At 59.3% G+C, this 56,856-nt stretch carries 54 protein-coding genes and 1 tRNA gene (2 of these 55 running past the window's edge); 40 read left to right on the top strand and 15 right to left on the bottom strand.

The annotated features are described in order from the left end of the window. Positions 1 to 1,044 carry the 5' portion of a 30S ribosomal protein S1 gene (gene rpsA / locus PVA19_RS20940; protein WP_062427705.1) on the bottom strand. 657 nt of this gene lie to the left of the window's left edge, so only the first 1,044 of its 1,701 coding nucleotides appear in the window; its start codon is at positions 1,042 to 1,044; its stop codon lies beyond the left edge, outside the window. A 168-nt stretch (positions 1,045 to 1,212) separates the two neighbouring features. Continuing rightward, positions 1,213 to 1,845 (bottom strand): (d)CMP kinase, encoded by a 633-nt coding sequence (gene cmk, locus PVA19_RS20945; RefSeq protein ID WP_274104066.1) that lies wholly within the window; start codon positions 1,843 to 1,845, stop codon positions 1,213 to 1,215. 226 nt (positions 1,846 to 2,071) lie between these two features. Between cmk and PVA19_RS20950 the strand changes: the two genes are divergently transcribed. From PVA19_RS20950 to PVA19_RS20960, 3 genes are all read left to right on the top strand, one after another. Further along, positions 2,072 to 2,458, top strand: a complete 387-nt coding sequence (locus PVA19_RS20950; RefSeq protein WP_062427762.1) for a TIGR02300 family protein — start codon at positions 2,072 to 2,074, stop codon at positions 2,456 to 2,458. 150 nt (positions 2,459 to 2,608) lie between these two features. Next, a tRNA-Ala gene (locus tag PVA19_RS20955) sits at positions 2,609 to 2,684 on the top strand. 139 nt (positions 2,685 to 2,823) lie between these two features. Further along, entirely contained in the window at positions 2,824 to 2,952 is a 129-nt protein-coding gene (locus PVA19_RS20960) for a hypothetical protein (protein WP_272865816.1), read from the top strand. 232 nt (positions 2,953 to 3,184) lie between these two features. On the opposite strand, the gene PVA19_RS20965 is transcribed toward PVA19_RS20960, so the two are convergent. Then, positions 3,185 to 3,691 (bottom strand): MarR family winged helix-turn-helix transcriptional regulator, encoded by a 507-nt coding sequence (locus tag PVA19_RS20965; RefSeq protein ID WP_062427702.1) that lies wholly within the window; start codon positions 3,689 to 3,691, stop codon positions 3,185 to 3,187. 527 nt (positions 3,692 to 4,218) lie between these two features. Between PVA19_RS20965 and PVA19_RS20970 the strand changes: the two genes are divergently transcribed. From PVA19_RS20970 to PVA19_RS20980, 3 genes are all read left to right on the top strand, one after another. Further along, complete coding sequence (locus PVA19_RS20970) at positions 4,219 to 5,004, top strand: cyclase family protein (protein WP_274104067.1); 786 nt, start codon at positions 4,219 to 4,221, stop codon at positions 5,002 to 5,004. 99 nt (positions 5,005 to 5,103) lie between these two features. Then, positions 5,104 to 6,693 carry a phytoene desaturase family protein gene (locus tag PVA19_RS20975; protein ID WP_274104068.1) on the top strand — a complete coding sequence of 530 codons (1,590 nt, stop codon included), beginning with the start codon at positions 5,104 to 5,106 and terminating at the stop codon, positions 6,691 to 6,693. 17 nt (positions 6,694 to 6,710) lie between these two features. Next, on the top strand, positions 6,711 to 7,217 hold the full coding sequence (locus PVA19_RS20980) for a MarR family winged helix-turn-helix transcriptional regulator (RefSeq protein WP_062445126.1): 507 nt from the start codon (positions 6,711 to 6,713) through the stop codon (positions 7,215 to 7,217). 10 nt (positions 7,218 to 7,227) lie between these two features. On the opposite strand, the gene dld is transcribed toward PVA19_RS20980, so the two are convergent. Together dld and PVA19_RS20990 are read right to left on the bottom strand one after the other, a co-directional pair. Continuing rightward, the gene (gene dld, locus PVA19_RS20985; RefSeq protein ID WP_274104069.1) at positions 7,228 to 8,985 is read right to left on the bottom strand and encodes a D-lactate dehydrogenase; all 1,758 of its coding nucleotides are present in this window, start codon (positions 8,983 to 8,985) and stop codon (positions 7,228 to 7,230) included. Positions 8,986 to 9,153: 168 nt separating this feature from the next. Continuing rightward, the gene (locus tag PVA19_RS20990) at positions 9,154 to 10,077 is read right to left on the bottom strand and encodes a LysR family transcriptional regulator (protein ID WP_207774151.1); all 924 of its coding nucleotides are present in this window, start codon (positions 10,075 to 10,077) and stop codon (positions 9,154 to 9,156) included. A gap of 154 nt (positions 10,078 to 10,231) precedes the next feature. On the opposite strand from PVA19_RS20990, the gene PVA19_RS20995 reads away from it, so the two are divergent. The 3 genes from PVA19_RS20995 to PVA19_RS21005 all read left to right on the top strand — a co-directional run bounded on the left by PVA19_RS20995 (position 10,232) and on the right by PVA19_RS21005 (position 13,506). Beyond that, entirely contained in the window at positions 10,232 to 11,368 is a 1,137-nt protein-coding gene (locus PVA19_RS20995; protein ID WP_116494513.1) for an iron-containing alcohol dehydrogenase, read from the top strand. 162 nt (positions 11,369 to 11,530) lie between these two features. Further along, a complete protein-coding gene (locus PVA19_RS21000) occupies positions 11,531 to 12,844 on the top strand; it encodes an MFS transporter (RefSeq protein ID WP_274104070.1) in 1,314 nt (437 codons plus the stop codon). 173 nt (positions 12,845 to 13,017) lie between these two features. Beyond that, a complete protein-coding gene (locus PVA19_RS21005; protein WP_274104071.1) occupies positions 13,018 to 13,506 on the top strand; it encodes a cupin in 489 nt (162 codons plus the stop codon). 67 nt (positions 13,507 to 13,573) lie between these two features. Here the strand turns inward: PVA19_RS21005 and PVA19_RS21010 are convergent, their stop codons facing one another. The 6 genes from PVA19_RS21010 to PVA19_RS21035 form a co-directional block, all read right to left on the bottom strand. Further along, positions 13,574 to 15,007 carry an NAD(P)(+) transhydrogenase (Re/Si-specific) subunit beta gene (locus tag PVA19_RS21010; RefSeq protein WP_274104072.1) on the bottom strand — a complete coding sequence of 478 codons (1,434 nt, stop codon included), beginning with the start codon at positions 15,005 to 15,007 and terminating at the stop codon, positions 13,574 to 13,576. Between the two features lie 19 nt (positions 15,008 to 15,026). Further along, positions 15,027 to 16,598, bottom strand: coding sequence for a Re/Si-specific NAD(P)(+) transhydrogenase subunit alpha (locus tag PVA19_RS21015; RefSeq protein WP_274104073.1), 1,572 nt, complete (start codon positions 16,596 to 16,598; stop codon positions 15,027 to 15,029). Between the two features lie 143 nt (positions 16,599 to 16,741). Beyond that, positions 16,742 to 18,055: an MFS transporter gene (locus PVA19_RS21020; RefSeq protein WP_274104074.1), complete on the bottom strand. Its 1,314-nt coding sequence runs from the start codon at positions 18,053 to 18,055 to the stop codon at positions 16,742 to 16,744. Positions 18,056 to 18,182: 127 nt separating this feature from the next. Next, complete coding sequence (locus PVA19_RS21025; RefSeq protein WP_113225938.1) at positions 18,183 to 19,733, bottom strand: indolepyruvate oxidoreductase subunit beta family protein; 1,551 nt, start codon at positions 19,731 to 19,733, stop codon at positions 18,183 to 18,185. A 15-nt stretch (positions 19,734 to 19,748) separates the two neighbouring features. Next, the gene (locus PVA19_RS21030) at positions 19,749 to 21,902 is read right to left on the bottom strand and encodes an indolepyruvate ferredoxin oxidoreductase subunit alpha (RefSeq protein ID WP_274104075.1); all 2,154 of its coding nucleotides are present in this window, start codon (positions 21,900 to 21,902) and stop codon (positions 19,749 to 19,751) included. A gap of 368 nt (positions 21,903 to 22,270) precedes the next feature. Further along, the gene (locus PVA19_RS21035; RefSeq protein ID WP_274104076.1) at positions 22,271 to 23,263 is read right to left on the bottom strand and encodes an AraC family transcriptional regulator; all 993 of its coding nucleotides are present in this window, start codon (positions 23,261 to 23,263) and stop codon (positions 22,271 to 22,273) included. Positions 23,264 to 23,428: 165 nt separating this feature from the next. Here PVA19_RS21035 and PVA19_RS21040 point away from each other — a divergent pair, with 165 nt between their 5' ends. The 3 genes from PVA19_RS21040 to PVA19_RS21050 all read left to right on the top strand — a co-directional run bounded on the left by PVA19_RS21040 (position 23,429) and on the right by PVA19_RS21050 (position 26,060). Continuing rightward, entirely contained in the window at positions 23,429 to 23,938 is a 510-nt protein-coding gene (locus PVA19_RS21040) for a flavin reductase family protein (RefSeq protein ID WP_062427690.1), read from the top strand. A gap of 41 nt (positions 23,939 to 23,979) precedes the next feature. Continuing rightward, complete coding sequence (locus PVA19_RS21045) at positions 23,980 to 24,765, top strand: SDR family oxidoreductase (RefSeq protein WP_274104077.1); 786 nt, start codon at positions 23,980 to 23,982, stop codon at positions 24,763 to 24,765. A 62-nt stretch (positions 24,766 to 24,827) separates the two neighbouring features. Further along, complete coding sequence (locus PVA19_RS21050; RefSeq protein ID WP_274104078.1) at positions 24,828 to 26,060, top strand: styrene monooxygenase/indole monooxygenase family protein; 1,233 nt, start codon at positions 24,828 to 24,830, stop codon at positions 26,058 to 26,060. Between the two features lie 41 nt (positions 26,061 to 26,101). Here PVA19_RS21050 and PVA19_RS21055 read toward each other — a convergent pair whose 3' ends face one another. Beyond that, positions 26,102 to 26,677, bottom strand: a complete 576-nt coding sequence (locus PVA19_RS21055; RefSeq protein ID WP_062445153.1) for a winged helix DNA-binding protein — start codon at positions 26,675 to 26,677, stop codon at positions 26,102 to 26,104. A 220-nt stretch (positions 26,678 to 26,897) separates the two neighbouring features. On the opposite strand from PVA19_RS21055, the gene PVA19_RS21060 reads away from it, so the two are divergent. The 13 genes from PVA19_RS21060 (at position 26,898) to PVA19_RS21120 (ending at position 39,435) form a co-directional block, all read left to right on the top strand. Next, complete coding sequence (locus PVA19_RS21060; RefSeq protein ID WP_274104079.1) at positions 26,898 to 28,022, top strand: LLM class flavin-dependent oxidoreductase; 1,125 nt, start codon at positions 26,898 to 26,900, stop codon at positions 28,020 to 28,022. Positions 28,023 to 28,263: 241 nt separating this feature from the next. Beyond that, positions 28,264 to 30,576, top strand: a complete 2,313-nt coding sequence (locus PVA19_RS21065) for a bifunctional salicylyl-CoA 5-hydroxylase/oxidoreductase (RefSeq protein WP_274104080.1) — start codon at positions 28,264 to 28,266, stop codon at positions 30,574 to 30,576. Between the two features lie 7 nt (positions 30,577 to 30,583). Then, positions 30,584 to 31,372: an SDR family NAD(P)-dependent oxidoreductase gene (locus tag PVA19_RS21070; protein WP_274104081.1), complete on the top strand. Its 789-nt coding sequence runs from the start codon at positions 30,584 to 30,586 to the stop codon at positions 31,370 to 31,372. Positions 31,373 to 31,390: 18 nt separating this feature from the next. After that, the gene (locus PVA19_RS21075; RefSeq protein ID WP_062597582.1) at positions 31,391 to 31,810 is read left to right on the top strand and encodes an acyl-CoA thioesterase; all 420 of its coding nucleotides are present in this window, start codon (positions 31,391 to 31,393) and stop codon (positions 31,808 to 31,810) included. Further along, a complete protein-coding gene (locus PVA19_RS21080; RefSeq protein ID WP_162723217.1) occupies positions 31,803 to 32,198 on the top strand; it encodes a RidA family protein in 396 nt (131 codons plus the stop codon). Before PVA19_RS21075 ends, PVA19_RS21080 begins: the two co-directional genes overlap by 8 nt. A gap of 28 nt (positions 32,199 to 32,226) precedes the next feature. Then, entirely contained in the window at positions 32,227 to 32,652 is a 426-nt protein-coding gene (locus tag PVA19_RS21085; RefSeq protein WP_062445164.1) for a cupin domain-containing protein, read from the top strand. Next, positions 32,652 to 33,500: a fumarylacetoacetate hydrolase family protein gene (locus PVA19_RS21090; protein ID WP_274104082.1), complete on the top strand. Its 849-nt coding sequence runs from the start codon at positions 32,652 to 32,654 to the stop codon at positions 33,498 to 33,500. The genes PVA19_RS21085 and PVA19_RS21090 overlap by 1 nt, the downstream gene beginning before the upstream one ends. Before the next feature lie 4 nt (positions 33,501 to 33,504). Beyond that, positions 33,505 to 34,287, top strand: coding sequence for an SDR family NAD(P)-dependent oxidoreductase (locus PVA19_RS21095; protein WP_274104083.1), 783 nt, complete (start codon positions 33,505 to 33,507; stop codon positions 34,285 to 34,287). 217 nt (positions 34,288 to 34,504) lie between these two features. Further along, the gene (locus tag PVA19_RS21100) at positions 34,505 to 35,143 is read left to right on the top strand and encodes an HAD-IA family hydrolase (RefSeq protein WP_274104084.1); all 639 of its coding nucleotides are present in this window, start codon (positions 34,505 to 34,507) and stop codon (positions 35,141 to 35,143) included. A gap of 19 nt (positions 35,144 to 35,162) precedes the next feature. Beyond that, on the top strand, positions 35,163 to 36,233 hold the full coding sequence (locus PVA19_RS21105; protein ID WP_274104085.1) for an ABC transporter ATP-binding protein: 1,071 nt from the start codon (positions 35,163 to 35,165) through the stop codon (positions 36,231 to 36,233). Positions 36,234 to 36,274: 41 nt separating this feature from the next. Beyond that, the gene (locus tag PVA19_RS21110; protein ID WP_062427677.1) at positions 36,275 to 37,513 is read left to right on the top strand and encodes an extracellular solute-binding protein; all 1,239 of its coding nucleotides are present in this window, start codon (positions 36,275 to 36,277) and stop codon (positions 37,511 to 37,513) included. 156 nt (positions 37,514 to 37,669) lie between these two features. Then, complete coding sequence (locus PVA19_RS21115) at positions 37,670 to 38,590, top strand: carbohydrate ABC transporter permease (protein WP_274104086.1); 921 nt, start codon at positions 37,670 to 37,672, stop codon at positions 38,588 to 38,590. Then, the gene (locus PVA19_RS21120) at positions 38,587 to 39,435 is read left to right on the top strand and encodes a carbohydrate ABC transporter permease (protein ID WP_062445176.1); all 849 of its coding nucleotides are present in this window, start codon (positions 38,587 to 38,589) and stop codon (positions 39,433 to 39,435) included. Before PVA19_RS21115 ends, PVA19_RS21120 begins: the two co-directional genes overlap by 4 nt. A gap of 6 nt (positions 39,436 to 39,441) precedes the next feature. Here the strand turns inward: PVA19_RS21120 and PVA19_RS21125 are convergent, their stop codons facing one another. Further along, positions 39,442 to 40,290, bottom strand: coding sequence for a MurR/RpiR family transcriptional regulator (locus PVA19_RS21125; RefSeq protein WP_062597573.1), 849 nt, complete (start codon positions 40,288 to 40,290; stop codon positions 39,442 to 39,444). Between the two features lie 119 nt (positions 40,291 to 40,409). On the opposite strand from PVA19_RS21125, the gene murA reads away from it, so the two are divergent. From murA to PVA19_RS21170, 9 genes are all read left to right on the top strand, one after another. Further along, positions 40,410 to 41,666, top strand: coding sequence for a UDP-N-acetylglucosamine 1-carboxyvinyltransferase (murA, locus tag PVA19_RS21130; RefSeq protein ID WP_274104087.1), 1,257 nt, complete (start codon positions 40,410 to 40,412; stop codon positions 41,664 to 41,666). Then, the gene (locus tag PVA19_RS21135) at positions 41,663 to 42,547 is read left to right on the top strand and encodes an N-acetylglucosamine kinase (RefSeq protein WP_274104088.1); all 885 of its coding nucleotides are present in this window, start codon (positions 41,663 to 41,665) and stop codon (positions 42,545 to 42,547) included. The genes murA and PVA19_RS21135 overlap by 4 nt, the downstream gene beginning before the upstream one ends. Before the next feature lie 109 nt (positions 42,548 to 42,656). Then, positions 42,657 to 43,580, top strand: coding sequence for an N-acetylmuramic acid 6-phosphate etherase (murQ, locus tag PVA19_RS21140; protein WP_274104089.1), 924 nt, complete (start codon positions 42,657 to 42,659; stop codon positions 43,578 to 43,580). 69 nt (positions 43,581 to 43,649) lie between these two features. Further along, positions 43,650 to 45,164: an ABC transporter substrate-binding protein gene (locus PVA19_RS21145; RefSeq protein WP_443111655.1), complete on the top strand. Its 1,515-nt coding sequence runs from the start codon at positions 43,650 to 43,652 to the stop codon at positions 45,162 to 45,164. A gap of 24 nt (positions 45,165 to 45,188) precedes the next feature. After that, positions 45,189 to 46,151 (top strand): ABC transporter permease, encoded by a 963-nt coding sequence (locus PVA19_RS21150; protein WP_062427670.1) that lies wholly within the window; start codon positions 45,189 to 45,191, stop codon positions 46,149 to 46,151. Then, positions 46,148 to 46,990, top strand: coding sequence for an ABC transporter permease (locus PVA19_RS21155; RefSeq protein WP_062427669.1), 843 nt, complete (start codon positions 46,148 to 46,150; stop codon positions 46,988 to 46,990). The genes PVA19_RS21150 and PVA19_RS21155 overlap by 4 nt, the downstream gene beginning before the upstream one ends. Continuing rightward, positions 46,987 to 48,738, top strand: coding sequence for an ABC transporter ATP-binding protein (locus tag PVA19_RS21160; RefSeq protein WP_274104090.1), 1,752 nt, complete (start codon positions 46,987 to 46,989; stop codon positions 48,736 to 48,738). Before PVA19_RS21155 ends, PVA19_RS21160 begins: the two co-directional genes overlap by 4 nt. A 12-nt stretch (positions 48,739 to 48,750) precedes the next feature. Further along, entirely contained in the window at positions 48,751 to 49,767 is a 1,017-nt protein-coding gene (locus PVA19_RS21165; protein ID WP_274104091.1) for a serine hydrolase domain-containing protein, read from the top strand. Positions 49,768 to 49,778: 11 nt separating this feature from the next. After that, positions 49,779 to 50,894 (top strand): anhydro-N-acetylmuramic acid kinase, encoded by a 1,116-nt coding sequence (locus PVA19_RS21170; RefSeq protein WP_274104092.1) that lies wholly within the window; start codon positions 49,779 to 49,781, stop codon positions 50,892 to 50,894. Positions 50,895 to 50,914: 20 nt separating this feature from the next. Here the strand turns inward: PVA19_RS21170 and PVA19_RS21175 are convergent, their stop codons facing one another. Together PVA19_RS21175 and xseA are read right to left on the bottom strand one after the other, a co-directional pair. After that, positions 50,915 to 51,334 (bottom strand): GNAT family N-acetyltransferase, encoded by a 420-nt coding sequence (locus PVA19_RS21175; protein ID WP_112956964.1) that lies wholly within the window; start codon positions 51,332 to 51,334, stop codon positions 50,915 to 50,917. A gap of 27 nt (positions 51,335 to 51,361) precedes the next feature. Then, entirely contained in the window at positions 51,362 to 52,963 is a 1,602-nt protein-coding gene (gene xseA, locus PVA19_RS21180) for an exodeoxyribonuclease VII large subunit (RefSeq protein ID WP_274104093.1), read from the bottom strand. Between the two features lie 184 nt (positions 52,964 to 53,147). Here xseA and PVA19_RS21185 point away from each other — a divergent pair, with 184 nt between their 5' ends. The 6 genes from PVA19_RS21185 to PVA19_RS21210 all read left to right on the top strand — a co-directional run. Beyond that, positions 53,148 to 53,363: a hypothetical protein gene (locus PVA19_RS21185; RefSeq protein WP_062427663.1), complete on the top strand. Its 216-nt coding sequence runs from the start codon at positions 53,148 to 53,150 to the stop codon at positions 53,361 to 53,363. A 102-nt stretch (positions 53,364 to 53,465) separates the two neighbouring features. Beyond that, positions 53,466 to 53,792, top strand: a complete 327-nt coding sequence (locus PVA19_RS21190) for a hypothetical protein (protein WP_274104094.1) — start codon at positions 53,466 to 53,468, stop codon at positions 53,790 to 53,792. 179 nt (positions 53,793 to 53,971) lie between these two features. Next, complete coding sequence (locus PVA19_RS21195) at positions 53,972 to 54,529, top strand: isochorismatase family protein (protein ID WP_274104095.1); 558 nt, start codon at positions 53,972 to 53,974, stop codon at positions 54,527 to 54,529. Further along, a complete protein-coding gene (locus PVA19_RS21200) occupies positions 54,529 to 55,521 on the top strand; it encodes a GlxA family transcriptional regulator (RefSeq protein WP_274104096.1) in 993 nt (330 codons plus the stop codon). The genes PVA19_RS21195 and PVA19_RS21200 overlap by 1 nt, the downstream gene beginning before the upstream one ends. A gap of 103 nt (positions 55,522 to 55,624) precedes the next feature. Then, complete coding sequence (locus PVA19_RS21205) at positions 55,625 to 56,575, top strand: aldo/keto reductase (protein ID WP_274104097.1); 951 nt, start codon at positions 55,625 to 55,627, stop codon at positions 56,573 to 56,575. 8 nt (positions 56,576 to 56,583) lie between these two features. Next, a protein-coding gene (locus PVA19_RS21210) for a GNAT family N-acetyltransferase (RefSeq protein WP_062597556.1) crosses the window boundary here: on the top strand, positions 56,584 to 56,856 show its 5' portion. It continues 171 nt past the right edge of the window; only the first 273 of its 444 coding nucleotides appear in the window; it begins with the start codon at positions 56,584 to 56,586; its stop codon lies beyond the right edge, outside the window.

Here is a 56,856-nt window from a genome sequence, read left to right on the forward strand (position 1 = left end):
GATACGGCGCTTGGACGGATCGACTTCGAGAACGACAACGTCGACTTCCTGGCTCGTGGACAGGATCTTGCCGGGATGTACGTTCTTCTTGGTCCAGGACATTTCGGAAATGTGGATCAGGCCTTCGATGCCCGGCTCCAGCTCGACGAATGCACCGTAGTCGGTGATGTTCGTGACCGTACCGGAGATCTTCTTGCCAACCGGGTACTTGGCGGAGATGCCATCCCACGGATCGGACTCGAGCTGCTTCATGCCGAGCGAGATACGGTGGGTTTCCTGGTTGATGCGGATGATCTGAACCTTGACCTGCTGGCCAATGTTGAGGATTTCCGAAGGATGGTTGACGCGGCGCCATGCCATGTCTGTGACGTGCAGCAGGCCGTCGATGCCGCCGAGGTCAACGAACGCACCGTAATCGGTGATGTTCTTGACGACGCCGTCAACAACCTGGCCTTCTTCGAGGTTCTGAACGATTTCAGAACGCTGCTCGGCACGGGACTCTTCGAGAACCGTACGGCGCGAAACGACGATGTTGCCGCGACGCTTGTCCATCTTGAGGATTTCGAAGGGCTGCGGGTTGTGCATCAGAGGCGTGACGTCGCGGATCGGACGAATGTCGACCTGCGAACGCGGAAGGAAGGCAACAGCGCCGTCGAGATCGACCGTGAAGCCGCCCTTGACCTGGTTGAAGATAACGCCTTCAACGCGCTCGCCAGCTTCGAACTTGGCTTCGAGCTTGACCCAGCTCTCTTCGCGGCGAGCCTTCTCGCGCGACAGAACGGCTTCGCCCAGAGCGTTTTCGATGCGCTCGACATAAACTTCGACTTCGTCGCCGACTTTCAGCGTGCCGTCCTTGGACTTGGCACCGAATTCCTTGAGCGGAACGCGGCCTTCGACCTTGAGGCCAACGTCAACAATCGCGACATCCTTTTCGATGGCCGTTACGATGCCCTTGGCAACGTAGCCTTCGGCCAGGTCGTTGGAAGCAAAGGACTCTTCGAGCAGGGCTGCGAAATCGTCGCGCGTGGGGGTAGCTACAGACATTAAATCTCCTGAAGTGTCCGTTTCATCAAGGGACACACAAGCGCCGGGGGTTTGCGTTGATCATTCCCGAAATCCATGCCCGCCTTGTCGTGCAAGGCTTTCCGGCGCAGGGCATGCTTTCGGGACATTCCAGAACGGAAATCGGACCTGCCGGTTCCCGTGCAATTCTCATTTCTTCAGCGCGGCATCGATAATCGCTTTTGCCGCTTGAAACGCCGCCTCTATACTCATTTCCGACGTATCAAGCAAGTGCGCGTCTTCTGCTGGTTTCAAAGGACTATCAGACCGGCCCATGTCCCGCTCGTCACGCTTCTTCACATCTGTGAAAATTGCTTCGTAATCGGCAGCACCGCCGCCCGCGACAATCTCGTCATAACGTCTCCTGGCGCGGATTTCGGGCGAGGCCGTCACGTAGAGCTTCACCGGTGCCTGCGGGCAGACGACGGTGCCAATATCGCGCCCATCCAGAACCGTGCCGGGCTCGCGCAAAGAAAAGGCACGCTGCGCCGTTACCAATGCGCGCCGCACGGCGGGCATGACTGCAATCTTCGAGGCCGCCTCGCCCACCTCATGTCGCGAAAGAACCGAGCGATCCAGTCCGGCGAGATCGAGGTGGAGCGCGGTCTCTTCCGCAATCGCCTCGTCATCCAGAGGCTTGCCCGCATCAAGAAGTGCCTTGGCGGTGGCGCGATAGGTCAGGCCGGTATCGAGGTGATGGAAGCCGTAAACCTCGGCGATCTTGCGCGAAAGCGTACCCTTGCCTGCAGCCGCGGGGCCATCGATGGCGATGATAAAAGTCATGGGAATAAAATCTCGAATGGACGTTTGTCTCGGCTGCGGGCTTTATCATAAAGAATGCGAGCATTCACCCCGAGAGCGGCCGAAAACTTCCACCCCCGTAATCCCATGCAGTTTATCTTTGACAGGCACCACGCCAGGGATTAAGGGGACCGGCTATAAATTTACCGTCTACTGCCGAATTCACGGCGTTAAGACCGAACTCATTCAAAAATTCGAGGCTTTGACAGTGGCAAAAGCGGAACTTGGAACCAAGCGCACCGACCCCGATACCGGCAAGAAATTCTATGACCTGAACCGCGACCCGGTTGTCTCTCCTTACACCGGCAAGTCCTGGCCGCTTTCCTTCTTCGAGGAAACGACGGCTCAGGCCAAGATGGAACAGGCCGAGGAAGAGGACGTGCAGGAAGTCGATACCGAAAGCACGGACGTCGAACTCGTTTCGCTGGAAGACGCCGATGGCGACAACACCAACGACGAAGTTCCTGATGATATCGGCGATGACGATGTCGAACTGGACGATGACGACGACACCTTCCTCGAAGCCGATGAAGATGACGACGATGACGACGTCTCCGGCATCATCGGCGTCGGTGGTGACGACGAAGAGTCCTGATTTTCAAAGTTTTTTCGCCCGGCCACAAAAAAATGTTGCCGGGCGAACTTTTCGGCTTGCCATCTTCATTCATGAGAAGTATCAAGCCGCCACCGAACGGAAACAACCGCTTCGGTTCCCGGAACCGGATAAACATACCGGAACCCTTATGGGGCTATAGCTCAGCTGGGAGAGCGCTTGCATGGCATGCAAGAGGTCAGCGGTTCGATCCCGCTTAGCTCCACCAAACTTTCCAGCGACTGATTCAAATCTCACCAATCGCAAGTTTCGCATTGATCGCTGCTTCCATCCGAAACGTGTTATCGATTTCCCTTGCTATTCCGCTGCAAAGAGCGGCTATCTCTTCTTTTAAAGAGGAGAATCGAATGGCCAAGGGTCAAGTCAGAGGCAACAAGGAAATCCGCAAACCCAAGAAGGACAAGGCCCCACCGCCTGCCGCTCCTACTCTGGGTGCGAAAACTGTCGAGGCCAGCAAGCAGAAGAAGCCTCAGTAATTCTTCTCTTTCCCTCATGCGGCGCGGGTCTCTGAGCATTTGCCGGGACCCGCTACGAGGCGTAACGGTGTTAGGCCGCCACTAAAATAGTAGAGCCGTCGATGGCAGGAACCGGATCGAGAATACCGGAACCCTTCTCGAGTTACAGCTTTGCTGATCCATGACAATAACTGACTTGTGGCATGTCAGTCATGGAATAAGCAAAATCAACTCACTTCTGCACTCGGCAAGCTCACTCCTCGTCCCCATCATCCCCCGAAAGATGATTGCGCGTCGACTGCTTCACTTGCCCCACATGCGTAATCAGCCCCGAGATCACGATAGGATCCACGTCGGCCATCATGTCCTTCAGCCAGCCGTCATGGGCCTTTGCCATGGCGTCGAAGGTTGTGCGGCCCTTGTCGGTGAGGTGGGCGACGATGACGCGGCGGTCGTCGGGGAGGCGTTCGCGGATGACGAGGCCGTCTGCTTCCAGCCGCTCCACCAGGCCGGTGATATTGCCGTTCGTCACCATCGTGCGCTTGGAGAGTTCGCCAAGCCGCAGGCCGTCGGTTTCGCGGTAGAGCTGCGAGAGAAGATCGAACTGCGGCAGCGTGGCGCCGAATTCGCGGCGCAGGCGGCGGCGGATTTCCTGGGAGATGAGTTTGGTCGTAGACAGCAAGCGCAGCCACAGGCGCAGTTCCTGTTTCTTGCCATCCTGCGTATCGCTGATGATCGCTTCCAGATCGATAGCCGACATAACCCATCCCTTGTCCTGAAGTGTACCGCGGTCTCTCACAGAACCCGGGCCCTTCAAGTTTCTTGTTCTAACGCACGGCCCCGTAACGGCGAAACCTCTGCCTGCTTTTTACGAGACATGCTCTTATCGCTAGTCTAGAACACCATTCGTGCTGCGGGGTCAACTTTCTCAAAGCTTCAAGCAATGTTTCGGCAGCGGCAGACGGGCGATTGCGAGGTCTGGGGTTCTCAAGCTGGCATGCCTTCGTGGTGCAGTCCGCTTCCGATATATGCATGTACAGATTTGGCAAAATCTTCAGAGCAGCGCGGTTTGGCTGGGAGTCTCCTCAAGCCGCAGCTATGTCACTCACCTTGCTGATTTTAAGGCACCATCACGCCTCTTCAAACCTCTTCCGAAAAACAATTTAAGCTTAAACAAAATTCTTGCATATCCATATTTTTGGTCATAGGTTTTTCCCATTATCGCATCTGCTTCTTTCAGCAGCGCTGACGAAGCAGGAACAGACGGTTCAAAAAAGGGGAACTTGAATGACCGATGCTTCGATGATTGCAGGGCTTGCCAGCGGGTTGCTTTCCGGCAAGGTGAAGGTGGTGGATCTGACCGCGCCGCTTGGGCCGGACACGCCGGTTCTTTACCTGCCGCCGCAGTTCGGCAAGAACACTCCCAATGTCAAAGTCCACACCATTTCCGCCTATGATCAGGACGGCCCGTTCTGGGCGTGGAACTGGCTGGAGCTTGGGGAACATACCGGCACCCATTTCGATGCGCCGTGCCATTGGATAACCGGCAAGGACAATGCCGAAAACACGACCGACACCATCCCCCCGCAGAACTTCGTTGCGCCGGTCAATGTCATCGACCGCTCAAAGGAAGCGGCTGAAAACCCGGATTACCTGCTGACTGTCGAGAGCATTCAGGAATGGGAAGCCGAGCACGGCGCGATCGAACCCGGCACCTGGGTGCTGCTGCGCACCGACTGGTACAAGCGCAACAGCTCGACGGAGACCTTCCTCAATGCCGATGAGAACGGTCCGCATTCCCCCGGCCCAACAGCGGAAGCCATCGAATATCTTCTCTCCAAGGGCATCATCGGCTGGGGCCAGGAAACCATCGGCACGGATGCAGGCTCCGCAGGCGGCATGAACCCGCCCTTCCCTGCCCACAACCTCATGCACAAGGCAAACAAATACGGTCTTGCCAGCCTCTGCCATCTCGATCAGCTGCCACCAAAGGGCGCGATCCTGATTGCGGCACCGCTGAAGCTGGTCAAGGGAACGGGCTCGCCCGTGCGTGCGCTGGCGCTCGTCGTCTAAGCCAGCCTGGCACAGCCTTATCTATCGGTCGGAGACGTGGTTCACGCCTCCGCATCACCCCACCATGAAGATGCTGCCTTCGCCCCTCTGGAGTTTCCCATGGCTGATCCTGATTACATCATCGTCGGAAGCGGCATCAATGCGCTGGTGGCTGCGGCTCTCTTGGGCAAGAAGGGCAAGCGCGTCGTGCTGCTTGAGAGAAACGACCGCATCGGCGGCTGCCTGCGCACCGAAGAGATCCCCCTTCCAGGCTATCGACACGATGTCATGGCAACGACCATGGTTCTGTTTTTGACCTCACCTGCCTTTGCCGCTCTCGGCAGGGATCTGGAGGCGAGAGGGCTGGAATTCTGCCACACGTCGACGCCAACCGGCGTTCTACGGCCGGATGGCACGCATGCTATCCTTTCCATGGATCGTGCCCGCAACATTGCCCATTTCGATGGCATCTCCGAGGGGGACGGCAAGGCCTTCGACCGGGAGATGGGTCGTTTCGCAGGCAATGCCGGCTTCGTTTTCGGTTTGCTTGGCGGCAATCTCTGGTCCACGGCGACAGCCAAGCTACTTGGTCGCGAGGTCTGGAAACGGGGTTTGAAAGGGCTTACCGCATTTTTCGGTGAAGCCTTGGCGCCCGCGCGTGGCTATCTGGAAACCACCTATCGCTCCGAAGAACTACGCGGGCTCTTTGCGCCCTGGGCGCTGCATTGCGGCCTTGGGCCGGAAAGCGCCTATTCCGCGGAAATGACCCGCGTCATCGGCTTTGCCATCGAGGCGGCGGGTTGCCCAATCGTCAAAGGCGGGGCCGATAATCTGCTCGCAGCCTTCGAGCGGCTGATCACCGATCAGGGCGGCAGCATCATGCGCAACGCCGATGTCGAGCGGATCGATGTCGATGGGTCCGGCAAGGCCGTCGGCGTCACGCTCGCCGATGGAAAGCAATTGCGCGCAGCCCAAGGCGTCATCGCATCGGTCACGCCACACCAGCTTTACGAGCGCCTGCTCAGCGCCTCATCCGCCACCCTTCCCCAGCCCGTGCAGGAAGGACTTGCCAGCTATCGATACGGCAAAGGCAACATGCAGATCCATTATGCGCTGAAGGCAGCCCCGCGTTGGCGCGCCGGGGAAGAACTGAGCATGGTGGCGCTACTGCACCTGACCCCTGGTCTCGATGGCGTGTCCCGTTCAGCCAATGAAGCCGAACGCGGCCTTCTTCCCGCAGAACCGACGGTCTGCGTCGGCCAGCCGACATCGCTTGACCCCAGCCGCGCGCCGGATGGCGCTGCCATTCTCTGGCTGCAGGTGCCGGACACGCCGCGCCATATCAAGGGCGATGCGGGCAATGAGCTTGCCTGCCCGACGGACGGCCGCTGGACGGAAGCGCTGCGAGAAGCCTTCGCCGATCGCATAGAGGCGATGCTGCGCGCACAGATCGAGAATTTCGACGAGATCGTTCTGAAGCGCCGTGCCTACGCGCCGACGGATCTGGAGGCGATGAACATGAACCTCGTCGGCGGCGATCCTTACGGCGGTTTCTGCGGGCTCGACCAATTCTTTCTCTGGCGTCCGTTCAAAAGCTCGGTTAACCACAAGACCCATGTTGCGGGGCTTTACCATATCGGGGCGTCCACGCATCCAGGTCCGGGTCTTGCAGGCGGCTCCGGTTTCCTGCTCGCCTCGTCTTTGCGCTGATAAAGGGATGAAATCACATGGATAACGGCTTTTCCGTCGAATTCCTCGGAAATCCCGACGACCAGACCAAACGCATTCCCAGCCTCGGCGAGATCGGGCTCAACAATTTTGCGCCCTACATCATGAACCGCATCATGGCGCGGTGGAACGCGAACCTTGCCGAAGACATGAAGGCGCGCGACGTCACCACCGTGAAGATGCGCGCCCTTGCCGTCCTTAACGTCTCCTCGTCGCTCACCATCAACGAGCTTTCCGTCTTCGCCGTCACCGAGCAATCGACCATGAGCCGAACGCTGGATTCGCTTGAGGAACAGGGCCTCGTGCGCCGCGTACCGCGTGCCGACGACATGCGGGTGCGCGATGTGACAATTACCGATGAAGGCCGCGCCGTGTTCGAGGATGTCTGGCCGATCATGTACAACGACATGTGCCGGATGTTCAAAGACATCGACGACGAGGAATATCGCGCTTTCGTGACCACTCTGCACAAGATCCTGCGCAATATCCGTCGTCACGATATTTAAAGGCAATCGGTCAGCCGCTTTGACGCAGGTCTCCGCAGGCGCAGGCATCGTTTGCCGCTTCCGCCTGCCCCGTCACCTCAACTGCCTCCCATTTGCGCAGCCGCGATGTCTTGCCGATTCCCGGATTGAAGCTGTTGGTTGGGTCCAGTTGACGGTAAAAGGCCTTGAGTGCTGGCTTTGCCTCATAGAGGTGGCCGACATTGTGCTCCGCCGGATATTCTGCGCCGCGCACGTCCAGCGTTTTCATGATCGCGTGCTCCAGCGCTTCGCAATCCACACCCTTATGCACCAGATATTCCTGATGCATCACCTGGCAGAGAAAATGGCCAACGTAGATTTTCAGCGCAATCTTGTCGCTGATCTCTTCTGGCAGCGTCTCGAACCAGTCGATCGTATCGCGTGGCAGGGCGACGTCGAGCGCCACGATATCCTCGATCGTCCTGCGATGAACGGCGCGGTAACGCACCACGGCGCCTCCCGTGACAAATCGGTTGAGGAAGGCCGCCTTTCCCTCTTCCTTCGTGCATTCCAGAAAGTCACCGTTGAGGGCCGGGAAGATCGAATTCAGGTAGTCGCGCATTTCCGCAATGCAGGCACCACCGGTGCGAAACATAAGGTGATGCGCATAGCGGTCGCGATAGTCGATGAGACGCCGCGGCAGGTGTTCGGGTAAGAGCCGGCTCAAAGTCTGAAGCAGACGATCCGATAGCGTCTTGCCAAGCCCGAGCATTTCGGTGACGCCATCGAACCAGCTTTTCGCCGCATAGGCGCGAGGCACATTGACCGAACCAAACTTCTGAATGAAGACGAAAAGGTCCTTGCCGTAGGTCTGCGCTGCGCCAAACGCATCGGCATGCATATACTCGCCAGCAATCGGCAGGTTACGAAACTGGCCCAGCACGTGGCGACGGATCGTCTGCAGCACGGCAGGGTCGTTGCTACCCACGTAGAAGACCTGCTCTTGCGCCTCGGCAGCAAAGGTATCCATGCGCACCGCAAAAACGGCCACCTTGCCGGCAGAGCCGGAAACCTCGTAATGCCGCCTCGGATCTGCGTTGAAACGCGCGGGCGTGGAGGCATCGATATCGCGGACATAGTTTGCATATTCGCGGTCGGATGCCCACGCGCCGTTTTCGTCGTGGATGTCGGCGGCGGTGTAGTCGCCGCGGTCCAGACGCGCCAGAACATCTTCCGGGTTCTGTCCAAGTTCCACGCCGAGATGGTTGACGAGCTCGAGCTTGCCGTCAGCATTCACCCGCGCAAACAGCGAAAGCTGCGTGTAAGCCGGGCCGCGATGGACCAGCGAGCCGCCGGAATTATTGCACACACCGCCCGTCACCGAAGCGCCGATGCAGCTTGAGCCGATGACGGAATGGGGCTCGCGCCCAAGCGGCTTCAATCGGCGTTCGAGACTTTCAAGCGTCGCACCCGGCAAGCATATGACCTGCGCACCATCGCGGATCAGATCGACGCGCGAGAGGCGCATGGTGTTGATGATGACGATTGGCCGGTCATAGCCGTTTCCGAAGGGCGTGGAACCGCCAGTCAGACCGGTGTTTGCGGCCTGAAGGATAATCGCCAAATCGGCGTCCACGCAGGCTTGCAAGACATGCCACTGTTCCAAGAGCGTGCCCGGCTGAACGGCTGCAGCAATCTCCCCGTCTCCGTAACGATAGCCGGTGCGGAAGCGACGGGTGGCGCGGGCGCCGACGTGAACATGGCTGTCGCCTGCAATGCTGCGCAAACGTTCGATGAGGGTCGTGATCATGGAAGGAGCCTTTCGATCCTTGCAGGCCGTCCATCTCCTCAATACGGGACATCATGCTGATATCGTGGTCGGCCTGGTACGGCAGGTCGCGTTATTTTAGGAGGAGTCCGGCGGGTGTAAATCCGCTGTTGCCTGATAGGGGTATAACATTAGCAGATAGCGAAACCATTACCTGAGCGTCAAGAGCCGGATAAACTCGGAGGCTGCCGGTGGCAGGGGTGTGCGGGTGCGGGTAATCAGCTCATAGGCCTGGCTCTTGGAATGAAGCCTGAAAGAGAGTTTGCGGGCAATGCCGAGACCCGCGAATACATTGGCAACATCATTGGAAAGCAGAGCAACGTAGTTCTGGCTGGACTGAACCAGAGACATGGTTGCGAAGGCGGATCGCGTCTCGACAAGCGTGCGGGGAAAGGCAAGACCCGCCTGCTGATACTCCTGTTCCAAAGACAAGCGCATCGGCATTCGAGCCGTGTAGACGATCCAGCGCGAGTCGGAAAAGTCGGTGAGCGTTACGCGCTTGCGCCCCACCAGCGGATGCGCCGGATTGGCGACGACCGTCAGAATTTCATCCTGAAAGGCAAAGACATCGTAGAGTTCGGGTGTCGGACTGACCGAGCTGCGACCAATCACCAGATCGAGATCGCCGCGATCGAGTTGGCGCAGAAGCTCTCCACTCGTATCCTCCAAAATCTCGATCGACACGCTTGGAAATCTTTCGGTGAAGGCAAGCACGGCCTCCGTCACCAGCGGCACCGCACCCATGATGGTGCCGACCCGCAGCCGGGCCCACTCTCCGTCGGCAATGTGGCGCAACTCCTCCTGAAAGCTTCGAACCTGAGACATCATCACCTTCGCATGGCGGATGGCGCATTGACCTGCGGGTGTTGCCGACAGCCCGCGATTGGTGCGTATGAAAAGCTGCTGCTGCGCGGTTTCCTCTATTTCCTGGAGGCTTTTGGTGGCCCGAGGCTGGCTCATGCCGATACGTGCGGCGGCAGCCTTGAGCGAGTTGGCATCATCGATGGTAGCAAGCAAGTGGATCTGCCGCATCGTGAGACGGCCAAGCCCGCGCATCGTCTGATCCATCATCATGTATTCCCTCCCGTTATACCCATATCGACACTTAGCGCATTTACGAGGGGAAATATATCGATATCGTCGTCAACCAACGCACAAGCTGCTGGCTCTCGCGACGACCCTCACAGGGCCGGCAGGGGTCGCTTGCGCCGAATTTGGGAGGTTAGACGTGCCACTGATAAACTACATCACCCGTGTCCAGTTCGGATATGGTGCGCTTGAACTTTTGGCAGACGAGCTTGCACTGGCAAAAATCGACAGAGCGCTGATTGTCAGCGACAAGCCGATATCGGCGCTCGGGATGGTAGAACGGGTTCGCGCGCTCGTCGGCAACAAGGTTGCGGGCATCTATGACGAAACGCCCGGCAATCCCAACGAAGTGGCCGTACGCGCGGCAACCGAGCTTTTTGTCTCCAGCGGCGCGGACGGTCTGATCGCAATCGGCGGAGGCTCAGCGCTTGATCTCGCCAAGGCGGTCGCGGTGATGGCAGCGCATGACGGACCGCTTAAGACCTTTGCCGCAATCGAAGGCGGCACGGAAAAAATCTCCGCCAAGACATTCCCTGTGATCGCCATTCCAACCACCTCTGGCACAGGAAGCGAAGTCGGGCGCGGCGCGATCATCATCCTCGAGGACGGCCGCAAGGTCGGTCTCCTATCGAACTATCTTGTACCGAAAGCGGCAATCTGCGATCCGGAACTGACGCTCAGCCTCCCCGCCATGCTGACAGCGGCGACCGGGATGGACGCGATTTCCCATTGCATCGAGACCTATCTCGCCCCCTCCTTCAACCCGCCAGCCGATGGTATCGCGCTTGAGGGGCTGCGCCGTGCCTGGGGGCATCTTGCAGCCGCCACTTCAGAACCCGGCAACCGTGACGCCCGGCTCAACATGAGTATCGCCGCGACCATGGGAGCAATGAGTTTCCAAAAGGGTCTTGGCTGCGTTCACAGCCTCAGCCATTCATTGGGCGGCCTGAACCCTAAACTGCACCATGGTACGCTGAATGCGATTTTCTTGCCTGCGGTTCTGGAGTTCAATCGCTCGGCACAGACGGTAATCGACGAAGACAAGTTCTCCCGTCTGGCTCATGCCATGGGTCTTGCCGGTCCCGACGACGTGGTGCCTGCGTTGGAATCCATGACACGGCGCATCGGTCTTCCCGTCAAGCTCTCCGAGCTCGGCGTTGAAGAGAGCCTGTTTCCCGCAATCATCGCCGGCGCGCTGAAAGATCACACCCATAAGACCAATCCGCGCGAGGCTTCCCACGAAGATTACCAAGCGATGCTCTCACGATCCTACTGACATCACACACAGGTCCATGGCGCATTTTGACCGGCTGCGGAGCCAGGGTTGGGAGCCCTGAGCGCCGCGTGCGGCTTGCCTTTCACCGGGCGGCCATATGCCGGGCGCCATGACCGCGCGTGTGACCTGACTTGCAGACAACTGATTACTGTGGAGGAAATCATGTCAAAAACAGAAAATGGAAGCCTGGAGGCTTCCACCATGAAAGCCGTTCTCTGGCGGCTCATTCCCTTTGTTATGCTTCTTTATTTCATAGCCTATCTGGACCGCGTCAATATCGGTTTTGCAGCGCTGACCATGAATGCGGATCTCGGTTTTTCCGCGACCGTTTATGGACTGGGCGCCGGCATCTTCTTCATCGGCTATGCGCTTTTCGAAGTGCCGAGCAACATCTTTCTACACAAGCTCGGTGCGCGAGTGTGGATCGCGCGCATCATGATCACCTGGGGCTTGTTGTCCGGTGCCATGGCATTCGTCACCAATCCAACCAGCTTCTACATTATTCGCTTTTTGCTCGGCGCCGCTGAGGCTGGCTTCTTCCCCGGCATCATCCTGTACCTCACCTACTGGTTTCCGGCCAAGACGCGCGGTAAGGCCATTGGCCTCTTCATGGTGTCCATCCCGTTGTCGGCCATGATCGGCGCGCCGATCTCTTCAGCCCTTCTCGGCCTCGACTGGTTGAGCATGCGGGGTTGGCAGTGGATGTTCATTTTGGAAGCGATTCCCGCGGTTATCCTCGGCATCGTCACGATCTTCTACCTGACAGACCGGCCTGAACAGGCAAAGTGGTTGTCGCCCGGCCAGCGTGACTGGCTTTCGGCCAAGATGGCGGCCGAACGGGGCGCGATTGCCAATCAGCATGGTGAGAAGTCACTGAAAGCAGCCCTAATGGACAAGAAGGTCCTCGGCTTCGCATTCATCTATTTCTGCGTCGTGCTGGGTTCCTACACGCTCGGTTTCTGGCTTCCGCAGATGATCAAGAGCTTCGGCGAGATGAGCAACTTTCACATCGGACTTGCGACAGCCGGCGTCAACATGTTCGGCGTGGTGGCAATGATCTACTGGACACGCCGCTCCGATGCGCGGCAGGAACGCCTCGGCCATTTCGCCTTCGCCGTCATCCTCGCAGCAATAGGCTTTGGTGTCTGCGCGGCGACACTTTCGACCCCGATCGTGGCCGTGATCGCTCTTACCTTCGCCGGCATGGGCATCTTCTCCGCCCTACCCACCTTCTGGGCACTTCCGACGACCTTCCTGACAGGTGTCGGCGCGGCCGCAGGGATTGCGCTCATCAACTCCATCGGCAACCTTGCCGGTTATCTCGGGCCCTTCGTCATGGGCTATCTGAAGGATCAGACCGGCAGCTACTCGGCCGGATTGGTCATTGTCGCAGCACTTCTCGCCTGCGGTGCTCTGAGCCTTCTCTTCGTCACCCGGATGAAGGCACCATCTGCAAACACGCAGCATCCCGCCTAACCCAATCGTCCTCCCACGGACCAAGACGCTCCCTCTTTCTTCGAGGGGGCGTTTTGTATGTTTTGCAGCTGCGCTTTCGTGTCTTTCGCTGCTCGGCCTGAACTGCATGCCGATATCTGAGTTATCGAGTGGATGACCGTTCGAAACAATGAAATCAGAGCGAGTATGGCGAGATGCAGATAGACCATTTTATCCTTTCGCCAAGCGACTGGGTTCCCAATCATCCCACTTTGCCAGTTCTGGTCTATAGCCAGATCCGGGCGGATATGGATTCATCGGTTTTCGAGGACATGTTCCACGACAATGGCTGGACCGGCATCTGGCGAAACGGTGTCTTCGCCTACCATCACTATCACAGCGGTGCGCATGAGGTCCTTGGCGTCGGACGCGGTGAAGCAAAGCTGCAGATCGGTGGACCGGATGGAAAGATACTGGATGTGAGACAAGGCGACTGCCTGCTTCTGCCTGCGGGAACGGGGCATAAGCGGCTGGAAAGCTCGAGCGATTTTCAGGTGGTTGGCGCTTACCCTCCGGGGCAGGAGGCAGACATTCAGCGCGACGCGCCGAATGAGAAGATGCTGGCGCTGATAAAATCTCTTCCTGTTCCCGAAACCGATCCGGTGCTGAAAACATCCGGCGGCTTGGTCGAACTCTGGCGTTAGGCGATAACAACGAGCACAGGTGGCGAGGCCTCTGTCTTGAATGACGAGGCCTCGCCGTTTTTCTACATCATGAAAGCAAAGGCACCAGCGCGCTGACGCTCTGCTTGGCGTCGCCATAGAACATGCGCGTGTTCTCCTTGAAGAACAGCGGGTTCTCGATACCGGAATAGCCGGTTCCCTGGCCGCGCTTGGAGACGAAGACCTGCTTTGCCTTCCACACTTCGAGCACCGGCATGCCGGCGATCGGAGAGTTTGGATCCTCCTGCGCCGCCGGATTTACGATGTCGTTCGAGCCGATGACGATGACGACGTCGGTGTTCGGGAAATCGTCGTTGATCTCGTCCATTTCCAGGACGATGTCGTAGGGCACCTTGGCTTCGGCAAGAAGCACGTTCATATGGCCCGGCAGGCGGCCTGCAACGGGATGGATGGCAAAACGCACGGTCTTGCCGGCTGCGCGCAGCTTGCGGGTCAGTTCCGACACCGCGGCCTGCGCCTGCGCCACCGCCATGCCGTAGCCCGGGACGATCACGACGCTGTCGGCTTCGTTGAGAGCTGCGGCAACGCCTTCGGCATCGATCGCCACCTGTTCGCCGCTGATTTCCATTGCCGGGCCGCTTGTGCCGCCAAAACCACCGAGGATGACCGAAACGAAGGAGCGGTTCATCGCCTTGCACATGATGTAGGACAGGATCGCACCCGAAGAGCCGACCAGCGCACCGGTGACGATCAGAAGATCATTGCCGAGCGTAAAGCCGATCGCCGCTGCCGCCCAGCCGGAATAGCTGTTGAGCATTGAAACTACAACCGGCATATCGGCGCCGCCGATGCCCATGATCAGATGATAACCGATGAAGAAGGCCAGCAGCGTCATCAGCACCAGCGTCCATGCGCCCGCGCCGTTGCAATAGAGGATGAGCAGAAGAATGGAGAGCGCCGCAGCCCCCGCATTGAGGATGTGCCCACCCGGCAGCTTCTTTGCCTTGCCATCGACCTTGCCGGCCAGCTTGCCGAAGGCAACCACCGAGCCGGTGAAGGTGACGGCACCGATGAAGACGCCAAGGAACACCTCGACCTTCATGATCGCCAGTTCCACCGGCGTCTTGTGCGCCAGAAGTGCGGCAAACCCGGTCAGCGCCGAGCGTGACGCTTCATCGAGAGACGCGACATGCGATTCTTCGATATGGGCGTTGAAGCCGATGAAGACGGCTGCCAGACCGACGAAGGAATGAAGTGCGGCAACGAGCTGCGGCATTTCCGTCATCTGCACGCGGCTTGCCACGAAGTGGCCGAGAACCGCCCCGCCCGCCAGCATTACCAGCACGATGAACCAGTTGCCGACATCCGGTCCGAAAACCGTAGCGATGATGGCGAGTGCCATGCCGGTGATGCCGTACCAGACGGCGCGTTTGGCGCTTTCCTGGCCGGAGAGACCGCCGAGCGAAAGGATGAAAAGAACCGCAGCGGCAACATAGGCCGCCGAAACAATACCAAGTGTCATGATTATCCCCTCACCCGGCTCAAGACTTCTGGAACATGGCAAGCATGCGCCGTGTCACGAGGAAGCCACCCACGATATTGATCGTCGCAATCAGCACCGAGAGTGCCGCCAGAATGACGACTAGCCAGTTGCTCGAACCGACCTGCAGCAAAGCCCCCAGGATGACGATGCCCGATACGGCATTCGTCACCGCCATCAACGGCGTATGGAGAGAATGGCTGACATTCCAGATGACCTGGAAGCCGATGAAGCATGCCAGAACGAAGACGATGAAGTGGCTCATGAAGCTTGCAGGCGCATAAACGCCGACGAGAAGAAGCAGTGCCGTGCCCACAGCCAGAAGAGCGACCTGATTTCTGGTCTGCGTTTTGAACAGCGTGATTTCCTGCGCCCGCTTTTCCGCAGGCGTTAGCTCCTTGGCTTTCTCCTTCGGCTTCTTCGCGGCAATGGCCTTGATCTTCGGCGGCGGCGGCGGATAGGTAATCTCACCCTTATAGGCAACCGTCGCACCACGGATGACATCGTCTTCCATGTTGTGCACGACCTGCCCATCCTTGCCTGGCGTCAAATCGGCCATCATGTGGCGGATATTGGTGGCATAGAGCGTGGAGGCCTGGGCCGCCATGCGGCTTGGGAAATCCGTATAGCCGATGACGATCACACCGTTGTCCGAAACGATGCGTTGATCGGGAACGGTCAGATCACAGTTCCCGCCGCGTTCCGCAGCAAGATCGACGATGACGGAGCCCGGCTTCATTGCCGCGACCATATCGGCGAGCCAGAGCTTTGGCGCATCGCGACCCGGGATCAGCGCCGTGGTGATGACGATGTCGATCTGCGGCGCAAGCTCGCGGAATTTGGCCAGTTGCTTCTCGCGGAATTCAGGCGATGACGGAGCGGCATAACCGCCGGTCGCAGCACCATCCTGCTGCTCGGCGAAATCGAGATAGACGAACTCAGCGCCCATGGACTCGATCTGCTCCGCCACTTCCGGGCGCACGTCGAAGGCATAGGTAATCGCGCCAAGCGACGTGGCGGTGCCGATCGCGGCAAGACCCGCAACACCTGCACCGATGATCAGAACCTTGGCTGGCGGCACCTTGCCCGCCGCCGTCACCTGTCCGGTGAAAAAGCGGCCGAAATTGTTGCCTGCCTCAATGACGGCACGGTAGCCGGCGATGTTTGCCATGGAAGACAGGGCATCCATCTTCTGGGCGCGCGAAATGCGCGGCACCATGTCCATGGCGATGACAGCGGCACCCCTGTCCTTTGCCTGGTGCAGAAGCGTTTGGTTCTGCGCCGGGTAGAAGAAGGAAATCAACGTCTTGTCCGGCGAAAGCCGATCGATCTCGGAGTCTTCCGGCGGGCGAACCTTGGCGATGATATCGGAACCCGAGTAAAGCGCATCTGCGCTCTCCACCACGGTCACGCCCGCTGCTCGATAGGCCTCGTCGGAGAAACCGGCAGATTTGCCAGCCCCGGTTTCGATGAGGCATTCATAGCCCAGTTTCTGCAAGGCCTGAGCGCTATCCGGCGTCATCGCGACGCGCGCTTCGCTCTCATATATTTCTCTCGGTGCACCTAGTCTCAAAAGTCCCTCCCTTTAAACCCGAAACACTGCAATGACGTCGTCTCATATCGACCCCGGCATCGGCCCGAAAATCGACGTCGATTTTTGGACGGCACAATGCGTAGGCTCAAAATGGAGAGCGGCCTTTGTGCGTCCTAACGGACTTAAGACGCTCTCGTTGATGACGGTATTAACACAGTCGCGAGTGCCGCCAAGGCCGCTACAGCCGCAAATATGTAAAAGTTCCATTCAGGCGCAAGATTTGTGCTGGCGATGAAGCCGCCGAGCAGCGGGCCTGTCAGCGCGCCGATACGGGAGAAGCTCAGCGCAAAACCCGTGCCCGCCGAACGGATTGTGGGATCAAGCCGCTGCGCCAGAAATCCGGTAAGAATGAGGGACGCAGACACCGTGCCGAAACCGGCTATGGCGACGAAGACGTAGTTCAGCAGAATGGAACTCTTGAAGGTGAGTGCGGCAATGCCGATGGCACCGACCAGATAGGAGAGCGCGACCGTGCGCTTGATCCCGAACCTGTCGGCCCATGTGCCGAGCACGATACCACCAATGGCCGAGGACAGGCTGAAGACCGCGAGGAACAGCAGGCTATCGCCCAAATCGTAGCCGTTCTTGCGCATGATCTGCGGCAGCCACTGCGCCAGGCCATAGACGAGAAGAAGCCCGAGAAACAGACCGACCCAGAAGCAGATCGTCTCAAAGGCCTTGTCGCGGGCAAAGATGGTTTTCAAAACAGCCGACCAGCCCGGGCCTTTCGGGTTTTTTTGAACGGTCTTCGGAACGGCGATACCCATGCGCCTTGCCGTTTCAGCAGCCTCTTTTTGCTTGCCGCGCAAGACGAGGCTTTCGACCGATTCTGGCAGCAGGAAATAGAAAACCGGCACGACGAGAAGCGGTGCTGCACCAAAGAGAACGATCACGCGCCAGCCATAATCTGCGAGAAAGCCACGGCTGAAAAGCGCCGCCGCCAGAATGCCGAGCGAGTAACCGGAATACATCAGGCCATAATTGAAGCTCTTGCGGCTTTTGGGCGAGTACTCCACCGTGAGCGCCGCAGCAACGGGAATGATGCCGCCAAGGCCGAGACCGGCGACGAAGCGACTGACCGCAAACCAGAACGGTGTCGGTGCCAGAGAGGTCAAGATCATGCAAGCGGCAAACAGGCTGAGGCAGCCCATGAAGAGCGGCTTGCGCCCGTAGAGTTCGCTCAGCGTGCCAACGATGATGCCGCCGATCAGCATGCCGATCACGGTGTAACTTCCCATAGCGCCCAGTTCGAGCGGCGTCAGTTTCCAGACTGGATCGGTTGCAAGGGCAGGAAGAATGGCGCCGAGAACACCGACGTCGTAGCCTTCCGCGAAAATAGCGAACCAGCAGAGCGCCACCACCAGCAGGCTCTTGCGCGATGAGATTTCTGCAGGCTTCGCTGCAGCATGAGACGGTCGTCCGATGGACTGTGTCATGACAAAGTTCCCCCTTTTGCACGAGGCCAGGCCCCGCGCATTCGACACGAATTGAAATTGTGAAATGGGGACGGTCACCCTTCCCAGGGCGCCGCCGTTCTTATGGTTATAGCGTCGCGGCCAAGGTTCAGAGCGTCGCGACGGTCTTCAGGGCGCCATCGAGCGCAATCCCCTGCTCATCCAGAAGTGCTGCCTGCCGCAGACGTCGCATCCAGGCAGCCCCATCCTCACGATCGCGCAGCAAGGGCAGCGCCGACATAACGCGATCGAATTTGGACAGGCCACGCGAATGCGTATCCGAATAACCCTTCACCAGACGGCGGTTACCAAGGACCTCCACAGCGAGATCGTAATTGGCGGCCAAGACCTCTTCCGCTTTTTGAATCCAGGCATCGCGGTGAGCAACTTCGATATGGTGGCGCAAGCTGCCCCGGCGGAAGCGTCGCAAAGCGGACGTGGAGTAAAGCCCGAGAAACCAGAACAGAGTGCCGGTCTTCACGCGCCTGCCCTTGTCGATACGGCGATTGAGGAAAGCGAAGAGTTTCGGGCTGTTTTCGATCCACTGGCCAAGCCTGCGTGGAAGCGTGCCGCACACTTCTTCCATGCGCGGATGCATGTATTCCGTCGTGTAGAGCAGCTGATCGCCCTTGACGCCGACTTCCTTGCGCACGCGCTCGAAGCGGGCGGAACGTGTTTTCAGATCTGCGACACGGATGACGTCATCATAGGCCATGGCGACAGCCAGATACTTCGCCGCCTGCGTTGTGAAAGCATAATCCCTGTCTGCGCCACCTTCGGCGGCATCTACCTTATGAAGCGAGGCCACCCTTGTCAGGTACTCGTCTGCGTAAGCCGGATCCTGAAACTCCGTCAGCTTCTTCACACCGGCATAGAGCATGGAATGCGCGTTTGGCGGAAACTCCGTGCGAATGCGACCAATGAGTTTATCCAGCGCGGGATGTCCGGCGGAAGCGGGCAGCTCTTCCAGCTTCTTGATGGGGGTGGCGGAAAGCTTGTCATTCTCGCCCTTGGTCGCCCGCTCGTGAGCAGCGTTGAAGGCGCGAAGGCTGGCCTCGATCCCCTTGCCGCCAGATTTGATCGTCTCTTCGAAGACATCCTTGGAAAAGGGCAGCGCCTTGGAGGCCGCCAACGCACCGAAAAGCGCAGACGACACGACGCTGCCATTCTTCACCGCCAGGGTATCCATGTCGAAAGCGATCGTCTTCTTGGCGGCAAAGTCCGTCGCATCGACCACGACTGTGGGATCACCGATACCATCGCCCGGCTTTTCCTTTTCCCCAACCGCGTAAGAGCGATGAGTTGAAGCGATCAGCAATGTCTTGTCGGGCGTGACAAGGCCGCGAATGACCGAGCGGCCAGCCTCCATCAATTCGGCGGCAATGACGATATCGACGTCGCCGGGTGTCGGCATCAAAGACAGGATCGGCTTTTCGCCCTCACGGGCCTTGAGCAATTCGAGATAGTAGATGGTTGCGCCCGTGCGCTGGGCAACACCTGGGACCGAGGTCGTCTGAGCAACCCATCCCTGGCCCTCGGCAAGCGATATGATCCAGTCCGCCAGGACACCGCCGCCCTGGCCACCCATGGCGAGGATGGCGATCGAAAGCGGCTTGTCGGCGGAAAGGACGGACGAAAAATCTGTTTGCAGGCTATCCATGATGATCTTCCCTCCTTACGCCGGAAACACAACGCGCGACGCGTTTCTGCGCTTTTGCAGCCACTGGATGACCGCCGACCGCAGGCGATAGAGAAACCTGTCGATCTTTGTCGGATTGTGGATGACATCGGCCCGGTAGAAGGATGGGCAGAGCACCGCGGCTTCCGAGACTTCCCCGCAGTTCCCGCAACCGACGCAGGAGTTATCGATCGCCGCGACCGGATCGTCCTTCAGCGGATCGTCGGTATGCTTGACGGAAAGCGACGGACAGCCGGACAGCCGGATGCAGGCGTGATCGCCGGTGCAGACATCCTCATCCACGCCGAAGCGTTCCTTCACCATGCGCTTGCCGTCCTTCACCGCCTTGGCGAATTGCGGCTTTACGCGGCGCTGCTTGTTCAGCATGCATTCGGAGGAAGCGACGATGATCTTCGGACCCTTCTCGTCCGTCGTCAGCGCCTCTTTCAACGTGTCGCGCATCTTCGCCACGTCATAGGTGCGGTCGATCTGCTTGACCCAGGTGGCGCCGATGCCCTTCACCGCCTTGACGATCGAATTGTTGGTCTTGCGGTTGGGATTGTCGGCGCGTGACGACAGGACGTCCTGCCCGCCCGTTGCGGACGCATAGTAATTGTCTACGATGATGGTGACACCGTCCTGTTTGTTGAAGACGGCATTGCCGACGGAGGTGGCAAGACCATTGTGCCAAAAACCACCATCGCCCATGACCGAAATAGAGCGCTTGTCGGCCTCAACATTGAAGGCCGAGGCCGAGGCAGGGCCAAGGCCGTAGCCCATCGTTGTGCCGCCAATATTGAAGGGCGGCAGGATGGAGAAGAGGTGGCAGCCGATATCGGCCGATACATGGTGCGGTCCAAGTTCCTTCTCGACCAGTTTCATCGCAGCGAAGATGGGCCGCTCGGGACAGCCGGTGCAGAAACCAGCCGGACGGGCCGGCACGACGTCCGCCAGAGCCCTCACCTTCGGATCGCTCAACACGGCGGAAGGATCGGGAACTGGTGGGCGATTGCCGAGAAGCTGCGGCGCATTGACCTCAAGAAACCCGGTCAGCCCCTTGATCAGTACCGACGTCGTATACTCGCCGCCCATGGGCAACAGGTCTTTGCCGGAGACCTTGGTCTGGATGTCGCGACGGCGCATCAGCGTGTGGAGCGCCTGTTCGATATATTCAGGCGCGCCCTCCTCCACCATCAGCACCGCTTTCTTACCAGCGGCAAACGCGATGATTTCGTCATCGATCAACGGGTAGGAGACATTCATGACATAGAGCGGGATGCGGCTGTTGCCGTAGACATCGGCAAGGCCCAGATGCTGGAGCGCCCGCATGGTGCTGTTGTAGAGACCGCCCTGAAGGATAAGACCAACCTCGCCTTCGGATGGACCGAAGAACTCGTTCAACCGGTTGGTTTTGACGAACTCGACTGCCGCTGGCCAACGACGCTCCAGCTTGTCCTTCTCGTGCTGGAAGGACGCGGGCGGCAGAACGATGCGGTTGAGATCGCGCACCGGATTTTCCAGCGCCTGCTTCAGCGTGTAGGACGGACGCTTGTTGTCCTTGGCAACGAACTGGCCATGAACGTGACAGCTGCGGATACCAACCTGCAGCATGACCGGCGTGCTGGACGCTTCGGAAAGCTCGAAGCCCTTTTCGACGGCATCGACGATGGAGGTCAAATTCGGACGCGGCGTCAAAAGCCACATCTGCGATTTCATCGCAAAGGCGTGGCTGCGCTCCTGCATGATGGAGGACCCTTCGCCATAATCCTCGCCGATGATGACAAGAGCGCCACCGGTCACTCCACCGGAGGACAGGTTGGAGAGCGCGTCGGAGGCCACATTGGTTCCAGCCGTCGACTTCCAGGTCACCGCACCGCGGACCGGATACATGACAGAGGCAGAGAGCATGGCCGCGGCTGCCGCTTCGGACGCCGAGGATTCAAAATGAACGCCCAGTTCCTCCATCACATCCTTGGCGTCCGCCAAGACATCCATGAGGTGGGAGATCGGCGACCCCTGATAGCCGCCGACATAGGACACGCCGGATTGCAGCAGCGCCTTGGTAATGGCGAGGATCCCCTCGCCGCTGAAGATTTCGCCTTCACCGAGCTTGAGATCTTCGACCTCGCGCGCAAATGACCGTTCGGCCATGGTGGTTCCCCTTATGACTATTACGCCTTTATATGCAAAATCATATTTCTACTTTCGAGCAGATGTCAACAGGAGAAGATTTAAGCCTAAAGTAATTGCAAAAACTCGATATTAAGCCTCGAAACTGCATATTTTTGCACGGCTATACAGGCAGAGCCATATGCATATGCACATTTCTTGCGCAGACCGGCGCCACAGCGCAACTTTTCCATCCCCGCGGCGCGGAGCCGACGCCAGCACAGGTGATTTTCTTTATGCTTGAAACATCATCGATTTGGGTAGGCGGCACAAAGGACGATTCCAAGGCTCGTCCTTACGGCTGTTCACGAGACCTTCAACCCTGTCGCGGTTCACCCGTCACGTGCGCGTCAAGACATGCCTCTGCTCTGTCGCAATGTCTGCGAGGGCGTTTCGCCGTACCTTTCACGATAGGCAAAGGCGGCACGGCCGAGATGGCCGAGACCGGAGGAAAAGACGGCGTCTGCGACACTGATATCGGCAGATGGCGCCAACAGGGTTTTGCGCAAAAGCTCCAGGCGTGCTTCCTGCACCGCCTCCATCAAGGTTTGCCCCCTGGCCTTTCGATAGCTGTCCTGGAGGGTGCGCAGTGGAACGCCCGCCGCCTCGGCAATATCGGCTGCGGTAATGGAACGCTCGGCATTGGCCCTGATATAGTCTTCGGCGCGCTGAACCGGTACGGGACCCGCATCTGGACTTGATCGTTGGAGAAGACCCTTGCGGTTATGCGACAGTCCACTCAACAGAAGGTTGATCAGCCCGTCCCGAAGCATGATCCGATAGGCTTCGGAAAAATGGCCTCTGTCCTTGGCGGCTCCTGACATCAGCAAGCTGTGCTGAAAGATTCCCTGCCCGATCCCGGAGGTCAGATCGATCGCCGGTTCGAACTCGATGCGCTCGGATCGCTCATGCGCCAGATTCTCGAAGTGGCTTTCCACCAGATCGCGCTCCAAAAGCACGATCAGCTTCTCGCATCCCTCCGCCCAACGCATGCGGGTCGAGAGCGTCGGGGACAGAAGTGTTGCCGTGCGGCCCTCTGCAACATGGGTCTCATCATTCCCGCAACGAACGACGGCAGTGCCCTTCACAGGAAGCTGCAGAAGAAAGAAGCGCGAGAGCTCGCCCGGATCGATCTCGACCGCGGATCCATAGGAGACGACATTGATGGAGTGGCCCGGCTCCTCCACCACATCGTGAACCGCGTGAAAGCCGCTTTTCCGACGTCCATCGACGAGCAGAAAATGCGGACAGAATATCCGTCCGATCGCTTCGCGCGCCTCGTCCACGTCATGGGTGTCCACCACAGGACGGGCGTCTGGCTGCTGCTTGCCGAAATCGATCATCAGTCACTCGCCGAAATGACAAAAGTGAAGTTTCAGACCGCCTGTCGCCGAAACTGGACAAATCCCTGCGCAATCTGGATTGCCGATTGGACCTGTTCGCCGGAACATCATCGAAAGTTTAAACATAAAACGAATGCGAAATCCATTCGCAAAGGGAACAAAAACATGAGTAGCGAGGAATTCCGCGCCGGCATGCGCAAGCTGACCGGCGGTGTCACCATCATCACCTCCATGGATGCAGAAGGCAACCGCTGCGGACTGACGGCCACGGCCGTCTGTTCGCTGTCGACCGAGCCTCCATCGCTTCTGGCCTGCGTCAACCGGTCGAGTTCGGTTGCCGCCGTGGTAGAGGCAAGCGGCGTCTTCGCCGTCAACGTTCTGTCACTCGATCAGCAGCCCGTGGCGGAAGTCTTTGCCGGGCGCGCTGGCCTCGTGCGTGAAGAACGCTTTGCCGCCGGCGAATGGATCAAGGGCATCATCACCGGCGCACCGGTCCTGTCCCAGACCTGCGTCTCCTTCGAATGCGAGATCGCCGAGGTCAAGGAATTCGGCACGCATCTGATCCTGATCGGCACCGTCGCCAAGACGCATTGCGCACCGGAAGACGACAATCCGCTGATCTACGGCAACGGCGCGTTTTTGACGGCAGCGGTTCCGCCGCAGGCCGCCGCCTGAAGCCACTCACAATTTTTGCTGACATTTGCAAGGAGACGACGATGCGCGGACTTCAAGGGAAAACTGCGATCATTTCCGGCGGCGCGACACTGATTGGCGATGGCATTGCCAAGGTGCTTGCCGGCTACGGCCTATCGGTGGTGATTGCCGATATCAATGACGAGGCCGGTCAGGCAGTGGCCGAGCGCGCGGGAGAGAAGGTCCACTTCATCCGCACCGACATCACCAGCGATGCCGACATCGGCGCGCTTGTGGAGAAGACGGTCGAAGCCAGCGGCCGCCTCGACTTTCTCGTCAACGTCGCCTGTACCTATCTCGACAATGGCGTTGAGACGAGCCGAACCGACTGGCTGAAGGCCTTCGACATCAACGTTGTCGGCTCGATCGCTCTCATGCAGGCAGCCCACAAGCACCTCGCCAAGAACAAGGGCGCCATCGTCAATTTCGGCTCGATCTCGTCGCGCGTCGCACAGACCGGACGTTGGGTGTATCCCGTTTCGAAGGCCGCGATCCTGCAATTGACCCGCAACCAGGCCATGGATCTGGCGCCTGACGGCATTCGCGTCAATGCCGTGTCTCCCGGCTGGACCTGGAGCAATGTGATGGTCGAGCTGACCAAGAACACTCGCGAAAAGGCAGACAGCGTCGCCAAGGATTTCCATCTGCTGGGACGCACCGGCAGCCCCGAAGAAGTGGCGGAGGCCGTGGCATTCCTCCTCTCCGACAATGCGAGCTTCATTACCGGCACCGATATTCGCGTCGATGGCGGCTACACCGCCATGGGACCGGAACGCAACGAGCCGGCTATCCCGCGTCTCATGGATTGAGCCGCGTCGAGATCAATAAACGGGAACATCACAGCGGAACTTGAGAAAACAGGGAGAATGAAATGACGAAGAAGCGCAGTTTCACCATTGTTGGCGGCGGCCAGTCCGGACTGCAACTTGCCTGTGGCCTGGTGGATGCGGGGCACGCGGTTCACATTGTACAAAACAGAACGGCAGACGAGATTGCCGCCGGTCGGGTTCTGTCCAGCCAGTGCATGTTCGATAACGCCTTGCAGAATGAGCGCGAACTCGGTCTGAACTTCTGGGGCGACAGCTGCCCCACCGTCGATTCGATCAACTTCGTTGTTCCGGCACCCGATGGCGGCAAAGCCATCGAATGGAACGGAAAGCTCGACAGCAAGGCCCAGAGTGTGGATCAGCGCGTCAAGATCCCGCGCTGGCTGACGGAATTCGAACATCGCGGTGGGCAGTTGACCATTCATGATGCCGGGATCGAAGACCTCGAAACCTATGCGCGGGAAAGCGATCTGGTGATTGTCGCCGCCGGCAAGGGCGATATCGCCAAGATGTTCGAGCGCGATCCGCAGCGCTCTCCCTATGACAAGCCGCAGCGCGCTTTGGCGCTGACCTATGTGAAGGGCATGGCGCCGCGCCCCGGCCACTCGGCGGTCAATTTCAATCTTATCCCGGGTGTGGGAGAATACTTCACCTTCCCGGCACTTACCACCACGGGCGCCTGCGACATCATGGTGTTCGAAGGCATTCCCGGCGGCCCGATGGACTGCTGGAGAGATGTGAACTCTCCAGACGCGCATCTTGAAAAATCGAAATGCATTCTCGACACCTTCCTGCCTTGGGAAGGGGAGCGCTGTACCAATGTGTCGCTCACGGATGACAATGGCCGCCTGGCAGGAGCCTTTGCTCCGACGGTGCGCAAGCCGATCGGCAAGCTGCCATCGGGTGCAACGGTCCTTGGCCTGGCCGACGCCGTCTGCCTCAACGATCCGATCACCGGGCAGGGTTCGAACAACGCATCGAAAGCGGCGAAATATTATATGGATGCCATCCTCGCCCATGGCGACAGGCCGTTCGACGACGCCTTCAAGCAGGCAACCTTCGAGGCCTATTGGGACTATGCGCAATATGTGGTCGGCTGGACGAATGCGCTGCTCGCGCCTCCACCCCCGCATGTGCTGAACATCATGGGCTCGGCCCAGGCCTATCCAGCACTGGCAAAGCGCATCGCCAACGGCTTCAACGATCCGCGCGACTTCTTCCCCTGGTTCGCCGTTCCGGAAGAGGCAGATGCCTATCTGACGAAGCTTGCCGCTTAAGGCTTTTCACGGGAAGACTGAGGCCACGCATCCGCGCGGCCTCAGTCTTCCAGCGGTTCTTTCGGCAGGCGACGATGGGTCGCGGCACTCAACGCCGCATGCTCGTAGATGCCGGTCATCAAATCGAGCGTGGTGGTGGCGTCTTCAAGACGATGGCGTAGCTCCGGCACGGATTGAACCGCCTTCGCCAAAAGCGAGGCGCGCACATCCGCATAGCGATCGGTCACCAGCTTGCCCTTCTCCGTCACGCTATAGACAACGCCCGACCGTCCGCTGCCGCTCTTTTGAACCAGACCGGCTGCGATCAGCTTGCGCAGGCTATACTGCATGTTGGGAATGTCTTCGCGATTGGCCAGTCGCGCCAGATCCTTGATCGATTTCGGCCGCTCATTCATGCGGATGATATGCAGCATGGCGTTTTCCGGACCACTCACCGCAAGATCGACCACTGAGCCTAGGCACTCGGCCTGCCATCGGCCAAAAGCCTCGAAGGCGCGCATCAACGCGAATTCGGCCTCCGCCAGATCGACTTCGACGGGCGTGCGGGCCAGATGCCAACGCCGGTCCAGTGCCGGGTCCTGATCCTGCTTTTCGTCGCCGCCCTTCTGCTTGCTCATCGATCTCGTCGCCCTGCTCTTGCTACAGCATCGCCCGAGAATCGAGCTCAATTTTCGGAAGGTACGATGCGTCGATTCAAAAAGGTAAAGCGTTCTTTTGCGTCCAGTAGGAGGCACAGCGCTTTAGTGCCTTTGTGAGGGCTCGATTGCCCATTGACAAGCTTCAAGTTTAAAATAGACTTTCTATTGTAAATTCTATTAGAAAAATGGGGAACCAACCATGACGGAGAACTCGACGTTCGCCGCCGGGCAGTTTTTGCTTGGCACATTCGCATCCAATTGCTCGGGCGGCATGTCGGTCACCAAAGTGCCGGAGCGCTGGGACAATAGCTGGAACAACAATCTGAAGCTCGCCCGCCTGCTGGATGATGCAGGGATCGACTTCATGCTGCCGATCGCCCGCTGGATCGGTTATGGCGGCGAGACGAATTTCCACGGCAACGTGCTGGAAACAATGACATGGGCTGCCGGATTGCTGGCCAGCACCCGCAACATCAATGTCTTCGCCACCATTCATACCGCCGCCAATCATCCGGCAGTGGTGGCAAAGCAGATCGCCACCATCGATCAGATCAGCAACGGTCGCGTCGGGTTGAACATTGTAGCTGGCTGGAACCAGCCGGAATATGAAGCGCTGGGGCTCAATCTCCCCGCCAATCACGAGAGCCGCTACGCCTATGCCGATGAGTGGTTCGATGTCGTCAAGGCTCTCTGGCAGAAGGAAGAGGCTTTCGATTACAACGGCACCTTCTTCCACCTGAAGAACATCCTCGGCGATCCTCGTCCTTCCCGCAAAATTCCTATTCTCAACGCGGCAGGCTCCGGCCAGGGCCGAGACTTTGCTCTGCGCAATGCCGATTTCCTCTTCACCCCGGCGATCGATCTCGGCCGTTCCCAAGTGGAAATTGCCGAACTGAAGGCGAAGGGCGCGGAAGCAGGTCGCAACAGGGGCGTACTGACCTTCTCGCATGTCGTCTGCCGTCCGACGGAAAAGGAAGCGACGGACTATCTACAGCATTTCGGCAAGGACAATGCCGACTGGGATGCCGTGGACAACCTGGTGAAGTTACAGTTCGCTCACGCCCACTCCTTTCCGCACGATCTTCTCGCTCTCATCAGGGATCGTATGGCAGCCGGCCATGGTGGCTTCCCGCTGGTCGGCACTCCGCAACAGGTGGCAGAGGGCCTGATCTCGCTACACAAGGCCGGGTTCGCTGGAACGACGCTCTCCTTCGTCGATTATGCCGAGGAATTCCCATATTTCCGCGACACAGTTCTTCCATTGCTGGAACAGGCAGGCATCCGTTTGCCTGTTGCGCAGCAGCACGCCGCTCTTGCGAGCTAAAGCCGCCGCGGTTTGCGGCTGCTTGCACTGAAAATAAGCCCTTAGCGCACCTCTCGTGAAAGCTTTGGGCATACGAACCCTAATTCCAAAGGTCGCAGGCGCCACCCCTGCGACCACTTATTTTAAGCCTAAAATAAAATTCGATATATGCATCTGCATACTTGACAGTCTCGATATCGAAAATTAGTTTAATCTTCAAATAAGAGCACATGACGGTGCACCCAAAGCCACGGAGGGTTACATGCGTATCGTTTGTATCGGTGGAGGCCCGGCAGGGCTCTATTTCAGCCTGCTGATGAAGAAGCTGCATCCCGAGCATCATATCCGCGTCGTCGAGCGCAACCGCCCCTATGACACATTCGGCTGGGGCGTCGTCTTCTCCGACCAGACCATGGCGTCCATGCAGAGGTGGGACAAGGAAAGCGCTGACGAAATCCAGCAGGCTTTCAACCACTGGGACGACATCGAGGTGCTCTTCAAAGGCACGCGCCAGCGCACAACCGGCCACGGCTTTGTCGGCATTGGTCGCAAGAAGCTTCTCAACATTCTGCAGAGCCGCTGCGAGGCGCTCGGCGTCGAACTCATTTTCGAAACCGATGCCGGCGGCGACCAGGATTTCCCCGATGCGGATCTGGTCATCGCATCGGATGGCTTCAACTCAAAGGTTCGCAACCGCTATCCGGACGTTTTCGAGCCGGATCTCGTCAAGCGCCCGAACCGCTACATCTGGCTCGGCACTAACAAGCTGTTCGACGCCTTCACCTTCGACTTCCGCAAGACCGATCACGGCTGGTTCCAGGCGCATATCTACAAATTCGATGAGAATACCTCGACCTTCATCGTCGAAACCACCGAGAAGGCTTACGAGGACCATGGCCTTGGCCAGATGACCCAGCAGGAATCGATCGATTTCTGTCAGAACCTCTTTGCTGAGACGCTTGAAGGCGCCGAGTTGATGACCAATGCGCGCCACATGGTCGGTTCCGCCTGGCTGAACTTCAACCGGCTGATCTGCGGCAAGTGGAGCCACTTCAACGGCAACTCCCATGTGGTGCTGATGGGCGACGCCGCTCACACCGCGCACTTCGCCATCGGCTCCGGCACGAAGCTTGCCATCGACGACGCGATCGAGCTTGCCAACCAGTTCAACAAGGCTGGCCACGGCAAGGATAGCATCGCCGATGTGCTGAAGACCTATGAAGACATCCGCCGCGTCGACGTGGCCCGCATCCAGAATGCCGCCCGAAACGCCATGGAATGGTTCGAAGTCGTCGGCGATCGCTACGCCGATACGCTCCCGCCGGAGCAGTTCATGTATTCCATGCTGACCCGCTCTCAGCGCATCAGCCACGAGAACCTGCGTCTGCGCGACAAGCAATGGCTCGAGGGTTACGAGCACTGGTTCGCCCGTCACTCGGGCCTTGCCGTCAAGGAGAACGAGCGCTGCCTGCCACCCATGTTCACACCCTATACGTCCCGCGGCACGACGCTGCCAAACCGCATCGTTGTCTCTCCCATGGCAATGTACTCGGCGACGGATGGTCTGCTCGACGATTTCCATATGGTCCATCTTGGCGCCCGTGCGCTCGGCGGTGTCGGTCTGGTCTTTGCTGAAATGACTTGCGTCTCTCCCGATGCGCGCATTACGCCCGGTTGCCTTGGCCTGTGGAACGACGAACAGACGAAGGGCTGGAAGCGCTTTGTCGATTTCGTTCACACCAATAGCGCCGCCAAGGTCGGCATCCAGCTTGGTCATGCAGGACGCAAGGGCGCAACCAAACGGGCTTGGGATGGTATCGATCAGCCTCTGGAGGAAGGCGGATGGCCGCTTCTCTCCGCCTCGGCGATCCCTTACCTGAAACACAGCACCGTTCCCAAGGCGATGGACCGCGCCGATATGGACCAGGTGAAGGCCGATTTCGTGGCCGCCACGCGGCGTGCGGCGCAAGCCGGCGCCGACTGGCTGGAATTTCACGCAGCCCACGGCTACCTGATCTCCTCCTTCCTCTCGCCGCTGACGAACCGACGCGAGGATGAGTACGGCGGATCATACGAAAACCGCGCTCGCTATCCGCTGGAAGTCTTCGCCGCCGTGCGCGAAGCCTGGCCGGACGACAAGCCGATCTCGGTTCGCCTGTCCTGCCATGACTGGACGGAAGGTGGAAATACGCCGGAAGATGCCGCGATCTTCGCCAGGATGTTCAAGGACGCAGGCGCAGACCTGATCGACTGCTCATCAGGCCAGGTCTGGAAAGAGGAAAAGCCGGTCTATGGACGCCTGTTCCAGACGCCCTTCTCCGACAAGATCCGCAACGAGATCGGTATTCCAACCATTGCCGTCGGCGCCATTTCCGAGGCAGACCACGCCAATTCGATCATCTCCGCAGGCCGTGCCGATCTCTGCGCCGTGGCGCGTCCTCATCTGGCCGATCCTGCGTGGGCCTTGCACGAGGCGGCGAAGATCGGCCTGAAAAACGTGCCCTGGCCGAAACAATATATGTCCGGCAAGTTCCAGTATGAGGCGAACCTCGAACGCGCCACCGCGGGCAAGTGAGAGCGCCATGCTAGATGCTCTTCCCCTTGAAGGACGGCACGCGCTCGTCACCGGTGCCGGAAGCGGCATCGGTGCTGCCATCGCCCGCACGCTGGCGATGGCCGGGGCCAATGTGACGCTCGCCGGTCGCCGCCGCGAGCCGCTGGAAGCGGTGGCTGCCGAGATCGGAAGCCAGGCCTTGGTCCTCGACGGTTTCGACGTGACGAAGCCGGAGGCGATTGCCGCTGGTCTGGAGAAGGGCCGCAGCGCCTTCGGGACCGTCTCCATTATCGTCAACAATGCCGGTGAAGCGCCAAGCGCGCCCTTCGAAAAGACATCCGCCGATATGTGGAGCCATGTTCTTTCGGTCGATCTGACAGGCGTGTTCAATGTTACCCAAGCCGTGCTGCCTGACCTTAAGGCCCATGGTGAGGGAGCGCGCATCATCAACATCGCCTCGACGGCGGGGCTAACGGGCTATTCCTATGTTTCCGCCTACTGCGCGGCCAAGCACGGCGTGATCGGCCTGACGCGGGCTCTGGCGCTGGAACTGGCGAAGAAGGGCGTAACGGTCAATGCCGTCTGCCCCGGCTTTACCGATACGCCGATCATCCAGCAGTCGCTCGACACCATCATGCAGAAGACCGGGCGCAGCCGCGAGGATGCGCTGGCGGAATTCACAAGGTCCAACCCGCAAGGCCGGTTGATCCAGCCGCAGGAAGTCGCGGACACCACGCTGTGGCTCGCCTCACCTTCAGCGGGTTCCGTGACCGGCCAGGCAATCGCGATTGCCGGCGGTGAGGTCATGGCAGGCTAAACGGAGTTCAAGACGAAAATGCCCTTTACCCATTCCAAACCCATGCGCTTTGGCGACTGCGACCTCACAGGGATTGCCTATCATCCGGCCTATCTCTCCATGCTCGTTGACGTGAACGAGGCGATGTTCGCTTCCTTCGGCGTCACCTGGAAGGAACTGATGTTCGAGCGCAAGCTCGGACTGCCGACGGTGACCATGAACCTCGAGTTCAAGAAGCCCGCCGTCTATGGCGACACGCTCGACTTCGCCGTGCATGTGCGCTCGATCGGCCGGGCCTCGCTCGATCTCGAAACCATCGTCACCGTCCGTGGCGACATCATCTGGTCGGTCAAGCAGAGGATCGTGATGACCTCGCTTGAAGACCACAAATCCCATCCCTGGCCTGACGACGTGCGGGCAGGTCTCACACGTTATCTGGAGCCAAGACATGATGCATGAAATCATCCAGCCGGACGGCTGGGCAAAGCCGATCGGTTACTCAAACGGGATCAGCGCGCGCGGTCGCATCGTACAGGTCGGCGGTCAGATCGGTTGGGACGAGCATTGCCAGTTTCACTCGGACGACTTCGTCGAACAGGTGCGCCAGACGCTGATCAACATCGTCAGCGTGCTGAAGGCAGCGGATGCGAAGCCTGAGCATCTGATCCAGATGACCTGGTACTTCACCGATCGCGTCTCCTACAAATCACGCATGAAGGAAATCGGCGCGATCTACCGCGAGATCATCGGTCGTCACTTTCCGCCGATGGCGGCAGTCCAGGTGGTGTCCTTGATGGAAGACCGCGCCAAGATCGAAATCCAGGCGCTGGCCGTCGTTCCCGATTGATTGAAATCTGCAGAGGAGGAGAGATTCCATGACCAGCACCATCAGACCCTTCATCACCCGCAAGGGCCAGGAAGACACTGGCACTGGCCAATCCGGCGGCTGCGTGCGCATTTCAGGTGTCAGCCCGCAGCACACGCCAGCCACCAAGATCTGGTTCGGCAAGGTCTCCAATGAGCCGGGTTATCGCTCCTATCCGCACCATCATGGCGAAGCGGAGACTGGCGGTTATGTGCTGAAGGGAAAGGCGCGCATCTATTTCGGCGAGAACTGGAAAGAGTATCTCGACATGGAGGAAGGCGACTTTATCTTCGTGCCGCCGAACTGGCCGCATATCGAGGTCAACATGTCGACGACGGAAGAGCTGGTGTGGCTGACCACCCGCACGCCGGACAACATCGTCGTCAACCTGCCGGATGTGGACGATTCCGTTCTCGAAGGTTTCAGGAGAGCCTGATGAAACTGCTGCGATACGGCCCGGCAGGCGCTGAAAAGCCCGCCATCGTCGCCAAGGATGGAACTATACGTGACCTTTCCGGCGTCATCGCCGACTTTACCGGCGAGGTGCTCTCCGACGCCGGACTTGCGCGGCTTGCGGCCATTGAGCTCGCGACGCTGCCGCAAGTGTCGGTCGAGCGCATTGGTGCCTGCGTGCCGCGTCCGGGCAAGTTCATCTGCGTCGGTCTCAACTATGCCGACCACGCGAAAGAAACCGGCAAGGCACCGCCCGAGGAGCCGATCCTGTTCATGAAGGCGACTTCAGCCGTGGTCGGCCCGAATGACGAGGTCGAAATTCCGCGCGGATCGAAGAAGGCCGATTGGGAGGTCGAGCTTGGTGTCGTCATCGGCACGCGGGCGAAATATGTCAGCGAAGCGGATGCGCTGAACCATGTCGCAGGTTATTGCGTGGTCAATGATGTGTCCGAGCGCGCCTTCCAGTCCGAGCGCGGCGGCCAGTGGACCAAGGGCAAGAGCCACGACACGTTTGGCCCGACAGGCCCTTGGCTGGTCACGCGCGACGAGGTAGCCGACCCTCAAAACCTCGCGCTGTGGCTGGATGTGGACGGCGTGCGCCGGCAGACCGGCAACACGAATACGATGATCTTCGGCGTCGCGCATCTCGTCAGCTATATCAGCCAGTTCATGACGCTTGAGCCCGGCGACGTGATCGCCACCGGCACGCCGCCGGGTGTGGGCATGGGTATCAAGCCGGAACCTGTCTTCCTGAAACCGGGGCAAATCATGACGCTCGGGATCGAGGGTCTGGGTGAGCAGCGGCAGCAAACCGTAGAAGCGAGGGACTGAGCCCATGACCGATCTTTCAGGACGTCTTGCCATCATCACCGGTGGCGCGCGCGGACAGGGCGAGGCTGAAGCCCGCCTGTTCGCCTCCAAGGGTGCCGCCGTCATAATCGCCGATGTGCTGGCGGACGAAGGTCGTGCGCTCGCGGAAGCCCTACAGAGGGAAGGCCGCGAGGCCCGCTTCATCTATCTCGACGTGACAGACCCAACCAGTTGGGCAGGCGTTGTTGCGCTTGCAACCGAGTGGAAAGGCCGCATCGATATCCTCGTCAACAATGCCGGCATCATCAACCGCACCATCGTCGAAACCACCAGCCTGGAAGCGTGGGAGCGCGTGCTGAAGGTCAACCTCACAGGCGCCTTCCTCGGCATTCAGGCGGTGACGGAATTGATGGTGAAATCCGGCGGCGGATCCATCATCAACATCTCATCCAACAGTGGCTTTTCCGGCCATTATGATCCCGCCTATACGGCAAGCAAATGGGGCCTGCGCGGGCTTACCCGCAGCGCTGCCATGGAGTTGACGCCTAAAGCCATCCGCGTCAATGCGGTCTGCCCCGGCCTCGTCGTTACGGGTCTGAACGCCAACAGCCCTCACCTGAAACCGATGATCGACATGACGCCGATGAAGCGCAGCGGCAAGCCGGAGGAGATCGCCGAACTCGTCCTCTTCCTGGCGTCTGACGCCTCAAGCTTCATTACCGGAGAAGACTTTGTCATTGACGGCGGCTTCACGGCGGGTGCGGCCTATCGCAAGGTGGCGTCCCAGACAGGGATATTCGACCAATAGCTCTCAACCCGAGGGACTGATCACCTGCATCGCCGGCATGGATACTACCCACTGCCGGCGATGCCGTTTCCGGCCATCAATCAAAAAATATTTTATTCTGATTTTTAACGAAATTAGGAATTGATAATTCCCGCTGCTTTTGCCAATGTGGAGCCCGTAGAAGGGCGTAGCGCGTTTTTCCTTCGCATTATAGGGTTGTTCCTGCGGAGAATATGTGGTGGTCAAGCCGGATAGACACAGCGACGACAAGCTTATCGTCTTCGATGTCGGCGGAGTCTTCATCGAACTGAATATCGAGAGGCGCCGCGCTGCGCTTAAAGCGGGTGGGCTCTGGTCGTCGACCGCTCAAGCGAATTCGGACCTGCTTCGCCTCAACATGCAGTTTCGCCTGGGACAGATCGGCGAAGATGACTATCTGGCTCGCGCATCCGAGATTTACGGGCTGACCGCTGAACAGGTGGTGCAAGCGGAAACTGCACTCCTCGAAGGCGTTTTCACCGGAATGGTGGATTACGCCCGCACCCTGAAATCCAGCCATCGCGTTGTCTGTCTGTCGAACACGCAGGCCATTCATTGGCGCCACATCATCGAAACCATGCTCGGAGCCGATCTTTTCGATGCCTGCTACCTCTCCCATGAGATGGGCATGGAGAAGCCCGGCGAGGAGATTTACCTGGCGGTCCAGCACCGCGAACATGTTTCGCCCGAGCAGATCGTCTTTATCGACGACACGCTGGAAAATATCGAGACATCGCGCAGGCTCGGCTGGCACAGCATTCACCATATGGATGCGGCCAAGACGATCGCGGCGATAGACGAAGCGATCGCCGATACGCCGCCAAGCGGCACGTCCTGAGCGAAATGGAGGTCTGACCTTGGCTCAACTGTCACTGCGCGGCATCAAGAAACGTTTCAAGTCCGTCGAGGTTCTCCATGGCATCGATCTCGATGTGAAGGACCGCGAACTGATCGTCTTTGTCGGGCCGTCCGGTTGCGGAAAATCGACCCTTCTTCGCCTGATCGCCGGTCTCGATCCGATCACCGATGGAGAATTTCGGCTGAATGACAAGCGCATGAACGAGATCGCGCCATCACGACGTGGGATCGCCATGGTGTTCCAGTCCTATGCGCTTTACCCGCATATGAATGTCTATGAGAATATGGCCTTCGGTGCGCGGCTGATGGGCCTCAGCAAAGCGGAAGTCGAAGCGCGTATCGGCGAAGCCACCCGCATGTTGCGGTTGGAAGCCCTGCTGGAGCGCAAGCCGCGCGAATTGTCAGGCGGACAGCGACAGCGCGTTGCCATCGGCCGTGCGCTGGTGCGCAAGCCGCAACTTCTCTTGTTGGACGAACCGCTTTCCAACCTCGATGCTGCACTCCGCTCCGAGGTGCGGCTTGAGATTGCTCGTCTGCACCGGGAGATTGGTGGAACGACGATCTATGTGACCCACGACCAGGTCGAGGCCATGACGCTTGCCGACCGGATCGTAGTGATGAATGGTGGCCGGATCGAACAGTTCGGTTCGCCGCGTGAGCTTTACGAGATGCCAGCCAACGTCTTTGTTGCCAACTTCATCGGCTCGCCACGCATGGCGATGCTGACTGTCGAGCGGGAGGGCGACCGGCTCACTGCACCCGGCATCGGCCAAATCTCATTGCCCCGTCTGCCGTCGTCGCCAGAGCGAGAGCTGTTGATGGGTGTGCGGCCGGACGGCATGTCGATTTCGCCAGGCACGCGCCAGAACGGTTTTGCTGCGAAGGTCGTATACACCGAATATCTCGGCGATAGCGCCTACGTTTATGTGCGGATGGGGGATGGCGCACCTGTCTCGGTACGGTGCGGGCCGGATACGCAATATGCGCCTGACACCCCGGTCACCATCAGCGTCGAGCCTGAGAAAGTCCATTACTTCAGCCGTGAAACAGCGCAACGACTTGCGGTGTGATCGACTAAATCGCGTAAACCAAAAAAGAAGGAGAGGAACAGATGAAACGATTTTTACTGGGAGCGGCGATTGCCTGCAGCACCATCCTGTCGGCCAGCGCAACCTTCGCAGCAGACCTGACTTTCTGGACCTGGCGCCAGGAAGACAAGGCCGAATATGAAAAGTTCTTCGCCGATTTCAACAAGGCCAACCCGGACATCACGGTAAAGTTCGAGGCCTTCGAAGCAACGAGCTACAACACCGTCCTTTCCACCGCGCTTGCAGGTGGCAAGGGTCCTGATCTGATGATGACCCGCACCTATGGCGGCATTGAAAGCCTGGCGGGTGCTGGCTACCTGATGCCGCTGGACGATACGAAGATCCCGGCACTGAAGGGCTTCTCGGAACCGGCTCTTGCCTCCGCAACGATGCGCTCGGACAAGACACTCTATGCCGTTCCGGCCGCGAGCCAGACCATGCTCGTCATCTACAACACCGAGATTTTCGAGAAGAACGGCATCACCGAGCCGAAAAGCTGGGACGAGTTCATTGCGGCTTGCGAGAAGCTGAAGGCGGCGGGCGTAATGCCCTTTGCCAATGGCACGGCAACCGGCTGGCAGAACGAGACCATCGTTTCCGCCCTCACGTCGTCGATCATGGGCAAGGCTTTCTACGCCGACCTGATGGCGGGCAAGACCGATTTTAACGACAAGCGCTATGTCGAAGCTCTGACCAAGCTCAAGGAAATCTCCCAGTACTTTCCCGATGGCTTTGTCGGTCTCGACTACGCTTCCGCGCAGCAATTGTTTACGTCCGGCATGGCCGGCATGTTTGCCGGTGGCTCCTTCGAGCTTGCCAACTTCGCCAAACAGAATCCGGATCTGAAGATGGGTGTCTTCGCCGCCCCCGGCCTGAAGGCAGAGGATGAGAAATTGGTTGGCCTCTTCTATGATTCCGGCTTCGGCGGCAATGCCAAGCCGAAAGACCCGCAAGCGGTGCTGAAGTTCCTCAACTACGTTTCCAGCAAGGACTTCGGACAGGCCTTCGCCAACGGGCTGAACAACGTTTCTGCCGTTCCAGGCGTCACCTTCGATAATCCTCTGCTGGCCGAAGTCGCCGCGCTCAACAAGGACTCGATCCCCTATATGACGCTCGTGAACTTCCGCTACGGCGAACCGACGGGCTCGAACCTCATCCAGGCGGGCGTTTCGAAGATGCTGAACGGACAGGCGACGCCAGCCGAGGTTGGAAAGTCGATGACCGATGGTCTCGCAGCGTGGTACGCGCCGTTCAAGAAATGACCGGGCGTCACAGCCAGACTGAGAACGGTTTGGCCTGTGACGTTTCGCACGGTTCGAGAGCACGCCGGTGAACCGCCTTTGCCGCCGATGCTCTCGCCGGCCGCTCCTCCACGGAGCGGCCCACTCCACCGATCGATGGCCGTTGGGATAGGTTCGATGATGTCCAGCAAGTTGACAGGCAGAAGACTTTGGATTGCGGCCCTTGTGGTCCCTCCGATCGCCTTCATGTGCCTGTTTCTCGTCTACCCGATCCTGTCGGCCTTCGCATATGCGTTCTATGAGTGGCGAGGCCTGGTCCGTGGCGACTTCGTCTGGTTCGATAATTTCCACCGCGTGCTCTTCGAGTACCCATTCTCCGAACGCACGATCAACGCCTTCAAGCACAATATCTTTGTCTTCTTTGCGCTGATGGTGCTTCAAAACGGCGTCGGCTTCATCCTGGCCTACTGCCTCTGGCGGGAACTCTGGGGCAAGCGCTTCCACCGTATTGCCGTTTTTCTACCGGTGGTGCTTTCCACCGTCATCGTTGGCCTTCTGTGGAAGCTCTTCTACCATCCCCTCTTCGGCGCAGTGAATGCGAGTCTCAGGGCCGTTGGGCTTGGCAGCCTGGCACAGCCCTGGCTCGGCCAGGATTCAACCGCCTTGATGGCGATTATCGTTGCCAATGCATGGCACATGGTCGGCTTTCCGACACTGGTCTTCCTCGCGGGGATGCAGCGCATACCCTCGGAAATTCTCGATGCCGTACGCATGGAGACCGAAAGCGAATGGGTGAAGATGAGCAAGATCGTCTGGCCGCTGGTAGCCCCTTCGGCGACCGTCGTCTTCACCCTGCTCTTCGTCGGTGCCTTCAACTGGTTTGAGCTGCCCTTCATCATGGCCGGTGTGGACGGCAATCCGCATGAGGCAACGGATGTGCTCGGGCTTTATTTCTACCGCACCGCCTTCGGCAGCATGTCCGCGTCTGCCGAGAACTTCGGGCCCGGTAGCGCGCTTGCGGTGCTGATCTTCCTGTTCATCGCCGTGGTCTCCAGCGTCATTACAGTCAGACTGCGCAGACGGGAGATCCAGCTATGAGGAAAGGGATCGACCGCGGCAGCTTCCGCACCTATGGCTGGGATGGCCTGATCCAGATCCTGCTCATCGGCAACAGCATCGTCATGCTGACGCCGATCGTCATCATGTTCTTTTCCGCCTTCAAGACCAACGCACAGATCTTCCAGTCCCCCTTCTCCATTCCCGATTTCACCAATGTCAAAAGCCTACTTCGGGTGTGGAACGAGACGGACTTCCTGCTCTATATGAGCAATTCGCTCATCGTCACGGCAAGCTCGATTGCGCTCATCCTCATCCTGGGCACGATGGCGGCCTATGCCATCGCCCGTTACGAGTTCCGAGGCTCCGGCTTCATTCTTTTGTTCTTTCTGGCGGGGCTGACCTTGCCGCTGAAACTCGCCATCATTCCGCTCTTTATCCAGATGCGGGATTTCGGTCTGATCGACTCGCGGCTGTCGCTGATCTTCATCTATGTCGCCACCGGGCTGCCGACGACCGTCTTCATCCTCACCGGCTTCATCCGCAGCCTGCCGAACGAGTTGGAGGATGCTGCCCGCATGGATGGCGCCAATGAAGCGCGCATCATGTGGTCCATCATGCTGCCATTGGTGCGCCCGGCCATGGTGATTGCCGCGATCCAGAACGTGGTGCCGATCTGGAACGACTTCTTCTTCCCGCTGATCTTCATTCAGAACAACAATCTGAAGACCCTGCCACAGGGACTGACCGCCTTCATGGGTGAGTTCGGTACGGATTGGGGCGTGCTGTTTTCCGGGCTGACGCTGTCGGCACTGCCGATCATCATTCTCTACATTGCGCTATCGCGGCAGTTCATCAACGGCATGACGGCAGGCGCGATCAAGTAGCCACGGTCAAGACTTGAGAACGGAGACCGCGGCCTCGCTGGCATGAATGGCGTCATTGGCGCCGGGAATTTTAGCGATCAACAGCAGGAAGACCAGATCGCAGATGGCAAGCTGCGCATCGCGCGAGGTGATGGCGGAAGAGCGCACACGCTCCTCATCCGCCACCGTATGAAGCGTGATATCGGCGATCTGGCTCAGACGATTGCCATGAAGACCCGTCAGGGTGACGACCGTGGCGCCGCCCTTTTTCGCCAGTTCCGCCAGCCTGATCGTCTCGTTGGTACTGCCGGAGTGAGAGATGGCGAAGAGCACATCGCGATTGTTGAGCGAGGCGGCATTGGCCATCTGCACATGCGGATCGCGATCCATCAGCGCCACCAGTCCGAGCTTCAAAAGCTTGTAGGAAAAGTCGCGGGCAACGAGCGAAGAAGCGCCGATGCCGGCGAGATGGATGCGCCTTGCCGACGCCAGTGCAGAGACCGCCGCGGTGACCGCGTCTTCGGCATTCACCTCCATCGTCTGTTGCATGGCGGAGACCTTACTCGCAACCAGCTTCTGCTGGATGGTGACGAAGTTATCGCCCGCATCGATCGTCCCGTGGATCATGCCGGACGGAACACGCCATTCCTGCGCCTTGGCCTTGGTCACGGCGAGTTTTAGCTGCTGATAGCCGTCATAGCCGATCTTCTGCGAAAACTTTACGACACTGGATTGGCTGCGGCCGGTTGCTGCAGCGAGTTCGGCAGACGAAAGCTGCACCATACGATCGGGATCATCGACGATGAACTGGCCGATCTGGCGCTCGGCATCCGTCATGAATTCCAACTTCGCCTGGATGACCTTCAAGACGGACATGGCGCTCCCTCGATCGGAATAAGATATTCGTAAATCAAAAATTCTCTGGAATATTATAGCGCTTATCTTATGATTGGCTATCCAGATTTCAGCATCAGTTTTGACCCGGAAGGTCTTTTATGGATGAGCTGCATATCACCGGCGGAACGAGGCTTGATGGCGCGGTTCCGATTGCGGGCGCCAAGAACGCGGCACTGCCGCAAATTGCTGCCGCCCTCCTTTCTCCGCATCCGCTCGAGCTGACGAACCTGCCCAAGGTATCGGATGTCGACAACATGCTGCGAATCATCTCGCTCTACGGCGCGGAGGTTCAGCGGAACGCTGGCGGCACCGTCATCAACGCGCAGAATGTAACGCCGGGCGAAGTCGACTACGAGACCGTGCGCAAGATGCGCGCCTCGATCCTGGTGCTGGCGCCGCTGCTTGCCCGCTTCGGCTCGGCGCGGGTATCGCTGCCCGGCGGCTGCGCCATCGGCGCGCGCCCGGTCGATATGCATCTCAAGGTTCTGTCGGCCCTTGGCGCGGCGATTGCCGTGGAAGGAGGCTATATCGTCGCAAACGCCCCTCACGGATTGAAAGGTGCGCGCGTCGTTCTGCCCGGCCCTTCCGTTGGTGCCAGCGAAACGGCGTTGATGGCGGCGTGCTGTGCGAACGGCGAAACGGAAATCCTCAATGCCGCGCGCGAACCGGAAGTGGTCGATCTCGTCGCCTGCCTTTCTTCCATGGGCGCGGAGATTGAAGGCGCTGGCACGCACCGGCTTCTGGTCAAGGGCAGCACGACTTGGCGCGCCGCAAGCCATCACGCCATCGCAGACCGCGTCGAGGCTGGCACCTATGCGGCAGCGGCGATGATCACCGGCGGGCGCATCGAACTCGTCAACGCCCGGATGGAACATCTCTCATCGGTTCTGCAGGTGCTGGAAAGCATGGGCGCCACCGTCTGGCCCGGAGATCGCGGCGTCGTGGTCGAAGGTCATGGGCGGATCAAGCCTGCCGATTTCACCACCGAACCCTACCCGGGCTTCCCGACGGATTTGCAGGCACAATTCATGGCAATGGCCTCGATTGCCGAGGGTGCCAGCGTCATCCGCGAGACCATATTCGAGAACCGCTTCATGCATGTGCCGGAACTCTCGCGGCTCGGTGCCAATATTGCGCTCAACGGCTCGGTCGCCACAGTCCGGGGGCAGCCATCTCTCAAGGGTGCACCGGTGATGGCGACCGATCTGCGCGCATCCGTGTGCCTCGTGCTGGCGGCGCTTGCAGCGCAAGGTGAAACCATCATCAAGCGCGTCTATCATCTTGATCGCGGTTACGAGCAACTGGACCGCAAGCTGGCCCAATGCGGCGCCAACATTCGTCGCGTGTCGCTATGACGAAGCCACGTATCGACCAGACACTGTATCTCGGCGTCGATGGCGGCGGCACGGGCTGCCGCGCGAGGATCGTTGACGAAGGTGGTCACGTCGTCGGGCAAGGATTGTCCGGCCCGGCCACGACGCGCCTCGGGGTACCCAATGCCTGGGCATCGGTTCTGCGAGCCTGGACGGGTGCCGCCGAAGAGGCCGGCCTTGATCCTTCCAACGCCCCGAATGTCGTGGCAGGCATCGGCATTGCCGGGCTGACGCGTGCGGGCTCGCGCGAACAATTGGAAGCCCTGCCCCATCCTTTCGGCAATATTTGCTTCACCTCCGACGGTGCCGCCGCCTGTCTCGGCGCGCATTCCGGTCACGATGGCGGCATCGTCATTGCCGGCACCGGCTCGATCGGGCTGGCACTGGTCGGTGGCGAGGAAAAACGCGCCGGCGGCTACGGCTTTCCGATCTCCGATGAAGGCAGCGGTGCGGATATGGGATTGAAGGCAATCCAATCCGCCCTTCTCGCCTTCGACGGACGCCGGGAAAGAACCGCTTTGCTGTCCGAGGTTCTCAACCGCTTTGATAACCTGCCCGCCAACATCGTCGGCTGGATGGACAAGGCAACCGCCACGGATTACGCGACGCTCGCTCCCCTGGTCTTGCGTCATGCCGATCAGGGAGACCCTGCCGCCCGCCAGATCGTCCAATCCGGCGCCGGCCATATCGATGGACTGGTTCGCCGCCTGATCGAGTATGGCGCACCAGCCGTTACACTGCTCGGTGGCCTCTCCGGACCGCTTGAGCCGTGGCTTGCGCCCGACGTGCGGAAACGGTTGAAGCCCGCAGATGGCGACGCCGTCGCTGGTGCGATCATCCTGGCAAAACGCCTGTCGTCCTGAAAGTAACCCGAGCGGATATCGTGCCGCAAAGAAAGGAATAATATATTCCAATATTAATTGACAGACGGAATATACGATCGTAGTCTGTTAAAAAATCGAGTGAGGATCCATGTCGCACCTGCACCTGATGGCGGAACTTGAGCAGCTGGTTTCTGAGGCTCGCAATCCAAATTCCATGTCGATCGACCTGCTGCCAACAGAAGAGATCCTGCGGGTTATGAACCGGGACGACGCGCTCGTGCCAGAGGCAGTCGCCAAAGTCATTCCGCAGATTGCAGAGGCCGTGGAGGCGATCGTTCGCGCCTTCCGCAGCGGTGGACGCTTGATTTACATCGGCGCGGGCACCAGCGCGCGTCTTGGCGTCCTTGATGCCTCCGAATGCCCTCCCACCTTTTCCGTGCCCGAAGGCATGGTTGTCGGCCTGATTGCCGGTGGTCCACGCGCCATTCTGCATGCGGTGGAAGGCGCCGAAGATGATGTGGAGGAAGGCAAGCGCAATCTTGCGGAGATCAATCTCTCGGCCGACGATGTGGTGGTCGGCATCGCGGTGAGCGGACGCACCCCGTATGTTGTCGGCGCGCTGACCTATGCGCAATCCATTGGCGCAAAGACCGTGTCTTTGACCTGCAACCCGCACTCAACGCTGGCCGACATCGCCGATATCGCCATCTCGCCGGTCGTCGGGCCGGAAGTGGTCACAGGCTCGACACGGTTGAAATCCGGCACGGCCCAGAAGCTCGTCTTGAACATGCTGACAACCGCCAGCATGATCCGTATCGGCAAGACCTATGAGAACCTGATGGTCGATCTGACCATCAGCAATCAGAAGCTTCGCGCCCGCGCCATCCGCATCATCATGGAAGCAACCGGGTGCTCGGCGGAAATTGCAGAAGATCAACTGACGGTGAGCGGCAACAATGTGAAGCTCGCCATCCTGATGATCCTGAGCGGGCTGAACCGGGACGAGGCCGAGGCGGCACTGGTTCGTCATGATGGCTTTTTACGCAAGGCACTGACTGAAAAAACCGATTGAACGCGAGACGTGCTGCATACCCGGCGTTCGAAAAAGAGACGGGATCAGCCAACCAGAGGGAGAATAAGCATGACGATGATCGCTCGAAAATGGCTGGCTTGTGCGGCAATCGCCGGAAGCCTGCTGACGGCTACCGCCGCACCCGGTTTCGCAGCCACCTTGAAGATGGCATGGGCGCAGGATGCCACGGGCCTTGACCCGCACAAGCAGACGGCCTTTTCCTCCATCCGCCTGCTCGAACTGATCTATGAACCTCTGGTCCGCCTGGATGGCGATCTCAAGGTCGTGCCAGCACTTGCGAAAGAATGGACCTTCTCGCCCGACGCCAAGACGCTGACCTTCAAGCTGGACCCGGCCGCCAAGTTTCACGATGGTGCTGCCGTCACCTCCGCCGACGTGAAGGCTTCCTTCGAGCGCATTCTCGACCAGGCGACGGGTGCTGCGGCACGCGCGAATTATCTTTCGATTGCCAGCATCGATACGCCGGACGCAGCGACGGTGGTCTTCAACCTGTCGCAGCCTGATGTTCCGCTTTTGACCGCTATGGGCAGCATCAATGCGGCGATCGTTCCTGCTTCCGAAATCACCTCGGGCAAGATCGGTACGGCTGCCGTTGGCAGCGGCCCGTTCAAGCTGGAAAGCTGGGAGCCGAACCAGAAGGAAGTGCTCAAAGCCAATGCCGAGTGGGCTGGCGGCAAGGTGGGTGTCGATGGCATCGACATCAGCGTGTTGCCGGATGAGAACGCCATTCTTGCGGCACTACGTGCCAAGAAGGTCGATTTCGCCCTGTTGAACGACCCTCTGGTCGCAACGCTTGTGCCTAAGGTTGCCGGGCTGACGCTGAACCGCAAGCCGGTTCTCTCCTATCACGCGCTGCAATTGAACGCGTCGCGCAAGCCGATGACGGAGCTTGCGGTGCGGCAGGCAATCTCCTGCGCTATCGATCGCCAGGATGTTCTCGATACGGCTCTGCTCGGCGAAGGCGAAGTCACCGGACCGCTGACCATGCCGCTCTATCGATCGGATCCGAACAGCCTCTTCTGCTACAAGAAGGATCTGGAAAAAGCCAAAAAGCTGATGGCCGATGCCGGGCTGAAGGATGGCTTCTCCGCAACCGTGATTGCCGCAACCGGCGAACCGCCGACCGCGGCTGCCGAAGCTCAGGTTATTCAGTCGCAGTTGAAGGAAATCGGCATCAATCTCGATATCAAGATGATGGAACTCAATGTCTATGTCGACACTTGGCTCAAGGGCGATTTTGACATGGCCATTGCGCTGAATGGTGGCCGGGCCGATCCCTACACCATGTATAACCGCTACTGGACGAAAGCCGGCAACCTGCAGAAGGTCGCCCACTATATCGACGACACGCTGGACGACCTGATGCAGAAGGGTCGTGTCGAAACCGATGTCGCCAAGCGCAAGGAAATCTTCGCCGCTTTCGATAAGCATCTCGCCGAAGTCTCGCCATGGATCTGGCTCTACACCGGCTATTCCTACACGGCGCAGCAGCAGAATGTCGAAAACTTCGTGGCAACCCCGGATGGCTCTCTCTTCGGCCTTTCCAAGGTCACCGTTAAGTAATGCGTGCATGAGGCGGATGACAACATGACCTATCTGCTACGACGTCTTGTGACATTCCCGCTGGTGATGCTGGGTGTCTCCGTTCTGGTGTTCGTCGCCATCCGCCTCGTTCCCGGTGACTCCATCACCGCCATGCTCGGCACCGAGGCCGGGTTGTTGACGCCGGAGCAGAAGCAGGCGCTATCGGCCTATTTCGGTATCGATCAGGGTTGGCTCGTCCAGTATGGCCGCTGGCTTTCCGGCGTCATCACAGGAAATCTTGGTCTCTCGGTCACCTATGGCAAGCCGGTTCTCGAGGTCATTCTCCAGCGTTTCCCTCTGACGCTGGAGCTCGCCTGCTTCTCCGTGGTGATCGCTCTTCTTCTCGGCCTGCCGCTCGGCGTCTTCGCGGCAACGCGCGCTGGCCGCGGCTCTGATCTCAGCGTCCGGATCTTCGCCATGATCGGGCAATCCACGCCAAGCTTCGTCTTCGGCCTCGGCATCATCTACATCCTCTCGGCAGGCTTCGGCATTCTGCCAGCCATGGGCGATTACGTGCCCTTCACGCAGGATCCGATCGCGAATATCTCGCAGCTGTTTTTCCCGGCGCTGACGCTTGGACTGTCCTTCACCGCCTCCGTCACGCGCATTTCCCGTTCGGCGATGCTGGATGTCTTGAGCGATGACTATGTGCGGACCGCGCGCAGCAAGGGTGTCGCGCGCCGCAACGTCATCTGGCGGCATGCCCTGCCCAACGCTCTCATACCGGTCATCACGCTCTGCGGTGTCGAGTTCGGCTATCTGCTTGGCGGCGCGGTGCTGGTCGAGCAAATCTTTGCACTTCCCGGCCTTGGGCGCATGACGCTGGAAGCCATCCTGCAACGCGACTACGCGCTGGTGCAGGGTGCGGTGTTGTTCGTCGCGTTGAACTTCATGATCGTCAACCTCATCGTCGATCTCGCCTATGTCGCGCTCGATCCGCGCATTCGCTTGGGGAGCCGGTCATGACCTCCCTGCTTTCCCGGCTTTTGCGCCATCCGAGTGGTTGTGTCGGCGCAGCCATCGTCCTCACCTACCTGATGCTGGCGCTTGCCGCCTGGCTTGGCCTGACGCCCTACGATCCGCTGCAACAATTCCGCATCGACCGCCTGCAGGGACCAACTGCCGCTCACTGGATGGGCACCGACATGTTCGGGCGCGATGTCCTCAGCCGGTTGATGATCGGCATCGGTCAGTCCTTCCTCGTCGCCTTTTCCTCTGTCGGCATTGCCGCCGTGATCGGCACGATTCTGGGGCTCACCGCCGCATGGGTCGGCCGTCTGTGGGATGGTGTGGTCATGCGGCTTATGGATATTCTGCTCGCCTTCCCGGCCATCCTGCTTGCCCTGCTGTTCATCACCGTCGTCGGCCCCGGCACCTTCACCAGCATTCTCGCCATCGCCTTCGTCTACACGCCAATCTTCACGCGCGTCGTGCGTGGACCGGCACTGTCGATCAAGGCGCGTGATTTCGTCGATGCGGCCCGCACCTTCGGCAGTTCTACCTCCTACATCCTCACCCGGCACCTGATGCTCAATCTTGTGGCGCCACTGACCGTGCAGGTAACACTGGCATTGGCATGGTCGCTTCTCACCGAATCGGGCTTGAGTTTCCTCGGCCTTGGTACACAGCCGCCGAACTCCTCGCTCGGCCTGATGCTGGCAGATAGCATCAACCTGATGGAAATGGCGCCGTGGCTGCTGATCTTCCCGGGTCTCGCCGTCATGCTCGGCATTCTCGGCTTCAACCTTCTGGGCGATGCGTTGCGCGATCTGCTCGATCCGCGCATGCGACGGGTGGCATCATGACTGAGCTTCTTTCGGTTCAAAATCTGAGTGTCGGCTTTGGTCGCGGCAAAGCCATCAAGCCGATCGTGGACGGCGTGACCTTCACGCTCGATGCGGGCGAAACGCTTTCGATCGTCGGCGAAAGCGGATCGGGAAAATCCGTCACCGCGCTCTCCATCAACCGCCTCATCGACTACAGCGGTGGCAGGATCACCAGTGGTCGGATCGATCTGTCGCTCGCAGATGGAAAGAGGCTGGATCTCGCCACTCTGGACACTGGGCGCATGGAGCGCATCCGAGGGTCGGAGATCGGCATGATCTTTCAGGAGCCGATGACCTCGCTCAATCCGGTTCTCACCATCGGCAAGCAGATCGAGGAAGTCTTTCGCCTGCAAGGCAAGGGCGGGACAGAGGCGCGTGCCGAGACACTCCGCGCGCTCGACCGGATGCGTATTCCCGATGCGGCGAGACGCCTCGGCTACTACCCGCACCAGCTTTCGGGCGGAATGCTGCAGCGGGTGATGATCGCGATGGCGCTCGCAGCCTCCCCCCGCCTTCTCATTGCCGATGAGCCGACCACCGCACTGGATGTGTCTGTTCAGGCGCAGATCATGGCGCTCCTCGCCGAGCTTCAGCGCGAGACCGGCACCGGCCTGATCTTTATCACCCATGATCTCGGGCTGGTTGCCGGCATCGCCGATCGCGTGCTCGTCATGCAGTCTGGAAAGGTAGTCGAACAGGGAAAAGCCGACGATATTCTCGATCGTCCGCAGCACAGCTACACACAACACCTGCTGAATGCCGTGCCGCATTTTGCCAACGGTCGGCATGTCCGCGACGACGCGCCGCGACTGAAACACGCGTATGAGCCCGCCATACTTGCGGTCAAGGAGTTGACCGTACGCTTCCCCACGACGACGGGGCTCTTACGCAGACCCGCCGGCGCAATCCATGCGGTGGAAGCTGTGGATTTCGAGATATGCCGGGGCGAGACTCTGGCCGTTGTCGGAGAAAGCGGATCGGGCAAATCGACCACTGCCAGAGCTCTTCTCGGTCTGGTCAAGACCACACGAGGCTCTTTCACCACGCAATCGTCCGAGTCGACAAAGGCGCAGAAGCCGATGCAGATGGTGTTCCAGAACCCCTATGCTTCGCTCAATCCGCGTCTCGATGTGCAAAGCCTTTTGGCCGAGCCCGTCATTGCAGCGGGCATCCGGATCGACGCACCAATCACGTCGCGCATGACAGCGCTTCTCGATCGCGTTGGCCTTCCATCCGATAGCCTCACCCGCTATCCGCATGAGTTTTCCGGTGGCCAGCGCCAGCGTCTTTGCATCGCCCGCGCGCTGATGCTCGATCCCTCCATTCTCGTGCTGGACGAGGCAGTGTCGGCGCTCGATGTGTCCGTCCAGGCTCGCGTTCTCGATCTTCTGATCGACCTGCAAAAGGAGCGCGATCTTGCCTATCTCTTCGTCTCCCACGACATGGCTGTGGTCGAACGCATCGCCCACCGCGTGGCCGTGCTCTATGCAGGCCAAATCGTCGAAATCGGCGACGCCCGCTCCGTCTTGTCGAATCCCCAACACAGCTATACCAAGAAGCTGATTGCAGCAGTGCCGACCATGGAACGGCGGCGCGAGCGGTATGAGCTGAACACCGAGGCCTTGCCGACATTGCTGCGTCCCGAGGGCTTCGAGCCGCAGCCCTCACGCTGGGACCATTTTGGCGCAGACCACCGCGTGAAGCTTGAAATGGCGGCAGCCAACTGAGGGGGAAGATCCATGGCCGAAGCATCGTCGCCTCTCCTTGCGCCTTTCGACAGTGGGTTTGGTCTCCTGAAAAACGCCGTGGAGGACGGTCGCATTCCAGGCGGCGTCTTCGGCATGGTCGACCGTGAGGGCAAGCGACTGACAAGAGCGATCGGCCACGCGCAGAAGGTGGGTGGCGAGCGCCCGATGATGCTCGACACATGGTTTGATCTCGCTTCGCTGACCAAGGTCATCTTCACCACGCGCAAGATTCTCGAATTGGCAGTTTCAGGCGCGATCGATCTCGATAGTTCCATTACGACGCTCATTCCCGATTTCCGGCAATACGCCCCCGATTGCTGGGAACGGAAAGTGACTTTCCGCCAGTGCCTCGGCCACCAGACCCCGTTTCCGGCGGTAGAGCCGGTCTACACCTATGGCGATGACCCCGCCCGCTTGCGCGCCTTTGTCCTTCAGCGCGAATGGCGCCATGGCGAGCCTGCCTATTCGGATATCAATTATATCCTGCTTGGCATCGCTCTCGAGAGGTTGGAAGCCAAGCGCATCCGCGAGATGGATGCCGGTGCGGGCTTTGCCTTTGAGAGCACGCCTGAAAAAGCCGCGGCCACCGAGTTCTGCACCTGGCGTAACCGAATGATCTGCGGCGAGGTGCATGACGAGAATTGTTACGCGCTCCAAGGATCCGGCCATGCGGGACTGTTCGGCACTGTGGATGCCGTTCTCGACTATGCCCAATCGCTGTTGATTGGAAACGAGAACGGCGATCCCGTGGTCAGGCTGATGCGCCAACCGCTTTCCGACAAACGCACCCACGGCTGGGAACGCCCCTATGAGGGTTGGTCCGGTGGCGCACTTTGCAATGATAGCATTATCGGTCATACCGGCTTTACCGGCACGGGTCTCTGGATCGATTTCGACAAGGGTCGCGCCTGGACCTTACTGACCAACCGCGTGCATCCGAGCCGCCACGTCGATAGCGGCATTTTCGCACTGCGCGCTGCCATCGGCGATATGATCAACACGCATTGAGGAGAGACGACATGGAACCGATCTGGGCCGTGGGTTTGATGACGGGAACCGTGCTGGATGGCAACATCGACGTTGCGCTTCTTCACACCGATGGAGAACGCGTCGAGCGCTTCGGCGCCTACACGCTCGCACCCTATGATCAGGCGGTTCGCGATCTTCTGGAGGAAACGCTGGCTGCGGCCCGCAAATGGAATTTCGAAGGACCGGAGCCGGAGATTTTTGGCCGAGCCGAAGACGCGCTGACCCGCGCTCAGTCCGCGGCCGTGGCAGACCTCGTAAAGGATGCCGGGCTTTCGCTCTCCGATATCGGCGTGGTCGGCTTCCACGGGCAGACGGTTCTGCACCGCGCGCCGCAACCGGGTCGCCTTGGCGCCACGCGGCAACTGGGCGATGGCGAATTGATGGCGAAGCTGCTCGGCACCAAGGTCGCCTATGATTTTCGCAGCGCCGATGTTCGCGCTGGTGGACAAGGTGCCCCGCTTGCTGCCGCCTACCACTCGGCGCTGTTGAAAGGCGTCGCGCAAGACGGAAGTGCTGCCATCCTCAATCTCGGCGGCGTTGGCAATGTCACCTGGAGCGATGGCAAGGGCCATGTCGTTGCCTTTGATACCGGCCCGGCCAACGCCCCGATCAACGACTGGATCAAGCAGCATGGACTGGGCGACATGGACCGTGACGGCCTGATCGCTGCGTCGGGGCACGTCAACGAAGAGCGACTGGCGAAGCTGCTACAACATCCCTATCTCACCGCCCGCTTTCCGAAATCGCTGGACCGCTTCGATTTCGGTGCCAGTATGGCGGACGGCCTTTCGCTGGAAGACGGCGCAGCCACGCTGACGGCCTTCACCGCCTCCGCCGTCGGCAGGGCGCTGGACCTTCTTCCACAACGCCCGGAGAGACTCTTCGTCAGTGGCGGCGGGCGCCATAATCCGACGTTGATGAAAATGCTGGCAGAGCTGGCGCGAGTGGACGCACAGCCTGCTGAAACACTGGGCTGGCGCGGCGATGCCGTAGAAGCCGAATGCTTTGCTTTTCTGGCCGTCCGCGTGCTGCGCAATATGCCGATCAGCTTCCCGACCACAACCGGCGCACCCGAACCGATGACTGGAGGGCGACTGGCCGCGTGAAATTTTTCGGGTAGGACCGTTTAGAGTCGCTTCTTCAGAAACTTCCGGGTGCGGCCGATCGGAAAATCCGGCAGCTCCCCGAACACCTCGTAACCCTGGCGGCGATAAGACTTCTCCGCCGCCGGGTTGAAGGTGTCGATCCAGGCGGAGTGACAGCCACGCGCCCGTGCTTCCTCTTCCGCGGCCGCCAACATGCGGCCTGCCATCTGCTGGCCGCGAAGACTTTCGTGAACCCAGAGCCACTGTACGTAGAGCCAGCCCCAGCCCGTGTATCCATTGATGCCGGCAAGTAGCACACCGTCATCGCCACGAATGATCACCGCAAGCGGCACTCTGTCGGCAGAGCCGACATCGGCATCGTTGAACGCGCTAAGATTGGCACCGATGGCCGCAATGTCTTCGGGGGCAGGATGATCGGTCACTGTCAGGTGGGGCTTCATGCGAGTTCTCCGAGACTGAAGAGCGCTTTAAAAAAGACTGCCCTGATTTCCCGGGTCGCTCGCAACCGGCTTCACGGATTTCTTGCGCACCTGAGCCGAGGACGTATCCGCCAGAGCCGGCGCATCAGCACCCGCCACCGCCGAAACTTCGCCATCGGCAAACTCCACCGAAATGACCGCACCGGGAGCAACGGCCGCGGCGCGGGTAAGTGGCCGGTTCTCCTCATCGCGAATGACCGCATAGCCGCGCTTCAAGACGTTTTTGTAGGAAAGCGATTGCAAGATGCGTTCATGTGCAGCGAGACCGGATCTATTCTGCGCCATGCGATGGAGAACGGCGGTGTCGGCGCGCCGCACGCAAGCCAATAGTCGCTCTTTCTGCCGATCCAACTGGCCAGAGAGGCGCATCGGCAAGGCGCGCAAGGACGAGTCCGATGACGACACCCGCGCCTTGGCTTGCAGCAGGCGTCTCTCGATCAATGCTTCTGCCCGCTGCATGCGCTCATTCACACGCTGGCGATGCTGGCGCAGGCCGTGGCCGAGAACATCCGGCCGCAATCCGGACGCGGTGCGCTCGAAGCTACGGCGCTTGTTCATGGTGTTGAGCTCAAGCCCTCTGCCAAGCCCGACGGATACCTCATCGAACCGACGGCGGGGAAGCGCCAGCAACTGGTCGAGCGAGGGAAGCGCGCGCACAAGTGCACGAAGTCCCTGGGCGCGATTATCCATATGCCGGCGCGTCGAACCAGATAGACGTGCCGCCAGACCGGCAAGCTGGGCCTCGAGATCGGCCCGAACCGGCACCGCCATTTCCGCAGCCCCTGTGGGCGTTGGCGCACGAACATCCGCGGCGTAATCAATCAAGGTCGTATCGGTTTCGTGGCCGACAGCCGAAATCAGCGGAATTGCGCTTTCCGCCGCCGCCCGCACGACGATCTCGTCATTGAAGCTCCACAGGTCCTCGAGGCTACCACCGCCACGCGCAACGATCAGCACATCCGGACGCGGAATATCGCCGCCCTTAGGCAAAGCGTTGAAGCCCCGTATGGCGTTCGCCACCTCTTCACCCGAACCGTCGCCCTGAACCTTCACTGGCCAGACCAGAACATGAACTGGAAAACGATCTGAAATACGGTGCAGGATATCGCGGATGACGGCACCTGTCGGCGAGGTCACCACACCAATGACCTGCGGCATGTAGGGCAGCCGGCGCTTGCGCGCCTGATCGAACAGACCTTCCGCAGCCAGCCTTCGGCGACGCTCCTCCAGCAAGGCCATCAATGCGCCAGCGCCCGCGGGTTCCAGGCTTTCGATGACGATCTGATACTTCGACGATCCCGGGAAGGTCGTGATCTTTCCCGTTGCAATCACTTCCATGCCCTCTTCCGGGCGGAACTTCAGCTTGGAAAAGCTTCCCTTCCAGATGACGGCATCGATGCGTGCGCGATCGTCCTTCAGCGAAAAATAGGCGTGACCGGATGTGTGCTGTCCGCGGTAGCCGGAAATCTCACCACGTACGCGCACCTGATCGAACGCTGTCTCCACCGTCCGCTTGATGGAACCGGACAGCTCGGAAACGGAAAATTCGGTGAGGTTGCTCAGCGCTGGCTGACTGAAAATATCGCTCATGCCCAATGGTAACCGATGCGCCACGATTCGGGAACCGTAAGGACTTTGTGACAGTTTGAATAAAAACTAGCAGAATCGTTATGCTGTGTTACATTTGACATCGTGAAGTGCATGCCATCGAGGAGACATTGCAGCTTTTGAGGAGAAGATGCCTTGTCGTGATTGCTTTGGGAGGAGCGGCATCATGGAATTTGTTCTGGGAATAGCCCTTGGCTTGAGTGCTGCGGCAACACGTTCGACATTTGCCGTCGCGAGCGTCGGCATCCTGGTGGTGGCAGTCTTTGCAGCTGCGGCGCTCATGGCGGCAAGCGGCGTTTCGATTCTGACGCTTTTGGCGACGTTGGTAGGGCTGAACATCGGTGTCGCCATGGCCTTCGTCGGAGCGTTCGCGCTTCGGTAAGCAACTGCTGACAACGCCCAATTGAGGACTTATGATGACGCCTGCTCATGATCGAGGTTTGGCGTGACATTTCTTCGTTTTATTTCTGTTCAGATCACGTGCATGGCACTTGATGCTTTCGTCACGTGGATGCTCCTGTCACAGGTTGGCGTTCCGGTTCTGCTTGGAAAAACACTCAGCTCTCTCTTAGCCGCAGCTTTTGCCGTTCTCTATCTGCGGCGGAGAGGCGCAATTGCGAGCACCCGCCGCTTCATCGTAACCAGCATCACTCTGATCTCGTTGCTCGTCAGCTACGGCATCTTCACGCTGCTATTGTTGCGCAATCCTATGCTCCAATGGCCATTGGCCCTAATCGCCGCCTCCGCTGCGGCCCTGCTTCTATCCCTCATCGGCTACTGGCGCGCGCCTCGCTCAAGTCCCGGACGGTGAAGCGACGTCCCTAGGCGACGTGTGTGCATCGAGAGTCTAACGTTCGCTTCTTCCTTCCGTCGAGGCTCTTCGACCACGAGCAAGATGGCCCGATATGTCCTCTTTTCGTCCGGTGAGCGCATTTCGCCTTTCTATGGCGGGTGTAAAACAGTATCCAGATGAACACTGGAGTTACAAGAATGTCCCACAACACTGCGCTTCTGGTTATCGACGTCCAGGAATCCTTCCGACACACTTCCTACTTCGAAGAAAGCGGCCTGACGAAATTCATCGCAGCCCAACAGGCGTTGATCGATGGAGCAGAAGCCGCAGGCATTCCCGTCGTGCAAATCTTTCACGTCGATGGAGACCGGGCCTTTTCGACCGAAAGCGGTTTTATTCGCACATTCGAAGGAATCAGCATCAACCCAAGCGTCACCTTCCAGAAGAACCGTCATTCGGCCTTCGTCGGCACCGGGCTTGACGTCTGGCTGACGCAGCGGGGGATCAATCGTCTGATCGTCTCCGGCATCCGCACCGAGCAATGCTGCGAGACCACAACGCGCCATGCCGCCGATCTCGGCTATAAGGTCGATTACGTGACGCAAGCCACGCTGACCTTTCCGATGACGCATGCCTCCGGCGAGGTCTTCTCGCCCGCAGACATTGCCAAGCGCACCGAACTCGTGCTTTCGGGACGATTTGCGCGCATTGCCACCGTCAAAGATGCAATCGATGATATGAGGAAGGCTGACTAATGAGCCAAGGGCCCGGCGACACGCCGCACGTCATTCCTGTTTTTGTGGTGCTGCCCCCGCAGACACTGCTGCTGGATGTTGCCGGGCCTCTGGAAGTGCTGCGCTATGCCAATGAGCAACAGAAGAAAATCCGCTTCGATTGCCGCTACATCGCAGCGCAGCCAAACCAGACGACGACGATAGGACTTGGCCTTTGCGGGCTTGAGCCTCTGCCAGATGTGCTGCCCGCCCATGCGATGATCCTGATCTCCGGAAGCTCATCTGTGGCCCCGCAGCAGCCGGAGGCCTCCAAAGAACGGCGCGCCCTTTCCGACTGGCTGCGGAGAACGGTGAGGCCAGACACGACAATCGTCAGCATCTGCTCCGGCGCGTTGATTGCCGCAGAGGCCGGGCTGTTCGATGGCCACTCTTGCACCACGCACGCCCATTGCATCGCCGATCTCAAGCGAATTGCGCCACTTGCCCTCGTTCAGGAAAACAGGCTGTTCGTCGAGGACGGCAAGCGCTTTTCAAGCGCTGGTATTTCCACCGGCATAGACCTCATCCTGCATCTCGTCTCGACCCTCGTCAGTCCAGAGGTCGCCGCCCGCATCGCCCAGATCATGGTGGTCTATCTGCGCCGCACGACCCACGATCCACAAATTTCACCCTGGCTTTCAGGCCGAAACCACATTCACCCCTCCATTCATCGAGCCCAGGATGCCATCGTTGCAAATCCGGCAGAGGATTGGACGCTGGCGCACCTCGCGGACATTGCCAATCTCAGCCAGCGACATCTGTCCCGGCTGTTTCGAGAGCAGACGGGGTTAAGCGTCGTGGACTATGTCAACCTCATCCGGGTGACCCTGGCGCGCGATATCATCTCCCAATCTAGGCTCGATATGGAGGCTGTGGCAGAACGCTCGGGCTTCGCCTCCGCGCGTCATCTGCGCCGCATCTGGCAGCAGCATCATGAAAAGCCGCCGACTGCGTTTCGAAACCTCTCCTCGTGACAGGCGTTTACCTCTTTGGCGAGATGATTGGATCACGGAAATTCAATAGTCATCGCCTGGCAGCACCGCTAAACCATTTGTGAGACAATCGAGGAGAAACTCCATGCAGAACCGAACGCTTGGCCGCACCGGCCTTTCCGTCGCGCCTATCGTCTTCGGTGGCAACGTCTTTGGCTGGACCGCAGACGAGAAGACCTCCTTTCAACTGCTGGACGCCTTCTTCGATGCCGGCTTCAATGCCATCGACACAGCCGATGTGTATTCGGCCTGGGTACCCGGCCATCAGGGTGGAGAATCCGAAGCGATTATCGGCAAGTGGCTGAAGAGCGGCTCCGTGAAGCGTGACGACGCCGTAATCATCACCAAGGTCGGCTTTGACAATAATGAGCGCAAGACGGGGCTGAGCGCTGACTGGATTGCCAAGTCGGTCGACGACTCGCTGCGTCGTCTGCAGACCGATTATATCGATCTCTATCTCGCCCATAAGCCGGATGATGCCGTGCCTCTTGAAGAAACGCTCGGCGCGTTTGCCCGGCTGAAAGAGGCTGGCAAGGTCAGAGCCATCGGCTGCTCGAACTACAATGCGCAGCAGCTTCAGGCCTCACTCGATGTCGCGGAAGCGACCGGGCTCGGACGTTTCGACGTTCTTCAGCCGGAATACAATCTCTATACCCGCGACAAGTTTGAAGGCCCGCTCGCGGACCTTTGCGCCCGCGAAGACATCGGCGTCATCAATTACTACAGCCTCGCCGCCGGTTTCCTGACCGGCAAATACCGAACCAAGGCCGACACCGAGGGTGTTGCGCGCTCCTATCGCGTCGCCAATTATCTCGATCCGCGTGGGCTTGCCATCCTTGGCGCCATGGATGCGATTGCGGCTGAGACCGGTGCACGGCACGCCGATATAGCGCTGGCCTGGCTGTTGGCAAAACCATCTGTGACGGCCCCCATCGCCAGCGCCACCAGCCTTTCGCAGTTGGAGAGCTTCAAACGCGCGGTCAATCTTCGCTTGAGCGACGAGATGATCCGGCTGTTGGACGAAGCAGGAGCCTGACAGAGACAATGACACTGACGATCCGCGATGCCACCAGCAGTGACCGGGATGATTGGCTCCGTCTGTGGAAGGCGTACCTCGCCTTCTACAAGGTCGATCTACCAGACGACGTGACCGACCATACCTGGGAGCGGTTGCAGGACCCGGCATCGCGGCTTTCAGTGCGACTTGCCGTTCTGGACGGCGCGGTCGCAGGCTTCGCCATCCACCATTTTCATGAATCCACGTGGGCCAAGACGCCGGACTGTTATCTTGAAGATCTCTTCGTCGATGGCACAATC

This window comes from Agrobacterium sp. CNPSo 3708, assembly GCF_028674915.1.
GTDB classification, from domain to species: domain Bacteria; phylum Pseudomonadota; class Alphaproteobacteria; order Rhizobiales; family Rhizobiaceae; genus Agrobacterium; species Agrobacterium cavarae.

What these genes read in the sequence shown, in the direction of transcription:
- cmk (WP_274104066.1), bottom strand. Translation starts at nt 1,845, where the DNA reads ATGACTTTTATCATCGCCATCGATGGCCCCGCGGCTGCAGGCAAGGGT.
- PVA19_RS20960 (WP_272865816.1), top strand. Translation starts at nt 2,824, where the DNA reads ATGGCCAAGGGTCAAGTCAGAGGCAACAAGGAAATCCGCAAACCCAAG.
- PVA19_RS20965 (WP_062427702.1), bottom strand. Translation starts at nt 3,691, where the DNA reads ATGTCGGCTATCGATCTGGAAGCGATCATCAGCGATACGCAGGATGGC.
- PVA19_RS20970 (WP_274104067.1), top strand. Translation starts at nt 4,219, where the DNA reads ATGACCGATGCTTCGATGATTGCAGGGCTTGCCAGCGGGTTGCTTTCC.
- PVA19_RS20975 (WP_274104068.1), top strand. Translation starts at nt 5,104, where the DNA reads ATGGCTGATCCTGATTACATCATCGTCGGAAGCGGCATCAATGCGCTG.
- PVA19_RS20980 (WP_062445126.1), top strand. Translation starts at nt 6,711, where the DNA reads ATGGATAACGGCTTTTCCGTCGAATTCCTCGGAAATCCCGACGACCAG.
- dld (WP_274104069.1), bottom strand. Translation starts at nt 8,985, where the DNA reads ATGATCACGACCCTCATCGAACGTTTGCGCAGCATTGCAGGCGACAGC.
- PVA19_RS20990 (WP_207774151.1), bottom strand. Translation starts at nt 10,077, where the DNA reads ATGATGATGGATCAGACGATGCGCGGGCTTGGCCGTCTCACGATGCGG.
- PVA19_RS21000 (WP_274104070.1), top strand. Translation starts at nt 11,531, where the DNA reads ATGTCAAAAACAGAAAATGGAAGCCTGGAGGCTTCCACCATGAAAGCC.
- PVA19_RS21005 (WP_274104071.1), top strand. Translation starts at nt 13,018, where the DNA reads ATGCAGATAGACCATTTTATCCTTTCGCCAAGCGACTGGGTTCCCAAT.
- PVA19_RS21010 (WP_274104072.1), bottom strand. Translation starts at nt 15,007, where the DNA reads ATGACACTTGGTATTGTTTCGGCGGCCTATGTTGCCGCTGCGGTTCTT.
- PVA19_RS21020 (WP_274104074.1), bottom strand. Translation starts at nt 18,055, where the DNA reads ATGACACAGTCCATCGGACGACCGTCTCATGCTGCAGCGAAGCCTGCA.
- PVA19_RS21025 (WP_113225938.1), bottom strand. Translation starts at nt 19,733, where the DNA reads ATGGATAGCCTGCAAACAGATTTTTCGTCCGTCCTTTCCGCCGACAAG.
- PVA19_RS21030 (WP_274104075.1), bottom strand. Translation starts at nt 21,902, where the DNA reads ATGGCCGAACGGTCATTTGCGCGCGAGGTCGAAGATCTCAAGCTCGGT.
- PVA19_RS21035 (WP_274104076.1), bottom strand. Translation starts at nt 23,263, where the DNA reads ATGATCGATTTCGGCAAGCAGCAGCCAGACGCCCGTCCTGTGGTGGAC.
- PVA19_RS21040 (WP_062427690.1), top strand. Translation starts at nt 23,429, where the DNA reads ATGAGTAGCGAGGAATTCCGCGCCGGCATGCGCAAGCTGACCGGCGGT.
- PVA19_RS21045 (WP_274104077.1), top strand. Translation starts at nt 23,980, where the DNA reads ATGCGCGGACTTCAAGGGAAAACTGCGATCATTTCCGGCGGCGCGACA.
- PVA19_RS21050 (WP_274104078.1), top strand. Translation starts at nt 24,828, where the DNA reads ATGACGAAGAAGCGCAGTTTCACCATTGTTGGCGGCGGCCAGTCCGGA.
- PVA19_RS21055 (WP_062445153.1), bottom strand. Translation starts at nt 26,677, where the DNA reads ATGAGCAAGCAGAAGGGCGGCGACGAAAAGCAGGATCAGGACCCGGCA.
- PVA19_RS21060 (WP_274104079.1), top strand. Translation starts at nt 26,898, where the DNA reads ATGACGGAGAACTCGACGTTCGCCGCCGGGCAGTTTTTGCTTGGCACA.
- PVA19_RS21065 (WP_274104080.1), top strand. Translation starts at nt 28,264, where the DNA reads ATGCGTATCGTTTGTATCGGTGGAGGCCCGGCAGGGCTCTATTTCAGC.
- PVA19_RS21070 (WP_274104081.1), top strand. Translation starts at nt 30,584, where the DNA reads ATGCTAGATGCTCTTCCCCTTGAAGGACGGCACGCGCTCGTCACCGGT.
- PVA19_RS21075 (WP_062597582.1), top strand. Translation starts at nt 31,391, where the DNA reads ATGCCCTTTACCCATTCCAAACCCATGCGCTTTGGCGACTGCGACCTC.
- PVA19_RS21080 (WP_162723217.1), top strand. Translation starts at nt 31,803, where the DNA reads ATGCATGAAATCATCCAGCCGGACGGCTGGGCAAAGCCGATCGGTTAC.
- PVA19_RS21085 (WP_062445164.1), top strand. Translation starts at nt 32,227, where the DNA reads ATGACCAGCACCATCAGACCCTTCATCACCCGCAAGGGCCAGGAAGAC.
- PVA19_RS21090 (WP_274104082.1), top strand. Translation starts at nt 32,652, where the DNA reads ATGAAACTGCTGCGATACGGCCCGGCAGGCGCTGAAAAGCCCGCCATC.
- PVA19_RS21095 (WP_274104083.1), top strand. Translation starts at nt 33,505, where the DNA reads ATGACCGATCTTTCAGGACGTCTTGCCATCATCACCGGTGGCGCGCGC.
- PVA19_RS21110 (WP_062427677.1), top strand. Translation starts at nt 36,275, where the DNA reads ATGAAACGATTTTTACTGGGAGCGGCGATTGCCTGCAGCACCATCCTG.
- PVA19_RS21115 (WP_274104086.1), top strand. Translation starts at nt 37,670, where the DNA reads ATGATGTCCAGCAAGTTGACAGGCAGAAGACTTTGGATTGCGGCCCTT.
- PVA19_RS21120 (WP_062445176.1), top strand. Translation starts at nt 38,587, where the DNA reads ATGAGGAAAGGGATCGACCGCGGCAGCTTCCGCACCTATGGCTGGGAT.
- PVA19_RS21125 (WP_062597573.1), bottom strand. Translation starts at nt 40,290, where the DNA reads ATGTCCGTCTTGAAGGTCATCCAGGCGAAGTTGGAATTCATGACGGAT.
- murA (WP_274104087.1), top strand. Translation starts at nt 40,410, where the DNA reads ATGGATGAGCTGCATATCACCGGCGGAACGAGGCTTGATGGCGCGGTT.
- PVA19_RS21135 (WP_274104088.1), top strand. Translation starts at nt 41,663, where the DNA reads ATGACGAAGCCACGTATCGACCAGACACTGTATCTCGGCGTCGATGGC.
- murQ (WP_274104089.1), top strand. Translation starts at nt 42,657, where the DNA reads ATGTCGCACCTGCACCTGATGGCGGAACTTGAGCAGCTGGTTTCTGAG.
- PVA19_RS21145 (WP_443111655.1), top strand. Translation starts at nt 43,650, where the DNA reads ATGACGATGATCGCTCGAAAATGGCTGGCTTGTGCGGCAATCGCCGGA.
- PVA19_RS21150 (WP_062427670.1), top strand. Translation starts at nt 45,189, where the DNA reads ATGACCTATCTGCTACGACGTCTTGTGACATTCCCGCTGGTGATGCTG.
- PVA19_RS21155 (WP_062427669.1), top strand. Translation starts at nt 46,148, where the DNA reads ATGACCTCCCTGCTTTCCCGGCTTTTGCGCCATCCGAGTGGTTGTGTC.
- PVA19_RS21160 (WP_274104090.1), top strand. Translation starts at nt 46,987, where the DNA reads ATGACTGAGCTTCTTTCGGTTCAAAATCTGAGTGTCGGCTTTGGTCGC.
- PVA19_RS21165 (WP_274104091.1), top strand. Translation starts at nt 48,751, where the DNA reads ATGGCCGAAGCATCGTCGCCTCTCCTTGCGCCTTTCGACAGTGGGTTT.
- PVA19_RS21170 (WP_274104092.1), top strand. Translation starts at nt 49,779, where the DNA reads ATGGAACCGATCTGGGCCGTGGGTTTGATGACGGGAACCGTGCTGGAT.
- PVA19_RS21175 (WP_112956964.1), bottom strand. Translation starts at nt 51,334, where the DNA reads ATGAAGCCCCACCTGACAGTGACCGATCATCCTGCCCCCGAAGACATT.
- xseA (WP_274104093.1), bottom strand. Translation starts at nt 52,963, where the DNA reads ATGAGCGATATTTTCAGTCAGCCAGCGCTGAGCAACCTCACCGAATTT.
- PVA19_RS21185 (WP_062427663.1), top strand. Translation starts at nt 53,148, where the DNA reads ATGGAATTTGTTCTGGGAATAGCCCTTGGCTTGAGTGCTGCGGCAACA.
- PVA19_RS21190 (WP_274104094.1), top strand. Translation starts at nt 53,466, where the DNA reads ATGGCACTTGATGCTTTCGTCACGTGGATGCTCCTGTCACAGGTTGGC.
- PVA19_RS21195 (WP_274104095.1), top strand. Translation starts at nt 53,972, where the DNA reads ATGTCCCACAACACTGCGCTTCTGGTTATCGACGTCCAGGAATCCTTC.
- PVA19_RS21200 (WP_274104096.1), top strand. Translation starts at nt 54,529, where the DNA reads ATGAGCCAAGGGCCCGGCGACACGCCGCACGTCATTCCTGTTTTTGTG.
- PVA19_RS21205 (WP_274104097.1), top strand. Translation starts at nt 55,625, where the DNA reads ATGCAGAACCGAACGCTTGGCCGCACCGGCCTTTCCGTCGCGCCTATC.